This is a genomic window from Luteococcus japonicus (genome assembly GCF_003752415.1).
Taxonomy (GTDB): domain Bacteria; phylum Actinomycetota; class Actinomycetes; order Propionibacteriales; family Propionibacteriaceae; genus Luteococcus; species Luteococcus japonicus.
In genome coordinates, this window is record NZ_RKHG01000001.1 from 1,357,409 (window position 1) to 1,413,902 (window position 56,494).

53 protein-coding genes, 1 tRNA gene and 3 pseudogenes (2 of these 57 cut by a window edge) are annotated in these 56,494 nt (G+C 67.6%); 27 read left to right on the top strand and 30 right to left on the bottom strand.

The features are described 5' to 3' along the window. On the top strand, nt 1-911 hold the 3' portion of the coding sequence (locus EDD41_RS06635) for an amino acid aminotransferase (RefSeq protein WP_123575356.1). 292 nt of this gene lie to the left of the window's left edge; only the last 911 of its 1,203 coding nucleotides appear in the window; its start codon lies beyond the left edge, outside the window; the stop codon is at nt 909-911. 76 nt (nt 912-987) lie between these two features. On the opposite strand, the gene purL is transcribed toward EDD41_RS06635, so the two are convergent. From purL to pepN, 4 genes are all read right to left on the bottom strand, one after another. After that, nucleotides 988-3,246 carry a phosphoribosylformylglycinamidine synthase subunit PurL gene (purL, locus tag EDD41_RS06640; RefSeq protein WP_123575357.1) on the bottom strand — a complete coding sequence of 753 codons (2,259 nt, stop codon included), beginning with the start codon at nt 3,244-3,246 and terminating at the stop codon, nt 988-990. 171 nt (nt 3,247-3,417) lie between these two features. Continuing rightward, a complete protein-coding gene (locus EDD41_RS06645; RefSeq protein WP_094765711.1) occupies nt 3,418-3,666 on the bottom strand; it encodes a CstA-like transporter-associated (seleno)protein in 249 nt (82 codons plus the stop codon). Continuing rightward, a complete protein-coding gene (locus tag EDD41_RS06650; RefSeq protein WP_245995555.1) occupies nt 3,666-5,915 on the bottom strand; it encodes a carbon starvation CstA family protein in 2,250 nt (749 codons plus the stop codon). The genes EDD41_RS06645 and EDD41_RS06650 overlap by 1 nt, the downstream gene beginning before the upstream one ends. A 209-nt stretch (nt 5,916-6,124) precedes the next feature. Next, the gene (gene pepN / locus EDD41_RS06655) at nt 6,125-8,689 is read right to left on the bottom strand and encodes an aminopeptidase N (RefSeq protein ID WP_123575359.1); all 2,565 of its coding nucleotides are present in this window, start codon (nt 8,687-8,689) and stop codon (nt 6,125-6,127) included. Between the two features lie 80 nt (nt 8,690-8,769). On the opposite strand from pepN, the gene EDD41_RS06660 reads away from it, so the two are divergent. The 3 genes from EDD41_RS06660 (at nt 8,770) to EDD41_RS06670 (ending at nt 12,637) form a co-directional block, all read left to right on the top strand. After that, nucleotides 8,770-9,711 carry an N-acetylglucosamine kinase gene (locus EDD41_RS06660; RefSeq protein WP_123575360.1) on the top strand — a complete coding sequence of 314 codons (942 nt, stop codon included), beginning with the start codon at nt 8,770-8,772 and terminating at the stop codon, nt 9,709-9,711. A 54-nt stretch (nt 9,712-9,765) separates the two neighbouring features. Continuing rightward, nucleotides 9,766-10,431 (top strand): LuxR C-terminal-related transcriptional regulator, encoded by a 666-nt coding sequence (locus EDD41_RS06665; RefSeq protein WP_094765715.1) that lies wholly within the window; start codon nt 9,766-9,768, stop codon nt 10,429-10,431. Between the two features lie 145 nt (nt 10,432-10,576). Further along, entirely contained in the window at nt 10,577-12,637 is a 2,061-nt protein-coding gene (locus tag EDD41_RS06670; protein ID WP_123575361.1) for a PhoX family protein, read from the top strand. A gap of 247 nt (nt 12,638-12,884) precedes the next feature. On the opposite strand, the gene purQ is transcribed toward EDD41_RS06670, so the two are convergent. Both purQ and purS read right to left on the bottom strand, forming a co-directional pair. Continuing rightward, nucleotides 12,885-13,562, bottom strand: coding sequence for a phosphoribosylformylglycinamidine synthase subunit PurQ (gene purQ, locus EDD41_RS06675; RefSeq protein WP_094765717.1), 678 nt, complete (start codon nt 13,560-13,562; stop codon nt 12,885-12,887). Then, nucleotides 13,562-13,825 (bottom strand): annotated as a pseudogene (gene purS, locus EDD41_RS06680) (phosphoribosylformylglycinamidine synthase subunit PurS); the annotation flags it as partial. The pseudogene purS and the gene purQ, both read right to left, overlap by 1 nt. Nucleotides 13,826-13,983: 158 nt before the next feature. On the opposite strand from purS, the gene EDD41_RS06685 reads away from it, so the two are divergent. Continuing rightward, entirely contained in the window at nt 13,984-14,877 is an 894-nt protein-coding gene (locus EDD41_RS06685; protein WP_123575362.1) for a DMT family transporter, read from the top strand. 152 nt (nt 14,878-15,029) lie between these two features. Here EDD41_RS06685 and EDD41_RS06690 read toward each other — a convergent pair. Next, nucleotides 15,030-15,908: pseudogene (locus EDD41_RS06690) on the bottom strand (phosphoribosylaminoimidazolesuccinocarboxamide synthase); the annotation flags it as partial. Between the two features lie 34 nt (nt 15,909-15,942). Then, nucleotides 15,943-16,824 (bottom strand): helix-turn-helix domain-containing protein, encoded by an 882-nt coding sequence (locus EDD41_RS06695; RefSeq protein ID WP_123575363.1) that lies wholly within the window; start codon nt 16,822-16,824, stop codon nt 15,943-15,945. A 363-nt stretch (nt 16,825-17,187) separates the two neighbouring features. On the opposite strand from EDD41_RS06695, the gene EDD41_RS06700 reads away from it, so the two are divergent. Together EDD41_RS06700 and EDD41_RS06705 are read left to right on the top strand one after the other, a co-directional pair. Continuing rightward, the gene (locus EDD41_RS06700; RefSeq protein ID WP_123575364.1) at nt 17,188-18,987 is read left to right on the top strand and encodes an alpha-amylase family glycosyl hydrolase; all 1,800 of its coding nucleotides are present in this window, start codon (nt 17,188-17,190) and stop codon (nt 18,985-18,987) included. 3 nt (nt 18,988-18,990) lie between these two features. Continuing rightward, nucleotides 18,991-20,193: a pyridoxal phosphate-dependent aminotransferase gene (locus tag EDD41_RS06705; protein ID WP_123575365.1), complete on the top strand. Its 1,203-nt coding sequence runs from the start codon at nt 18,991-18,993 to the stop codon at nt 20,191-20,193. A 3-nt stretch (nt 20,194-20,196) separates the two neighbouring features. Here EDD41_RS06705 and EDD41_RS06710 read toward each other — a convergent pair whose 3' ends face one another. From EDD41_RS06710 to rsmI, 11 genes are all read right to left on the bottom strand, one after another. Beyond that, nucleotides 20,197-20,526: a hypothetical protein gene (locus EDD41_RS06710; protein ID WP_123575366.1), complete on the bottom strand. Its 330-nt coding sequence runs from the start codon at nt 20,524-20,526 to the stop codon at nt 20,197-20,199. Between the two features lie 15 nt (nt 20,527-20,541). Beyond that, nucleotides 20,542-21,408: a carbohydrate kinase family protein gene (locus tag EDD41_RS06715; RefSeq protein WP_123575367.1), complete on the bottom strand. Its 867-nt coding sequence runs from the start codon at nt 21,406-21,408 to the stop codon at nt 20,542-20,544. Nucleotides 21,409-21,522: 114 nt separating this feature from the next. After that, a complete protein-coding gene (gene purB / locus EDD41_RS06720) occupies nt 21,523-22,959 on the bottom strand; it encodes an adenylosuccinate lyase (protein WP_123575368.1) in 1,437 nt (478 codons plus the stop codon). Further along, the gene (gene purD, locus EDD41_RS06725) at nt 22,960-24,234 is read right to left on the bottom strand and encodes a phosphoribosylamine--glycine ligase (protein ID WP_123576902.1); all 1,275 of its coding nucleotides are present in this window, start codon (nt 24,232-24,234) and stop codon (nt 22,960-22,962) included. It abuts the gene before it with no gap. Nucleotides 24,235-24,311: 77 nt separating this feature from the next. Beyond that, the gene (locus EDD41_RS06730) at nt 24,312-24,860 is read right to left on the bottom strand and encodes a YceI family protein (protein ID WP_094765726.1); all 549 of its coding nucleotides are present in this window, start codon (nt 24,858-24,860) and stop codon (nt 24,312-24,314) included. Nucleotides 24,861-25,071: 211 nt separating this feature from the next. Beyond that, nucleotides 25,072-25,782, bottom strand: a complete 711-nt coding sequence (locus EDD41_RS06735; RefSeq protein ID WP_245995556.1) for a DedA family protein — start codon at nt 25,780-25,782, stop codon at nt 25,072-25,074. Between the two features lie 115 nt (nt 25,783-25,897). After that, a complete protein-coding gene (locus EDD41_RS06740; RefSeq protein ID WP_281273099.1) occupies nt 25,898-26,425 on the bottom strand; it encodes a MarR family winged helix-turn-helix transcriptional regulator in 528 nt (175 codons plus the stop codon). A 24-nt stretch (nt 26,426-26,449) separates the two neighbouring features. After that, nucleotides 26,450-27,400: a 4-(cytidine 5'-diphospho)-2-C-methyl-D-erythritol kinase gene (locus EDD41_RS06745; RefSeq protein ID WP_211336602.1), complete on the bottom strand. Its 951-nt coding sequence runs from the start codon at nt 27,398-27,400 to the stop codon at nt 26,450-26,452. 90 nt (nt 27,401-27,490) lie between these two features. Then, complete coding sequence (gene rsmA / locus EDD41_RS06750) at nt 27,491-28,363, bottom strand: 16S rRNA (adenine(1518)-N(6)/adenine(1519)-N(6))-dimethyltransferase RsmA (RefSeq protein WP_094765727.1); 873 nt, start codon at nt 28,361-28,363, stop codon at nt 27,491-27,493. Further along, nucleotides 28,356-29,243, bottom strand: coding sequence for a TatD family hydrolase (locus tag EDD41_RS06755; protein ID WP_123575369.1), 888 nt, complete (start codon nt 29,241-29,243; stop codon nt 28,356-28,358). Before EDD41_RS06755 ends, rsmA begins: the two co-directional genes overlap by 8 nt. A 60-nt stretch (nt 29,244-29,303) precedes the next feature. Then, entirely contained in the window at nt 29,304-30,215 is a 912-nt protein-coding gene (gene rsmI, locus EDD41_RS06760; protein WP_094765749.1) for a 16S rRNA (cytidine(1402)-2'-O)-methyltransferase, read from the bottom strand. 145 nt (nt 30,216-30,360) lie between these two features. Between rsmI and EDD41_RS06765 the strand changes: the two genes are divergently transcribed. Beyond that, nucleotides 30,361-31,932: a dolichyl-phosphate-mannose--protein mannosyltransferase gene (locus EDD41_RS06765; protein ID WP_123576904.1), complete on the top strand. Its 1,572-nt coding sequence runs from the start codon at nt 30,361-30,363 to the stop codon at nt 31,930-31,932. A 74-nt stretch (nt 31,933-32,006) separates the two neighbouring features. Then, nucleotides 32,007-33,491 (top strand): uracil-xanthine permease family protein, encoded by a 1,485-nt coding sequence (locus EDD41_RS06770; protein ID WP_123575370.1) that lies wholly within the window; start codon nt 32,007-32,009, stop codon nt 33,489-33,491. A 68-nt stretch (nt 33,492-33,559) separates the two neighbouring features. Here EDD41_RS06770 and EDD41_RS06775 read toward each other — a convergent pair whose 3' ends face one another. After that, a complete protein-coding gene (locus EDD41_RS06775) occupies nt 33,560-34,813 on the bottom strand; it encodes an APC family permease (RefSeq protein ID WP_123575371.1) in 1,254 nt (417 codons plus the stop codon). 125 nt (nt 34,814-34,938) lie between these two features. Here EDD41_RS06775 and EDD41_RS06780 point away from each other — a divergent pair, with 125 nt between their 5' ends. The 5 genes from EDD41_RS06780 (at nt 34,939) to EDD41_RS06800 (ending at nt 39,515) form a co-directional block, all read left to right on the top strand. Beyond that, nucleotides 34,939-36,339, top strand: a complete 1,401-nt coding sequence (locus EDD41_RS06780; RefSeq protein WP_123575372.1) for an IS1380 family transposase — start codon at nt 34,939-34,941, stop codon at nt 36,337-36,339. 284 nt (nt 36,340-36,623) lie between these two features. Next, entirely contained in the window at nt 36,624-37,712 is a 1,089-nt protein-coding gene (locus EDD41_RS06785; protein WP_094765730.1) for a type I restriction endonuclease, read from the top strand. A 34-nt stretch (nt 37,713-37,746) separates the two neighbouring features. Further along, complete coding sequence (locus EDD41_RS06790; RefSeq protein WP_094765731.1) at nt 37,747-38,346, top strand: DNA-3-methyladenine glycosylase I; 600 nt, start codon at nt 37,747-37,749, stop codon at nt 38,344-38,346. 10 nt (nt 38,347-38,356) lie between these two features. Next, a complete protein-coding gene (locus EDD41_RS06795; protein WP_123575373.1) occupies nt 38,357-38,971 on the top strand; it encodes a PQ-loop repeat-containing protein in 615 nt (204 codons plus the stop codon). Between the two features lie 37 nt (nt 38,972-39,008). After that, nucleotides 39,009-39,515, top strand: a complete 507-nt coding sequence (locus EDD41_RS06800) for a methylated-DNA--[protein]-cysteine S-methyltransferase (RefSeq protein ID WP_123575374.1) — start codon at nt 39,009-39,011, stop codon at nt 39,513-39,515. Nucleotides 39,516-39,538: 23 nt separating this feature from the next. Here EDD41_RS06800 and EDD41_RS06805 read toward each other — a convergent pair whose 3' ends face one another. Then, nucleotides 39,539-40,339 (bottom strand): hypothetical protein, encoded by an 801-nt coding sequence (locus EDD41_RS06805; RefSeq protein WP_123575375.1) that lies wholly within the window; start codon nt 40,337-40,339, stop codon nt 39,539-39,541. Continuing rightward, the gene (locus EDD41_RS06810) at nt 40,336-41,238 is read right to left on the bottom strand and encodes an ABC transporter ATP-binding protein (RefSeq protein ID WP_123575376.1); all 903 of its coding nucleotides are present in this window, start codon (nt 41,236-41,238) and stop codon (nt 40,336-40,338) included. The genes EDD41_RS06805 and EDD41_RS06810 overlap by 4 nt, the downstream gene beginning before the upstream one ends. A gap of 266 nt (nt 41,239-41,504) precedes the next feature. Here EDD41_RS06810 and EDD41_RS06815 point away from each other — a divergent pair, with 266 nt between their 5' ends. The 3 genes from EDD41_RS06815 to EDD41_RS17450 all read left to right on the top strand — a co-directional run bounded on the left by EDD41_RS06815 (nt 41,505) and on the right by EDD41_RS17450 (nt 43,580). Beyond that, nucleotides 41,505-41,987, top strand: coding sequence for an HXXEE domain-containing protein (locus EDD41_RS06815; protein WP_123575377.1), 483 nt, complete (start codon nt 41,505-41,507; stop codon nt 41,985-41,987). A 6-nt stretch (nt 41,988-41,993) separates the two neighbouring features. Then, on the top strand, nt 41,994-42,236 hold the full coding sequence (locus tag EDD41_RS06820; RefSeq protein WP_123575378.1) for a hypothetical protein: 243 nt from the start codon (nt 41,994-41,996) through the stop codon (nt 42,234-42,236). 1,011 nt (nt 42,237-43,247) lie between these two features. After that, a complete protein-coding gene (locus EDD41_RS17450) occupies nt 43,248-43,580 on the top strand; it encodes a tyrosine-type recombinase/integrase (protein WP_245995557.1) in 333 nt (110 codons plus the stop codon). Between the two features lie 114 nt (nt 43,581-43,694). Here EDD41_RS17450 and EDD41_RS16805 read toward each other — a convergent pair whose 3' ends face one another. Further along, nucleotides 43,695-43,862: a hypothetical protein gene (locus tag EDD41_RS16805; protein ID WP_170165271.1), complete on the bottom strand. Its 168-nt coding sequence runs from the start codon at nt 43,860-43,862 to the stop codon at nt 43,695-43,697. 103 nt (nt 43,863-43,965) lie between these two features. Here EDD41_RS16805 and EDD41_RS16570 point away from each other — a divergent pair, with 103 nt between their 5' ends. Continuing rightward, complete coding sequence (locus EDD41_RS16570; protein WP_148060493.1) at nt 43,966-44,484, top strand: hypothetical protein; 519 nt, start codon at nt 43,966-43,968, stop codon at nt 44,482-44,484. A gap of 219 nt (nt 44,485-44,703) precedes the next feature. Here the strand turns inward: EDD41_RS16570 and EDD41_RS06835 are convergent, their stop codons facing one another. Further along, nucleotides 44,704-45,387 (bottom strand): Crp/Fnr family transcriptional regulator, encoded by a 684-nt coding sequence (locus tag EDD41_RS06835; RefSeq protein ID WP_123575381.1) that lies wholly within the window; start codon nt 45,385-45,387, stop codon nt 44,704-44,706. Between the two features lie 161 nt (nt 45,388-45,548). Here EDD41_RS06835 and EDD41_RS06840 point away from each other — a divergent pair, with 161 nt between their 5' ends. The 9 genes and pseudogenes from EDD41_RS06840 to EDD41_RS06875 all read left to right on the top strand — a co-directional run bounded on the left by EDD41_RS06840 (nt 45,549) and on the right by EDD41_RS06875 (nt 53,096). Then, nucleotides 45,549-45,782 (top strand): heavy-metal-associated domain-containing protein, encoded by a 234-nt coding sequence (locus EDD41_RS06840; protein ID WP_071644956.1) that lies wholly within the window; start codon nt 45,549-45,551, stop codon nt 45,780-45,782. Nucleotides 45,783-45,918: 136 nt separating this feature from the next. After that, on the top strand, nt 45,919-47,871 hold the full coding sequence (locus tag EDD41_RS06845) for a heavy metal translocating P-type ATPase (RefSeq protein ID WP_245995558.1): 1,953 nt from the start codon (nt 45,919-45,921) through the stop codon (nt 47,869-47,871). A gap of 126 nt (nt 47,872-47,997) precedes the next feature. Further along, nucleotides 47,998-48,423, top strand: coding sequence for a cupin domain-containing protein (locus EDD41_RS06850; protein WP_123575383.1), 426 nt, complete (start codon nt 47,998-48,000; stop codon nt 48,421-48,423). A 64-nt stretch (nt 48,424-48,487) separates the two neighbouring features. After that, the gene (locus EDD41_RS06855) at nt 48,488-49,396 is read left to right on the top strand and encodes an NADP-dependent oxidoreductase (RefSeq protein WP_123575384.1); all 909 of its coding nucleotides are present in this window, start codon (nt 48,488-48,490) and stop codon (nt 49,394-49,396) included. A 278-nt stretch (nt 49,397-49,674) separates the two neighbouring features. After that, complete coding sequence (locus tag EDD41_RS06860; protein ID WP_245995559.1) at nt 49,675-50,529, top strand: helix-turn-helix transcriptional regulator; 855 nt, start codon at nt 49,675-49,677, stop codon at nt 50,527-50,529. 134 nt (nt 50,530-50,663) lie between these two features. Next, nucleotides 50,664-51,299 (top strand): annotated as a pseudogene (locus EDD41_RS17955) (replication initiator); the annotation flags it as partial. 89 nt (nt 51,300-51,388) lie between these two features. Further along, complete coding sequence (locus EDD41_RS17135; RefSeq protein ID WP_342769282.1) at nt 51,389-51,844, top strand: replication initiator; 456 nt, start codon at nt 51,389-51,391, stop codon at nt 51,842-51,844. Further along, nucleotides 51,841-52,029 (top strand): helix-turn-helix transcriptional regulator, encoded by a 189-nt coding sequence (locus EDD41_RS06870; RefSeq protein ID WP_123575386.1) that lies wholly within the window; start codon nt 51,841-51,843, stop codon nt 52,027-52,029. Before EDD41_RS17135 ends, EDD41_RS06870 begins: the two co-directional genes overlap by 4 nt. Next, nucleotides 52,026-53,096, top strand: a complete 1,071-nt coding sequence (locus EDD41_RS06875; protein WP_123575387.1) for a tyrosine-type recombinase/integrase — start codon at nt 52,026-52,028, stop codon at nt 53,094-53,096. Before EDD41_RS06870 ends, EDD41_RS06875 begins: the two co-directional genes overlap by 4 nt. On the opposite strand, the gene EDD41_RS06880 is transcribed toward EDD41_RS06875, so the two are convergent. From EDD41_RS06880 to moaC, 6 genes are all read right to left on the bottom strand, one after another. Beyond that, complete coding sequence (locus EDD41_RS06880) at nt 53,080-53,652, bottom strand: hypothetical protein (protein ID WP_123575388.1); 573 nt, start codon at nt 53,650-53,652, stop codon at nt 53,080-53,082. The genes EDD41_RS06875 and EDD41_RS06880 overlap by 17 nt on opposite strands. Before the next feature lie 80 nt (nt 53,653-53,732). After that, nucleotides 53,733-53,808 (bottom strand) — tRNA-Ala (locus EDD41_RS06885). Nucleotides 53,809-53,882: 74 nt separating this feature from the next. Continuing rightward, complete coding sequence (locus EDD41_RS06890) at nt 53,883-54,632, bottom strand: hypothetical protein (RefSeq protein WP_148060494.1); 750 nt, start codon at nt 54,630-54,632, stop codon at nt 53,883-53,885. 251 nt (nt 54,633-54,883) lie between these two features. Further along, complete coding sequence (locus EDD41_RS06895; protein WP_123575390.1) at nt 54,884-55,594, bottom strand: GNAT family N-acetyltransferase; 711 nt, start codon at nt 55,592-55,594, stop codon at nt 54,884-54,886. Continuing rightward, nucleotides 55,584-56,066 (bottom strand): MogA/MoaB family molybdenum cofactor biosynthesis protein, encoded by a 483-nt coding sequence (locus EDD41_RS06900; protein WP_094764249.1) that lies wholly within the window; start codon nt 56,064-56,066, stop codon nt 55,584-55,586. The genes EDD41_RS06895 and EDD41_RS06900 overlap by 11 nt, the downstream gene beginning before the upstream one ends. 2 nt (nt 56,067-56,068) lie before the next feature. Beyond that, a protein-coding gene (gene moaC / locus EDD41_RS06905) for a cyclic pyranopterin monophosphate synthase MoaC (protein ID WP_123575391.1) crosses the window boundary here: on the bottom strand, nt 56,069-56,494 show its 3' portion. 132 nt of this gene lie beyond the right edge of the window; only the last 426 of its 558 coding nucleotides appear in the window; its start codon lies beyond the right edge, outside the window; the stop codon is at nt 56,069-56,071.

Consider the following 56,494-nt stretch of genomic DNA (forward strand, 5'->3'; position numbering starts at 1 on the left):
TCCAGACCCTGTCCGGCACCGGCGCCCTTCGCGTCGGCGGCGACTTCCTGCGTCCGCTGTCCAACGGCAAGCTGCTGCTGTCCGACCCATCGTGGGAGAACCACCAGGCCGTCTTCACTCGCGCCGGCTTCGAGGTCTCCACCTACCGCTACAAGGCCGCCGGGCGCGACGGCATGGACTTCGACGGCATGATCGAGGACCTGCGCGCTGCCGAGAAGGGCACCGTCGTGGTGCTGCACGCCTGTTGCCACAACCCCACCGGTTACGACCTGTCCGACGAGCAGTGGGACCAGGTGGTGCAGACCGTCACCGAGTCCCAGCTGATCCCGCTGGTGGACATGGCCTACCAGGGCTTCGCCGAAGGCCCGGAAGAGGACGTGAAGGCGATCGGCAAGTTCGTCGCCACCGGCCTCCCGGTGGTCAACACTGTCAGCTTCGCCAAGAACATGAGCCTCTACGGCGAGCGTGTCGGCGCGCTGCAGGTCACCTGCGCCGATGCCGACGAGGCCGCCCGGGTCCTCAGCCAGCTCAAGGTGCTGATCCGCACCATGGTCTCCTCCTCCCCCACCCATGGCGCCGCCGTGGTGGCCGCCGTGCTGTCCGACTCGACGCTGCGCAGCCAGTGGGTCACCGAGCTGGCCGGCATGCGCGAGCGGATCAAGGAGATGCGCCGACGCCTGGTGGACGGCCTGGCCGCCGCCGGGGTGACGGCCGCCAATGGCAAGCGCGACATGGGCTTCATCGCCGAGCAGGCGGGCATGTTCAGTTACTCCGGCCTGTCCAAGGATCAGATGGTGCAGCTGCGCGAGAAGTGGGGTGTCTACGGCACCGACAAGGGCCGGATCTGCGTCGCTGCCCTGAACGACTCGAACATCGACTACGTCTGCGAGGCCATTGCCGACGTGATCTGATGGTCTGACCTCAGAACTGTGGATGGTAGCCACCGAGCTCGGTGGCTACCATCCACACTTCTCAAGAGCTTTCTCCTCAGGCGTTCATCACTGCCGGGATCGTGGTCTCCCAGGCCTCGCGCAGCTCGGCCAGCGGCAGGGTGAACTGGCCCTGCACCTCCAGCTCCGGGTTACCGGTCACCTCACCCAGACGGGTCAGCGGGACACCGTGCTCCTCGCACAGGGCCTTGAAGCGGGTCAGGGAACCGGCGGGGAGGCTGACGATGGCACGGGCGGCCGACTCGCTGAACAGCTGCACGCACGGATCTCCCTCGGGCAGGGTCAGGGCGACGCCAAGGTTCTTGCGCAGCGCGCTCTCCACCAGGGCCTGGGCCAGGCCACCGTCGGCCAGGTCATGGGCGCTGGACAGCAGCCCCTCCTTGCTGGCGGCGATCATCACGCGACCCAGCTCCATCTCGGCGTCGAAGTCAGGCTGCGGCGGCACGCCACCGAGGTGGTCGTCGTGCATGACCTGGGCCCACACCGATCCGCCCATCTCCTCCTGGGTGGTGCCCAGCAGGAAGACGCCGTCGCCCTCGTGGGCGAAGCCCATCGGGGTGCGCTTGGTGACGTCGTCGATCACGCCGAGCATGCCCACCACCGGGGTGGGGAGGATGTTCGTGCCGTCGGTCTGGTTGTAGAAGCTGACATTGCCGCCCGTGACCGGAGTGCCCAGCTTCTGGCAGCCGTCCACCAGGCCGATGATGGCCTCCTGGAACTGCCACATCACCTCGGGATCCTCGGGGGAACCGAAGTTCAGGCAGTCGGTGATGGCCACCGGCTCGGCGCCGCCCACGGCGACATTGCGGTAGCTCTCGCACAGCGCCAGCTGCGCACCCAGGTAGGGGTTGAGGTAGGCGAAGCGACCGTTGCAGTCGGTGGCCAGGCTGATGCCCAGGTTGGTCTTCTCGTCGATCCGCAGCATGCCGGAGTCCTCCGGCTGCGCCAGCACCGAGTTGCCGCGCACATAACGGTCGTACTGGCTGGTCACCCAGGACTTGTCGCACAGGTTCGGGCTGGCGACCATCTTCTTCAACGTCGCGGCCAGTTCCTCGCCGGTCTTGGCGCGCTCCAGTGCATTCGCGTCGTCGGCGTTGACCTCGTCGATCCAGTCCGGGCGCGCAATGGGCCGGTTGTAGGTGGGGCCGTCGTGCGCGACAGTCTTGGGGTCGACGTCGACGATGGTCTCCCCGTGCCAGGTGATGATCAGTCGGTCCCCGTCGGTGACCTCGCCGACGACGGTGGCCAGCACGTCCCACTTGGCGCAGATCTCCAGGAAGCGCCCGACCTTGCCGGGCTCCACCACGGCCATCATGCGCTCCTGGGACTCGCTCATCAGGATCTCCTCCGGGGAGAGCGAGGGGTCACGCAGCGGGACGACGTCCAGCTCGACATTCATGCCGCCGGAGCCGGCGCTGGCCAGCTCGCTGGTGGCGCAGGAGATGCCGGCCGCACCGAAGTCCTGCAGGCCGTTGATGACGCCGGCCTCGAAGAGCTCCAGGGTGCACTCGATCAGCAGCTTCTCCATGAAGGGGTCGCCGACCTGCACGCTGGGGCGCTTGACCGGACCGTCGGCGTCGAAGGTCTCCGAGGCCAGGATGGAGGCGCCGCCGATGCCGTCGCCGCCGGTGGCCGCGCCGTACATGATCACCTTGTTGCCGGCACCGGTGGCCTGGGCGCGCTTGAGGTCCTCGTGCTTCATCAGGCCGACGCACAGGGCGTTGACCAGCGGGTTGCCGTAGTAGGTCTTGTCGAAGACCACCTCGCCGCCGATGTTGGGCAGGCCGAGGCAGTTGCCGTAGCCGCCGACGCCGGAGACGATCCCGGGCATCACGCGCTTGGTGTCGGGGGCGTCCAGCGGGCCGAAGCGCAGCGGGTCCATCACACCGATCGGGCGGGCACCCATGGCGAGGATGTCGCGCACGATGCCGCCGACGCCGGTGGCGGCACCCTGGTAGGGCTCCACATAGGACGGGTGGTTGTGGCTCTCCGCCTTGAAGGTGACGGCGTAGCCCTGGCCGATGTCCACGGCCCCGGCATTGTCGCCGATGCCCGCCAGCAGGGGGCCACGAGGGGTGGTCTGCTCCAGGACGCCGAATCGCTTCAGGTGCACCTTGGAGGACTTGTACGAGCAGTGCTCGCTCCACATCACCGAGTACATCGCCAGCTCGGCGCCGGTGGGGCGCCTGCCGAGGATCTGCCGGATCGAGTCGTACTCGTCCTGCTTCAGCCCCAGCTCAGCCCACGGCTGCTGGACGTCGGGAGTGTTGACGGCATTTTCTACGGTGTCGGCCACGGGGACAATCTACCGGGTCCGGGTGGCGAAGATCAGCCAGCCCACCTCGCCACGCGGCTCGCGCTCCTCAGCCGGCCCTGCCCGAGGTCCACCCGCACCCAAGGGCCCCATCCGCACGTCAGAACGTGCGGATGAGGCCCCGTGGATGAGGACGACGCCGGAGGGGCCTCGTCAGCAGCATCGACTCCCTGGGTTGTGCTCCTGGCGGTGGTACTCGTGCCGCCAGAACTCCTTGCGGTCCATCGCCTCCCCCGGTTGGGCGGTGGTGCGGTGCCAGGCCAGGTAGCGCTCGTACTTGTCCGCGCCCAGGACCCCGTTGGCGAAGCGCAGTGCGCGGCGCCAGCGGGAGGGCGTCCCCTCGACGGGCTCGGGGGCCGTGGTGGAGACAGGCTCGGGGACCGTGGTGGAGACGGCTGCCATCAGTGGCCCGTCTTCACCAGCTGCGCATCAGGATGCGACGCGTAGTAGGCGGCCCACTCCTTCTCCAGGGCCTTCTCCGGGGCCGAGGCGCCCAAACCTGCCGGCGCGTAGAGCTGTGCCGGCAGGGCCGGATCCTCCGAGGAGACTCCCCCGCCAGCTTTCAGCGCCTGCACCGTGCGCACCGCGGCGAAGACGAAGACGATCAGCGTGCACACCACGAAGAGCACCGACAGGCACCCCTGCACCATGGTGTTGAAGCTGACGGCATTCATCTGGTCCAGGTTCTTCGCGGCACCCAGCTCGGTCTTGCCGGCCTTGATCGCGTCGGCGTACAGCTTGTGATTGGCGAAGTAGCCCACCTTCGGGTTGCTGCTGAAGATCTTGAGGTAACTGCCGTAGACGGTGATCACGGCGGTGAACAGCCACGGGATGACGATGATCCACAGCGCATTGCGGGCGCCCTTGCGGGCGAAGACCACGGCGCAGATGCTCAGCGCCAGGGCGGCCAGCAGCTGGTTGGCGATCCCGAACAGCGGGAAGAGGGTGTTGATGCCGCCCAGCGGGTCGGTGACGCCCATGATCAGGATCGATCCCCAGCCGGCCACCATCACAGCGGTGGTCAACCAGGCACCGACCTTCCAGCTGGGATCGCGGAAGCGGGCGTGGAAGTTGCCCAGCGCATCGGCCAGCATGAAACGGGCCACACGGGTTCCGGCGTCGACGCTGGTGAGGATGAACAGCGCCTCGAACATGATGGCGAAGTGGTACCAGAAGCTCATCATCGCCGGGCCACCGAAGACCTGGTGCATGATGTGTGCCAGCCCGACGGCCAGGGTAGGGGCGCCACCCGTGCGGGAGACGATCGACTGCTCACCGACATTGCGTGCGGTCTCGGTCAGCGTCGCCGCGTCGACGTGCACGCCGGTGAGCCCCAGGGAGTTCACGTACTGCACGGCGCCCTCGACGGTGCCTTGGGTGGCTCCCGCCGCGGAGTTCATCGAGAAGTAGATGCCCCGGTCGATGCTGACCGCGGCCACCAGCGCCATGATGGCGACGAAGGACTCCATCAACATGCCGCCGTAGCCGATCAGCTTGGTTTGGCGCTCCTTCTCCACCATCTTCGGGGTCGTGCCCGACGCGATCATCGCGTGGAATCCGGACAGCGCACCGCAGGCGATGGTGACGAAGAGGAAGGGGAAGAGCGAACCGGCGAAGACCGGGCCGTCGGAGCGCGAGGCGTACTCGCTGATGGCCGGGACGGTGATTGTCGGCTGCACGAAGACGATGGCGATGGCGAGCATCGCGATCACGCCCACCTTCATGAAGGTGGACAGGTAGTCGCGCGGGGCCAGCAGCAGCCAGACGGGCAGGATGGCGGCGATGAAGCCGTAGACGATCAGGCACCAGGCGACGGTGGGCTTGTCCAGGTGGAACCAGGCGACGCCCCAGGCGGTCTTGGAGACGTAGCCGCCGCCAATGATGGCCGCCAGCAGCATGATGCAGCCGATGACGGAGACCTCCATCACCCGGCCCGGGCGCAGGTAGCGCAGGTAGACGCCCATGAACAGCGCGATCGGGATGGTCATGCCGACGCTGAAGACGCCCCAAGGGCTGTCACCCAGGGAGTTGACGACTACCAGCGCGAGGATGGCGACGATCATCAGCATGATGGACAGGGTGGCCAGCAGGGCGGCGGTGCCGCCGATGGGGCCGAGCTCGTCCTTGGCCATCTGCCCCAGCGAACGGCCGCCGCGACGCATGGAGATGAACAGCACCAGGTAGTCCTGGACCGCGCCGGCGACGATCACGCCGACGATGATCCAGATGGTTCCCGGCAGGTAGCCCATCTGCGCAGCAAGGACCGGGCCGACCAGCGGCCCGGCTCCGGCGATGGCGGCGAAGTGGTGGCCGTAGAGGATGCGGCGGTCCGTCGGCACGAAGTCATGGCCGTTGTAGGCGTACTCGGCCGGGGTGGCGCGACGGTCGTCGGGCTTGACGAGCACCTTCTCGATGAAGGTGGCGTAGAAGCGGTGGGCGATCAGGTAGCTGCAGACAGCAGCGAAGACGAACCAGATGCCGTTGATGGACTCCTTGCGGGCCAGCGCGATGGCGGCCCAGGAGACGGCTCCGAGCAGGGCGATGGCTCCCCAGATGATGATCTGTTTGGGGGAGAGCTTCTTCTCCTGCTCGATGGTCTGTTCGTCGAGCGAAGTGGGTGGGAGGTCGGCCGGCAAGTCAGGCCGCGTCATGGTGCTCATGTTGCCTCGGGGTGGGCGCAGGTGGCCGCGGGGCTTTCCCATCGCCGGGGCGGCCGGGCGGTCAGGAGACCTTCATTGGTTCCTGACCGCACTGTAGAACACCGTGGTCTGACCGCGAGTGGCGACCCCTCGACAAGATCGAGGAGCGACAGGACGGGCCCGGGGAACGGACTCCGCCGTCGCCCGAGCCCGTCGAGGCCTCAGGAGTTGAAGGCGAGGACCCGCTGGATGCGCGCCGCGTCGTCGGCGCCCTCCACCACCATGCGGCGCAGGGCCGCCGGGGCGTCATCCGTCTGGTCCAACCACCGCTGTGCGCCCTCACGTCCGTCGGCGGTCTTCGGGAAGAGCCCCCCGACCAGGCGCTGGGCGATCTCGATCGAGTGCTGCTGCCAGACCTCTGTCAGCCACTCGAAGTAGCCGCCGGCCGCCGGTGCGGCCAGCTCCTCCTGCCCGGGCGTGCCGAAGCCGGACACCAGGGCATCCACGTGGTCATTGCTCAGCGCATCGGGCGTGTGCAGGTCCTGCCAGACCTGCGCCTTCACCTCGGCGGAGGGCCGGGAGGCCAGGGCCTCCAGCCGGGCGGTGACACCGTCGGCGGAGGGATCGCGACGCAATTCCTCGTCGAGCTCCGCCATCCCCCAGATCTGTTGCGCGGTGAGGGCACGGGCGAACATCCAGCGCAGCTCCGGGCCCAGCTCCAGCCCGTCGAGCACCAGGCTGCCGTCGAGCAGCGTGGTGATCCGCGGGGAGAGGATGTCCACCCGCAGCCCCAGCCGCGCGATGCTGCGGGCCAGCACCACCTGCGCGTCGGAACCGGGGCGGGCGGCGACGAGTTCCTGCCAGATCCTCTCGGCGACGGGCCCGGCCGCCTCCTCGCGAGCTTCCGGGGGCAGGTAGAGGTTGAGGCAGCTGTCCACCCGCGCGAGCACGTCGGTGAGGGTGGCCGCATCGGTCTCGGCCAAGGCATGGTCCATGGCGATGGCGAGGTAGTCACGGGCGGGGAGCACGGCGTCGCGGGTCATGTTCCACAGGGCAGCCCAGACCAGGGCGCGGGCCAGGGCATCGTCGACGCCGGACAGGTGGGCACGCACCGTCTCCAGCGAAGCCGGATCCAGCACGACCTTGGCGTAGGTGAGGTCCTCGTCATTGACCAGCACCAGGTCAGGTGCCGACAGCCCGACGGCCTGCGGCAGATCGGTGGACGGGCCGCCGGCCAGGTCCACCTCCAGCCGGTCCGTGCGGCGCAGCATGCCGTCGACGACGCGGTAGAGGCCGACGGCCAGGGTGTGTGGGCGTCCCACGACCGTACCGTCGCGGGCATCCAGCGACTCCTGGCGGATCGCCAGCCGGGTGATCCGCCCGTCGGCGGTCTCGATGACCGGGGTGAGGGTGTCCGGCCCCGCGGTCTGCAACCAGCAGGCCGCCCACTCGTCGAGGTCCCGGCCGGAGGCCTCCTGCAGCGAGGCCAGCAGGTCCGCAAGCGTCGCCGAGGAGAAGGCATGCTGCTGGAAGTAGGCGCGGGCACCGGCGAAGAAGGCGTCGACGCCGACGTGGGCCACCAGCTGCTTGAGCACCGCGGCGCCCTTGGCATAGGTGATGCCGTCGAAGTTCTGCTTGGCGGCCTCCACATCAGCGATGTCCGCGACGATCGGGTGCGTGGTGGGCAGCTGGTCCTGCGCATAGGCCCAGGCCTTGCGACGCCCGGCGAAGGCCACCCAGGCGTCGGTGAACTCGGTGGCCTGGACGCTGACGTGGGCACCCATGAACTCGGCGAAGGACTCCTTGAGCCACAGGTCGTCCCACCACTGCGGGGTGACCAGGTCACCGAACCACATGTGCGCCATCTCGTGCAGGATCGTGTTCGCGCGTCCCTGGTACTGGGCACGGGTGGCGGCGGAGCGGTGGATGTAGGCCTCGGTGAAGGTGACCAGGCCGGGGTTCTCCATGGCGCCCAGGTTGTACTCGGGCACGAAGACCTGGTCGTACTTGCCCCACGGATAGGGGAAGCCGAAGGCGCGGTGGTAGAAGTCCATCCCCTGCCGCGTGACCTCGAAGATCTTCTCGGCGTCGAAGTGCGGCGCCAGGCTCTGCCGGCACAGGGCACCAAGGGGCACCTCCAGGCCGTCGTCGGAAGTCCACGAGGAGGTCTGTTCATGCCAGGGCCCGGCGATGATGCAGGTCAGGTAGGTGGACAACGGCGGCGTGGGGCCGAAGGCGTGGCGTACCCCGTCGAACTGGTCATCGTCGCCCTTGATGGGGCCGCCCGCCACACGGGGCTGGTTGGAGCGAACCTGCCACCCCTCAGGCGCCAGCACGGTGATGTGGTGGACGGCCTTGAGGTCCGGCTGCTCGAAATTGGGGAAGACGCGACGCGCATCCGCCGGTTCGTACTGCGTGTACAGGTAGGTCTGCTGGTCCACCGGGTCCAGGAAGCGGTGCAGACCCTGTCCGGAGCGGCTGTAGCGACCCGCGGCGCTCACCTCGACGACATTGCGGCCGGGGGTCAGCTGGACAGGGAAGCGGGCCCCGTCGTAGTCCACCGCCTGAACCTCACCGTTGACCACCACCCGGTGCACGATGGCGTCGAGGAAGTCCAGCGTCGTGGAGTCCAGAGAGGTGTCCAGCACGATGACGCAGTGCACGCCGAAGGTGTCGTGGGACTGGTCGGTGGCCCTCCTCACGTCGATGGTGCTGTGGTAGCTCTCGACGGTGATCCCGGTGCTGCGGACGCGGGCCTCGGCCCGGCTGATGTTTCCTGTACTCACACCTGCCAGCCAAACACCGCCCGTCGGCGGTGGCAAGCCCCCCACGCCGCAGCGCCTCAACCCTGCCCTAGGCTGTCGCCATGACAACGCTGTCCGTCCCGCAGACCGCACCCGTACTGGCCCTCGATGCTGGGCAGACCGGTATCCGGGCGGAGCTGCGCGCGGGCGGGGCCGTCGTGGCCAGCCAGGAGTTCGACGGGGTGCTGACCGACCGGCCGGTGATCCCCCAGCTGGCGCGGGCCGCCGTCGAGGCGCTGTCCGGCGTCGAGCCCGGTGATCGTCCCAGCGTGCTCGCCGTGGGCAGTTCGGGGCTCACCGACGACATGCGCGCCGAGGAACTACTGCAGCTGACCCGCGAGGCCGGGATCGGTCACGTGCGCCTGGCGCACGACTCCATCACCAGCTATCTGGGGGCCTTGGGCAATGTCACCGGTGTCGTCACGGCGGCGGGAACCGGCGTCGTGACCCTGGCCGTGGGGACCCGCGACGTGGCCCGCGTCGACGGCTGGGGTCACCTGCTCGGTGACGCCGGGTCGGGCTTCTGGATCGGGCGCGCCGCCCTGGATGCTGTGATGCGCGCCCATGACGGACGTGGCCCGCAGACCGCCCTGACCCCCTTGGCCCTGGAGGAGTTCCCGGACCTGGAGGCGGCCTACATGGTCCTGCAGGCCGACGAGCACAAGGTGAGCCGGATCGCCTCCTGGGGGCGCACCGTTGCCGAACTGGCCAAGACGGACGAGGTCTGCCGCGAGATCAGCGCTCGGGCCGGCCGGGAGCTGGCCTGTTCCGCACTGGCCGGGCTCTCCCGGGTGGGCGAGGACCAGCGGCCGGACCCCGCGCTCAGCACCGTCGGGAAGGTCTTCTCCTCCCCCTGGATTGCCGACGCCTTCCGGGAGGCCGTGCTGGCGCGCCACTCACAGGCACGGATCGTCCCGGCTCACGGCACGGCCCTGGATGGCGCCGCACTGCTCCCGACGGTTGCTCCCGAGGACGCCCTGGCCACCCACATCCGCACCGCCTGAGCCGCGCCACGCCCCGAATGCACCACCCGCCTCCGGGCAGGGCAGACTTGAGGGGTGAACCCCGTGATCCGAGTCGCCCTGATCAACGACCACCCCATCGTCGTCGAGGGTCTGCGCACCCTGCTGCAGCCCTTCCCGCAGGTGGACATCGTGGAGCTCGACACCTTCCTCGACGTGAGGCAGCCGGTGGACCTGGCGCTGCTCGACACCCACGCCCAGGCCGCTCCGCTGCACGAGGCGGTCGCCGAGAGACTGGCCGAGGCAAGCATCTCCCGGCTCGCGGTCTTCACCTGGACCGTCACCGAACAGGCCGTCCAGGACGCCCTCGGCGCCGGGGCGCATGGCGTGCTGTCCAAGCAACTTGCGGGCGACGAGCTGGCCCGCGCGCTGGTGCGGATCGGGCAGGGCGAGGTCGTCGTCGCCCGGAATCCCCAGGAGCAGCAGGCCGCCGAGGACCTGGCCGCCACCCAGGCTGGCCGTGGCCGCGACTGGCCCGGGCGGGACCAGGGGCTGACCATGCGCGAGTCGGAGATGATCGCCCTGATCTGCCAGGGACTCACCAATGAGCAGATCGCCGCCCGTCTCTACCTGAGCCCCAATTCGGTGAAGTCCTACATCCGCTCCGCCTATCACAAGGCGGGCGTCAGCTCTCGCTCGCGGGCGGTGCTGTGGGGCATCGACCACGGCCTGCGTCCGGTGGCGAGCCGACGCACCGCCTGAGACCTCCCCGCGCGGGGACCCTCTGCTTCGTTCACCTTTCGTTCAACGCCATGTCCCGGCACGTCCACCCACGGCTGTTTGGCTGGCCACTGCGTCCCCACAGGCGGCTGCCAGACCAGGCAGCCGGAGCGAAAGGTACAACCCCATGGACTCCAAGCGTCTCCTCCCGATGGCAGACCACGTGCGCGGCAAGCGTTCGGCGGTCACCTGCCAGCTCAAGTGTGACAACCAGTGCCTTGGCGAGGTGTGCAACACCACCTCCAACGGCTATTTCCGTGACATCGCCTCGTCCGCTGTCTCCCGCCGCGCCGTGCTGGGTGGATCGGCCGGTGCCGTCGCCCTGTTCGGCGCCTCCCGCTTCGATGCCCCGGCCGCGGCCGCCCCGCTGTCCGAGCAGGCCCTGGCCGAGGGCCGCCGCGGCGCCCGTCGCAGCCCGCTGAACTTCGAGGCCATCCGCCCCGTCGACTTCAAGGTCGACGAGTTCAACGTTCCCGAGGGCTACAGCTGGAAGCCGATCATCCGCTGGGGCGACCCGCTCTTCGCCGATTCCCCCGCCTTCGATCCGAAGAAGCAGACCGCTGCCGCGGCTCGCAAGCAGTTCGGCTACGACAACGACTACACCGAGATCATCGACATCCCCGGTTCCGAGGGCCGTCGCGCGGTGATGTTCGTCAACCACGAGTACACCAACGAGAACATCATGTTCCCGCCCACCATGCCCATCGAGGACCAGCGTGAGATCGGCATGATCAACCACGGCCTGACCGTCGTGGAGCTGGAGCGCAAGAACACCGCCAGCCCCTTCAGCTACGTCAAGGGCGCCCGCCTGAACCGTCGCATCGTCATCGACGACGCCTACCGGATGACCGGCCCGGCCGCCGGCTCGGAGCTGCTCAAGACCAAGGCCGACCCGTCGGGCACCAAGGTGCTGGGTACCCTGGGCAACTGCTCCGGCGGCCTGACCCCGTGGGGCACCCTGCTGTCCGGGGAGGAGAACTTCCACTCCTACTTCCGCGCCGAGGGCACCTCCCCCGAGGAGAAGCGCTACGGCCTCACCGACAAGGCCACCGTCCGCGGCTGGGAGAAGAGCGACCCCCGCTTCGACACCCGCAACAAGGGCTTCGAGAACGAGACCAACCGCTTCGGCTGGATCGTCGAGGTCGACCCCTTCGACCCGAAGTCCACCCCCCGCAAGCACACCGCCCTGGGCCGTTTCAAGCACGAGGGCGCCAATGTCATCGTCGCCGAGAACGGCCACGTGGTTGCCTACTCCGGTGACGACGAGAAGTTCGACTACCTGTACAAGTTCGTCAGCAAGCGCAAGTACCGCAAGAACGACCGTCGCCACAACATGCGCCTGCTGGAGGAGGGTGACCTGTACGTCGCCAAGTTCAGCGGCAACTCGCCCGCCAGCGAGATCGACGGCAAGGGCACTCTGCCCAGCGATGGTGCCTTCGACGGCACCGGTCGTTGGCTGCCGCTGACCAAGGACGGCAAGTCCATGGTCGAGGGCATGAGCCTGGAGGAGGTGCTGGTCCACACCCGCATCGCCGCCGACAGGCTGGGCGCCACCAAGATGGACCGTTGCGAGGACGTCCAGCCCTCGCTGCACAGCCGCCGCGTCTACGTCGCCTGCACCAACAACTCCGACCGCGCCAAGCCAGGCAAGGCCGGCGTAGACGAGCCGAACCCCCGCGCCGAGAACCGCGATGGCCACATCGTGGAGATCGACGAGCTGGGCGAGCAGACCTCGTTGCGCTTCGCCTGGAACCTGATGCTGGTCTGCGGCGATCCTGCCACCGACGAGAACACCTACTTCGCCGGCTACCCGCGCGAGCACGTCTCGCCGATCAGCTGCCCGGACAACCTGGCCTTTGACTCGGTGGGCAATCTGTGGATCTCCACCGACGGCGCCCCCGACGGCATCGGCTACAACGACGGCCTGTTCAAGGTCACGCTGACCGGCCGTGACCGGGGCCGCGTCGAGCAGTTCCTCTCGGTGCCCCGCGACGCCGAGACCTGCGGGCCGATCGTCCGTGATCAGGAGAAGACGGTCTTCGTCGCCGTGCAGCACCCGGGCGAGGAGGGCACCTGGGAGGAGCCGAACAGCTACTTCCCCGACTACGACAACACCCTGCCCCGCCCCACGGTGGTGCAGGTCTACAAGAAGGCCCCGGCCAAGGGCCGCGGCCGCGGCCGCAAGTGATGTGTTGAGCGCCTGACGGGGCGCCCGGACCCCATGTGGGTCCGGACGTCCTGCGGTTCCCCACCCGCCGAGCCGCGCTCGGGTTCTGGTGATCCGCTCGGGTTCTGGTGATCCGCTCGGGTTGCAACACACGCGGACCGCACAAACCCGAGCGCCTGTCCGTCGGCGAGCGGAGGGCCCGGGACACGACGACGGCACCGCACCCGCGATGGGTACGGTGCCGTGCCGGCTGCTGTCAGGGGGCGTCTCAGACGCGGGCCTCGAGGAACTTCAGCACCGAGCTGAAGAACTTGCGGCCATCCAGGCTGGGGCCGGTCAGCTCCTCCATGTTGTGCTCCGGGTGGGGCATCAAACCGACGACATTGCCACGCTCATTGGTGATGCCGGCGATGTCATGGCTGGAGCCATTGGGATTGCCGTCGATGTAGCGGAAGACCACCTGGTTGTTGTCCTCCAGCATCTTCAGCGTCTCCGGGCTGGCCTGGTAGTTGCCCTCGCCGTTCTTGAGGACGATGGTGATCTCCTCACCGGCCTCGAAGTCGCAGGTCCAGGTGGTGTCCTTGGTCTCAACCCGCAGCCGCTGGTCCTTGCAGACGAAGTGGCGCTGCTCATTGCGGATCATGGCACCGGGCAGCAGGTGGCTCTCGCACAGCACCTGGAAGCCATTGCAGATGCCCAGCGTCGGCATGCCCTGGTTGGCGGCCTCGACCACGGAGGACATCACCGGGGAGAAACGGGCGATGGCGCCGCAGCGCAGGTAGTCGCCGTAGCTGAACCCACCGGGCAGGACGACGGCGTCGACCCCCTCCAGGGAGTCCGACGCGTGCCACAGCGGCACGGGGGTTGCCCCGGCGAGCTCCACGGCGCGGATGGCGTCGTGGTCGTCGAGCGACCCGGGAAAGGTCACCACACCGATCTTGACCATCAGTTGGCACCCTCGACGCGCACGTCGAACTGCTCGATCACGGTGTTCGCGAGCAGCTTCTCCGCCGCATCCCGCACCTGGTCGAGACGGTCATCTGTGAGTTCACCGTCGACCTCGATCTCGAAACGCTTGCCCTGGCGCACGGTGAAACCGGCATATCCAAGGCGGTTGAGTGCTCCGGTCACAGCCTTGCCCTGGGGGTCAAGGATCTCGGGCTTGGGCATCACATCGACGACTACACGGGCCATGCTCGTGATCCTATCGAACCTCGGGTACCCACGACCCCACCCCACCGGTAGCGAGCCTGTCACGATCGAGCGGGTTCAGGTCTCCAGCGCATCTTGAACGTGCCAAGGACCCAGAATCGCTCGATCGGGAAGATGGGACCGGCGACCCAACCGGTCTCGCCTATCGTCGTGCCGTGACCAGCCCCTCAACGACGCACTCCGGACACCGCCACGGAGCCCTGCTCGCCCTTGCCGGCGCCTGTCTGTGGGGCACCACGGGCACCTCGCAGGCCCTGCTCACCGGACAGCACAGCCCGGTGGCCGTGGGAGGCCTGCGCACCCTGGTGGCCGCCGTCCTGCTGACCGGCATCGCCCTGGCCGGCGGAGCTCGGGGCTGGGTGGTGCCGCTGCGACACGGGAGCTGGCGGTGGATCCTTCCTGCCGGCCTGTCCGTGGCCTGTTACCAGATGACCTTCTTCGCGGCCGTCGCCCGGACCGGGGTGGCCGTGGGAACCCTGGTCATGCTGGCCACGACGCCGCTGGTCGCGGGGCTGCTGGGCTGGCGGCTCGAGGGACGGCGCCCGTCCCGCCTGTGGGCGACGGCGACCCTGACCAGCCTGGCGGGTGCCTCGCTCCTGGTCCTGGGATCCGGCAGCTCCGCACCGCTCGACGTGCTGGGTCTCCTGCTCGCCGTGGCTGCCGGCATCAGCTTCGGCAGCTACTCCGTGGCGGGCCGACGTGCAGCCAGTGAGGGGGACGAACCGCTGGTGCTGAGCAGCTGGATCTTCCTGGTGGCAGCCCTTGTCCTGGCGGTGCCCCTGCTGCGGCAGGACCTCACCTTCGTCACCCAACCACGCAACCTCGTGGTGCTGGGCTGGCTCGGGGTGGCCGCCACGGCGGGCGCCTACCTGCTCTACCAGACCGGCATGCGCAGCATCGACGCCGCCACCGCCGCAACCCTGGCGCTGGCCGAACCCATGGTGGCCAACCTGCTGGCCGTGCTGGTGCTGGGAGAGCCCTTCACCGCCCTGATGGGGCTCGGGGTGGCGCTGGTGCTGGCCGGGTTGGGCCTGCTGAGCCGTGCCTAGACCCGTCGGGACGACGTGCACAGTCCACTGTGCACGCGCAAGGGGCAGGCCGGGGCGGGGTGCAGCACCAGACATCCCGCTCCAGATCCCGGGCGCAACAGGCACACCAGGCGCACCCGTCAGGAAAGCACTCAGGGAAGGACGAGTGGGGTGCCGGTGAGGCGCTCGAAGGCCTCCAGGTAGCGCATCCGGGTGGCCTCGACGATGTCGGCGGGCAGCGAGGGCGGCGGATTGTCGTTGCTGCGGTCCCACCCGGACTCGCGGGTCAGCCAGTTGCGGACGTACTGCTTGTCGAAGCTGTCCAGACTGCCGCCCGGCACCCAGGTGGACGCGTCCCAGAAGCGCGAGGAGTCGGGGGTGAGCACCTCGTCGGCCAGCACGATGGTGCCGTCGGCGCGCCGACCGAACTCGAACTTGGTGTCGGCCAGGACCATGCCGCGCTCGCGGGCGATCTCCTCCGCACGGGCGTAGACCGCCAGCGTCAGGTCACGGATCTGCTCGCCCAGTTCGATGCCGGTGGTCTGGCACATGGTCTCGAAGTCGACATTCTCGTCGTGCTCGCCCATCGGCGCCTTGGTGGCGGGGGTGAAGATCGGCTCGGGCAGCCGGGATCCGTCCTGCAGCCCTTCGGGCAGCGCAATGCCACACACGGTGCCGCTGGCCTGGTACTCCGCCCAGCCGGAGCCGGTCAGGTAGCCACGGGCGACACACTCGACAGGGATCATGTCCAACTTCTCGCAGACCAGGGCACGCCCCTGCACCAGCTCGGCCCGGGCCTCCCCGATCTCCGCGACGGGACGGGGGCTGATCACGTGGTTGTCCACCAGCTGACGCAGCTGGTCGAACCACCACAGGGACAGCTGGGTGAGCACGATGCCCTTGTCCGGAATGCCGGGGGTGAGCACGAAGTCGTAGGCCGAGATGTTGTCCGTGGCCACCATCAGCATTCGGTCATCTGCTTCCAGCGCGTAGAGTTCGCGCACCTTGCCGGCGTGGATCAGGGGCAGCTGCAGGTTGTTGTACTGGCTCACGGCCTCCACCCTATGACCTGCGTGGCGGGTCCCATCACCACTCCCACTGGACGACGCACAGCGAGGGCGGCACGTCCAGTTTGATCAGCTGCGCGAGCCCCTCGGAGACGGGCAGCTCGACGGCGGCCGGATGGGAGACGGTCAGCTCGTCCTCGGGGCTGGCGGTGTAGCCCACCACCCGCTTGGGCACGGCACCGCGGGAGAACTGCACCTCCATCACGACCTCCCCGGTGTGGGGTACCGCCAGGGCCATCATCTGCGTGGGTTCCGTCGTGGGGGCCAGAGTGGTCATGTACTCGAACATGATGTATTCGCCCTGGCGCAGGGACCGGGGCAGGAGCATCTGGGTGACGGCCAGTTCCTTCTGCGGAATGACGATGCGCTGGCCCACATGGCAGTTGGACAAGCCATGGACCTCTTCACCTCCGTCGGGATCCCCGTCATCGTCCTGGACCACCAGGGGGAAGTCCTTGGCGCCGCCGACGACGCACTGCGCCACCTTGCGGATCACCTCGGAGCTCTGCGTCCGGTCTGGTGCGACCATGGCGGTCACATGGGTGCTGACGGTGCGCAAATGGTCCCGTGAGAGCCCGGCCTGAAGGAGGGCCTCCTCGACGGTTTTCGGGATGGGCAGCGGGCCGGGGCCGTTGCCACTGCGCCGGCGTTTGGCGCTCATGGGCGCGGTGGAGACCAGCGTGCCGGGTTCGAGCTCGAGCACTTCCTCGAGCGCCGCCAGTGTCCTTCCGGAGTGTGCCCGCACCGGTTGCGAGCGACCGTTCTGCCAATAACTCAGGGTGGCCACCGAGACCTTGACGTCGAGCTCTTCCAGGCGGTGCCGGATCCGCTCCAGGGTCAGGCCGCGAGACTTGATGGCGTCATTGAGCACGGACGCGAAGTCCGACCCGCTCGCCGTCATTGCGTCTCTCCCTCGTCACGTGTGCATTCCTGGATCCATCGCCACCCCTGAGGCATGGTGTCCTTCACGCCGTACCGTCCGGGCAGAGCGACCGATTCGGGCACGGCGTGCCGCGGTCGAGCGTCCTCGGGATGTCCAGCGAGGCTCCGCTCGGGTGACAGGACACGGTCCAGTGGGGTTAACCCCACGAATATGACACATGACCGGCCCCGCCCCAGAACCGATGTGACCGAGATCCCAGATTAAGAATTAACTGTTCTGGCTCTTCGCGCAAACACGCACGGATGAGGACCGGTTCCACCTCCCGGTAGTCTGGCCGCGCCTGTGGATCCGCAGGTGCCTGGCACGGAAGGTTGGATTTTCATGACTCAAGAGCCTCACCTGGATGGAATGGGCGCGCTCCCCTACGACGGCGGCGTCGCATTCCGCGTGTGGGCACCACACGCCAGTTCTGTCTCGGTCTTCGGCACGTTCAACGAGTGGCGCAATGACGCCAACCCGCTGGAGGCCGAGGGCAATGGCTACTGGTACGGGGTGGTTTCGGGCGCCAAGACCGGCGACGAATACAAGTACCACCTCGTCAACAGCGAGAACCCGGACAATGTGGTCGAGCTGGACAGGGTGGACCCGTACGCCAACAAGGTCACCAACTCCGTCGGCAATGGCATCGTCTACAACCACGACGACTTCGACTGGCAGGGCGATTCCTTCGCCTGTCCCCCGCACAACGAGCTGGTGATCTATGAGGTGCACACCGGGTCCTTCAACACCAGCCCGGACAGGATCGGCACCTTCGAATCCGTGCTCGCGAAGCTCGACCACTTCAAGAAGCTGGGCGTCAACGCCATCCAGCTGATGCCGGTGATGGAATTCGCCGGCGACCGCTCCTGGGGCTACAACCCCGCCCACCTGTTCGCCGTCGAGGGCATCTACGGCGGCCCGGACGCCCTGAAGAACTTCATCCGCGAGTGCCACAGGAATGGCTTCGCCGTGATCATCGACGTCGTCTACAACCACTTCGGCCCCAGCGACCTGGACCTGTGGCAGTTCGACGGCTGGAGCGAGAACGGCAAGGGCGGCATCTACTTCTACAACGACTGGCGCACGCAGACCCCATGGGGGGACACCCGCCCCGACTACGGCCGCCCCGAGGTTCGCCGCTTCATCCGCGACAACGCGATGATGTGGCTGGAGGACTACCACGCCGACGGCCTGCGCTGGGACATGACCGCCTACATCCGCTCCAAGGATGCCTTCAGCAATGATCTCCCCGAGGGCTTCGAGCTGATGGGTGAGGTCAACCGCGAGGTGCGCAACCAGTTCCCCGGCAAGATCATGATCGCCGAGGACATGCACGGCCACGCCAACATGGTCGGCGAGGGATACGAGCAGGCAGCCTTCCACGCGCAGTGGGATGCCGAGTTCGTCCACCCGCTGCGGGCCTTCATCCGCGCCTTCTACGACAACGACCGCGCCCTGTCCCCGGTCAAGGCAGCCATTGAGCACAACTACGACGGTGAGGCCTTCCGTCGTGTCATCTTCACCGAGAGCCACGACGAGGTCGCCAACGGCAAGCAGCGTGCCGTCAATGACGTGAACCCGGTGGACCAGCAGGGGTGGTATGCCACCAAGCGGGCCACGCTCGGCACGATGATCGCGCTCACCAGCCCCGGCATTCCGATGGTCTTCCAAGGCCAGGAGTTCCTGCAGGGTGGCTACTTCACCGACGAGGTTCCGCTGGACTGGAATCTCAACGAGATCCACCAGGGAATCGTGCAGATGCACGCGGACCTGATGCAGCTGCGTCGCAACTGGGCCGACGACACCGAGGGCCTGCGCGGACCCGGCCTGAATGTCTTCCACTGCAATGAGGACGCCAAGGTGATGGCCTGGCATCGTTGGCGCGAGCACGGCACCAATGACGACGTGGTGGTGGTCATCAACGCGACCGACGACGTGCGCGGCGACTACCGGATCGGCCTGCCCGCCGGGGGCCACTGGGAGTTGAAGTTCAACTCCGACTCGAAGGCCTACGCCCCCCACTTCGGCTCCGCCGACGCCTACGACGTGGGTGCAGAGAACCAAGGAATCGACGGGATGCCGTACTCCGGCGTGGTGAACCTGGCCCCCTACTCGATGCTCGTCTACAGCTGGAAGGGCTGAACGATGACTCGCGGGCACCTGGGCGGGCCCTCGTGGCGCGGCCAGGTGCCCGGCTTCGAGGTGATGGAGGTCGTCGCACGCGTGGCCCAGCTGCGCGCCGAGGGTCATGACGTGGTGAGCCTGTGCGTAGGGGAGCCACTCGCCGGCGCGCCGGCCCCGGTGCGTCAAGCCATGGCGCGTGCGATGGACGGGGCGGACCTCGGCTATTCGGCCTCGCTGGGGATGATGCCGCTGCGGGAGAAGCTCGCCGAGCACTACGGGGCACGGTATGGCCTGGCCGTCGATGCCTCGCGGGTGGCCATCACCACGGGGAGTTCCGGTGCCTTCCTGCTGGCCTTCCTGTCCTGTTTCGACGCGGGAGACCGGGTGGCGCTGGCCCGGCCCGGTTATCCGGCCTATGCGAACATCCTGCGCAGTCTTGATCTTCAGGTCGTCGAGCTGGACGTGACGGTCCCCGACGAGACGGGCCGAGTGACCTACCAGCTCACCACCCAGATGCTGGATGCCGTGCAGGAGCAGGCGCCGCTGGCCGGTCTGGTAGTGGCCTCCCCCGCCAATCCCACCGGCACCATGCTCACCGCCGACGAGATGGAGTCCTTGGCCGCCTGGTGCCGGGAGCACGGCGTCCGGCTGGTCAGCGACGAGATCTACCACGGGATCACCGCGGACGGCACCATGGGCGAGTGCGCCTGGCGGCACGATACCTCCGCGCTGGTGGTCAGTTCCTTCAGCAAGTACTGGGGCATGACCGGGTGGCGGCTGGGCTGGTTGCTGATGCCCGAGGACCTGCAGACCAGCATCGACGCGCTGAGCAGCAACCTGGCCCTGTGTGCCCCGGTTCCCGCCCAGCTGGCCGCGCTGGAGGCCTTCGGTGACGACGTCCACTCGTGGGCCAGAGCCGCCGTCAGGCAGTACGACGTCGCCCGCGACGTCGTGCAGCGCACCGCACATGATCTTGGGTGGGAACTCGCCCCAGCGGACGGTGCCTTCTACGTCTACGCGGACATCTCGTCCTCGCTGCGCCCCAGCGAGGACTCCCGCGCCTGGTGCACGAGCCTGTTGGAGGAGGCCCGCGTCGCCATCACACCTGGCTGGGACTTCGACCGGGTGCACGGTGGGAGCACGGTGCGGCTCAGCCTGGCCGTCGGCCCCGAGCAGGTGGCCGAGGCGATGACGCGCCTGCGGAGCTGGCTGGCCGGGCGCTGACGCCTATCTCACCCAGTGCCATGTGGGGATCGACGCATCTGTCATCTTCTGGAGCTCCGCCTGGGGCATGGATTGCTCCCCGGTGAAGACCACCACATAGGACTTGCCCTCATGCAGGGCGACCAGGGCCGTCTCGCGGACCATGAGGGTTTCCGTGTCCAGCATGCTCGTGAGCCTGACAGCGGGTTCTTGGTCGAGTTTCGCATCACCGAGTTGATTCACATCGCGCTCATCCTCATGGCAGATCCAGATGATGTCGGGCTTTCTGTCCGCGCCCTTGACCCACGTCTTCGGAAGATCGAAGACCCATGCCGTCTTCATGATGATCAGCATGGAGAGGGCAGGGCGTCAGCGCAGATGGTTCAACCAGCTTCGCGCACCGGCGTGCTGCACCCGGATGCCGACCACCCGGCAGGCCTCGGCCACCGAACGTCCAAGATCACCACCGTCGAGCAGCAGGCTCGCCACCAGGGCCCCGTGGAAGGCATCGCCGGCCCCGAGGGTGTCGACCGCCCCGACCTGCGGCGGCAGGACCCTCCCCCGCTCGGTGGGGCTCGCCCACAGCACCGCACCCGCACCGTCGGTCATGACCGCGGCCGTGGCCCCCTCGTCGAGCACATGCTGCACCGCAGAACCAAGATCAACTCCGAGCCCTGCGGCATAGTCCGCGGAGCCGGCCACGACGTCCAGCCAGCTGAGCCAGCTCTCCGCGGCGGGCTTCACGCTTCCCGCATCCAGCACCGTCAGGCAGTCCGAATCCGCCAGCTGTCCCAGTGCCATGCCAGCTGCCACCGGATGATGGCCATCCACCAGCAGGGCATCCGCCCGGGACAGCGCGGTGCGCGCCGCAGGATTGAGCTGGACTCGGGAACGCAGGGCGCTGGTGGAGAAGACGGTCCGCGTGCCGTCCGACTGCACCACACAGGTGCTCACCGGAAGGCGCCAGCCGGCATCGGCAAGATCAACAATGCTGACGCCGTGCTCCTCCAGATCCGCGCGGGCGGTCCTGGCGGCGACGGATGACCCCAGGGCCGTGATCAGCGTGGTCCGCCCGAGCAGGGCGGCGGCGGTGATGGCGGCATTGGCCGCGGGTCCACCCGCTGCCATCTCCGTGGACTCCACGACGGACTTCACGCCCCAGGGCGGCCTGGCGTCGACACGCTGCACCACGTCGAGAGCGGTCAGGCCGAGGAAGACTGCGTGTGGGCTGGTCATCGTTGACTCCTCGTTTTGACCACAGATTCCCACGCCGGCCCCGGCTTGTCGAGAGGCCCTCGACAAGCTCGGGCACCGGGACCACAAGCTCGGGCGCCGGAGTTGGCGTGTCGGTCAGAGGACGGAGCCCGGGCGGTAGGCGGCGGCCTCGGAGTTGGCCTGCACGAGCTCCGCGACGCGGGCGGCGATCCGGCTGACCTGGTTGCCCGCATCGCCGGTGAGCTCCAGCGGCTGGCTGACCAGGGCCTGCAGCTCGTCACGCGTCAGGCCCAGCACCGGCTCCTTGGCCAGCCGGTCGAAGAGGTCATTGGTGCGCAGGCCCTGCTCACGCATCTCCAGGGCCACGGCGACGGCATTGGTCTTGATCGCCTCGTGGGCATCCTCACGGCCGACGCCCTTGCGGACCGCGGCCATCAGCACCTTCGTCGTGGTGAGGAAGGGAAGGTAGCGCTCCAGCTCGGCCTCGATCATGGCCGGGAAGGCACCGAAGTCGGTGAGGATGGTCAGGAAGGTCTCGAACATGCCGTCGAGCGCGAAGAAGGCGTCGGGCAGGGCGATGCGGCGCACCACTGAGCAGGACACGTCGCCCTCATTCCACTGCACACCGGACAGGCCCTCGGTCATGGCGACGTACCCGCGCAGGATCACGTTGAAGCCGTTGACCCGCTCGCAGGAGCGGGCATTCATCTTGTGCGGCATGGCGGAGCTGCCCACCTGGCCGGGCTTGAAGCCCTCGGTGACCAGCTCGTTGCCCGCCATCAGGCGCAGCGTGGTGCACAGGCTCGAGGGGCCGGCGGAGGTCTGGTACAGCGCGCTGACGGCGTCGAAGTCCAGGCTGCGCGGGTAGACCTGCCCCACCGAGTCCAGCACGGAGGCGAAACCAAGGCTCTGGGTGACGCGCTTCTCGAGCTCGGCTAGCTTGTCGGCGTCGCCATCCAGCAGGTCCAGCATGTCCTGCGCGGTGCCCATCGGGCCCTTGATGCCGCGGCCCGGGTAGCGCTTGACCAGCTCGTCGACCCGGTGGAAGGCGATCAGCATCTCGTCGGCTGCCGACGCGAAACGCTTGCCCAGCGTGGTGACCTGGGCCGCAACATTGTGACTACGGCCGGTGACGGGCTGGGCCGTGTACTGCACGGCCAGGTCCGCGGTCATCGCGAGTGCGGCGACGATCCGGCCGCGCACCAGCTGCAACGAGGCCAACACCTGGTGCTGCTCGATGTTCTCGGTGAGGTCGCGGCTGGTCATGCCCTTGTGGATGTGCTCGAAGCCGGCGAGGTCGTTGAACTCCTCGATCCGCGCCTTCACGTCGTGCTTGGTGACGCGCTCCCGGGCATCGATGGAGGCAAGATCAACTTCGTCGACGTGCGCCCGGTAGGCGTCGATGACGGCCTGCGGGTCATCGCCACCGAAGTCAACACCAAGATCACGCTGGGCCTCCAGGACGCTGATCCACAGGCGGCGTTCCAGCGTGATCTTGTTCTCGGGGCTCCAGATCTCCCGCATCGCCTGCGAGGCGTAGCGGTTGGCCAGGACATTGGGGACGACGCTCATTCAGTGCTCCACGGTGGTGTAGGTGATCTTGTTGGCTGCGGCCTTGGCGGCAATGTCGGCGCGATTGAAGCCCGAGGCGAAGTCGGTGGCCACCACCTGCGCATAGGCGGCCTCGCGAGCGGTGGTGAGGTCCGATCCGGTGCCCACGACGCCCAGCACGCGGCCGCCGCTGGCCACCAGGTTGCCCTCGGCATCCAGTGAGGTGCCGGCGTGGATGGTGTGTGCGACGTCGGTGTCCGGAGCCAGCACGATCCGGCCGCCCTGGGCCGGGGTGCCGGGGTAGCCGTCGGCGGCCATCACGACGACGACGGCGGCACCACTGCCCCACTGGAGTTCGGGGGTCTCGGCCAGTGAGCCCGTGGCGGCGGCATGCAGCAACTGCCCCAGCGGGGTGTCCAGCCGGGCGAGCAGGGCCTGGGTCTCCGGATCACCGAAACGGGCATTGAACTCCACGACGCGGATGCCCTTGCTGGTCATGGCCAGGCCCGCGTAGAGCAGGCCGGCGAAGGGGGTGCCCCGGCGCTTCATCTCGGCCAGGGTGGGCTTGATCACCAGCTCGTCGACTGTCTCGACGATGTCGGCGGGTGCCCACGGAAGCGGCGTGTAGGCACCCATGCCACCGGTATTGGGGCCGGCATCGTCGTCTCCGACGCGCTTGAAGTCCTGGGCCGGCTGCATCGGGCGGCTGGTGTCGCCGTCACAGATGGCGAACAGGCTCACCTCGGGTCCGTCGAGGAATTCCTCGATCACCACCTGACCGCAGGCCAGGCCGTGTTCCAGGGCCTCGGCACGGTCCGAGGTGACCACGACGCCCTTGCCGGCGGCCAACCCGTCGTTCTTGACCACATGGGGGGCGCCGAACTCGTCCAGCGCGGCCTCGATCTGTTCCCGCGTGCTGCACACGCGGGCAGCGGCGGTGGGAACGCCCGCATCGGCCATCACCTGCTTGGCGAAGGCCTTCGACCCCTCCAGCTGCGCGGCCTGCTTGCTGGGCCCGAAGCAGGCGATCCCGGCGTCGCGCACCGCGTCGGCAACCCCTGCCACCAGGGGCGCCTCGGGGCCCACGACCACCAGGTTGGCGCCCAGTTCGGTGGCCAATGCGGCGACGGCGGCACCGTCGTTCTGGTCGACGGGGTGGTTGGTGGCGAAGGCCGTGGTGCCGGGGTTCCCGGGGGCAACGTGCACGGCGTTGACGGCGGGATCCTTGCTGATGGCCAAGGCAAGCGCGTGCTCGCGGCCGCCGGATCCGACGACGAGGACGGTGAGTGGTTCGATCACGGGCCGAGCCTACCGGTGCGGGGACGCACGAGGGTCCCGCACCGACGAGCGGTACGGGCCCCAGGGGCGGAGGATCAGGCCTGCTTGATGGCGGAGATCTCGAACTCCAGCTTGATCTTCTCGCCGATCAGCACGCCGCCGGTCTCCAGCGCGGCGTTGAAGGTCAGGCCGAAGTCGGAACGGTTGACGTCGACGGAGCCCTCGAAGCCGATGCGCTCGTTGCCGAAGGGATCGGTGGCGGCACCGGTGAACTCGAAGGGGATGGTCACCTGCTTGGTGACGTCCTTGATGGTCAGGTCACCGGTGATCTCGACGGTCTCGGAGCCGGTGGCGGCCACCTTGGTGCTGGCGAAGGTGATGGTGGGGTAGGTCTCCAGGGCGAAGAAGTCACCGGTCTTCAGGTGGCCGTCGCGGTCCGCATTGCGGGTGTCGATGGAGGCAACCTGGATGGTGACGGTCACGTCGCTGGCGGCGGGGTTCTGGCCGTCGACGTGGGCGATGCCCTCGAAGTCGGTGAAGCTGCCGCGCACCTTGGTGATCATGGCGTGACGGGCGACGAAGCCCAGGGTGGAGTGGGTGGGATCGATGGCGTAGGTGCCGGCGAGATCGGTCATGGCGGTCATGGTGTTCTCCTTCATGTGGCTGGCCGGCTGGCCCGGTCAGGATGTCTGGGAACAACACTACCCCCTTTTGATTGAAAAGTCAACTACTACCCTGGCCTCGAGCCCACGAAGCTTGATCTGTGGCCACTCAGCTTGGGCAGGAGATCAAGCCGGGTACTCCAAGATCAGCTTCGTGGGATTGAGGGCAGGGCCAGCCCAGCCCCCCGGGACCTCAGTGGGCGTCGATGAGCTCCGGCTCAGAGCCGGCGGCTCGGGCGCCCTGATGATCCTCGCGCTGGGCGCGCCGAGCCCGGAGGCGACGGGCGACGAACCATCCTGCGGCGGCCAGCAGCAGCACCATCACCACGTCCTGCACACTGGCAACCCACGCCTCGACGCGCGTCCAATGGGCCCCCAGCTGGTGACCGGCCAGGATCAGCAGCGCATTCCAGGCGAGGCTGCCGAGGGCCGAGTAGAGGGTGAAGGAAAACGGAGCCATCCGGTGCAACCCGGCCGGGATGGAGATCAGCGAGCGCACCCCGGGGATCATCCGCCCGAAGAAGACGGCCTTGCCCCCATGCCGGTCGAACCAGCCCATCGCCACGTCGATGTCGTGCGGGGCGGTGAGTGGCAGCCGGCCCGCGATGGCCTTCAGACGCTCAACCCCCAGCGCCTGGCCCACCCAGTACAGGAGCCACGCGCCCGCCACGGATCCCGCGGTCGTCCAGGCGATGGCCTCCACCAGCCCGAAGTGACCATTGGCCGCGGCGAATCCGGCCAGCGGCAGGACCACCTCGCTGGGAATCGGCGGGAAGACATTCTCCAGGAAGACCGCCAGCGCGGCACCGGGGGCGCCAATCACCACCATCAGGTGCTCGAGCCAGGCCATCAGGCGTCCGAGGATCCCGGTCTGGAGCAGGGGCAGGTGGGCACTGAGCAGCATGGCAATCCGTTCGTGGTGAATTGTCGTGAAGTCCAAGCCTAGAAAACACACCCAAGAGGCCGCTGTGAATGCGCCACCCCGTCTCCGAAGTGACGAATCCGGGTGCCGCTGCGTCTCAGTCGGGCTGGGTGACCAGGAGCCGACGAAGCGCCACCGCCAGACGCTCACGCTGCGCCTCGTCGATCCCGGCCAGCAGCTCCTCCTCCGCCGCCAGCAGCGCCTCCAGCGCGGCGTCGACGGCCTGCTTGCCGCTGCCGGTGAGCACCACCCGCACCGAGCGTCCATCGTGCGGATCCGCGCGACGCTCCACGAAGCCTCGCGCCACCAGGCGGTCGACGCGGTTGGTCATGGTGCCCGACGTGACGTGGGTCTGCTTCAACAGCGCGCCGGGGCTCATCGTGTACGGGGCCCCTTCCTTGCGCAGAGCCGCCAGCACGTCAAACTCCCAGCCTTCCAGACCGACCTCGACGTGAGCGGCACGACGAGCGTGGTCGAGGTGCTGGGCCAGCCGCAGGATGCGGGACCAGATGTGCATCGGGGCCACGGGCAGGTCCGGGCGCTCCCGTTGCCAGGCGCCCACCAGGTCATCCACCTCGTCGGGCACGAAGGAGGATGAGGGCTCGGAGCCGGGCTGATGGGTCATGTGCACATGAAAGCAGATCTGGGCTCAACCGAGAACCGTTGCCCCGGGCACGGGGCCGGTGGCGCGTCGGGTGGCGCGCACCTGGGGCAGCTTGGCGAGGGCGGCACTGAGGTCCATGGCGGCTGACTCGCTACCGGCCAGGAAGGCGCAGGTGGGGCCGGAACCAGAGACCATCGCCCCCAGGGCACCGGCGTCCAGACCTGCCTGGAGGATCTGCGCCAGCTCGGGGCGAAGGTCCAGTGCCGCGGCCTGCAGGTCATTGCGCAGCGCCTTGCCCAGGGCTTGGGGGTCGGCCTTGGCCAGGGCCTCCGCGACGGCGCACGGGATCTCGGTCGACGCCGGTGCGGCATCCGGCCGGGCAGCCATCTCGTCGAAGCGCCGGAAGACGGCCGGCGTCGAGAGTCCCTCATGGGCCAGGGCCAGCACCCAGTGGTAGGTTCCGCGGCCGAGCAGGGGCACCAGCTGGTCCCCGTGCCCGCGGCCGATGGCATTGCCGCCCATCAGGGGGAAGGGCACGTCGGAACCCAGCTCCGCGGCCAACTCATGCAGGTCATCGGGAATGGTGTCCAGGTCCCACAACATGGCGCAGGCCAACAGGGCACCCGCGGCATCGGCGGAGCCACCGGCCATGCCACCCGCGACGGGGATGGTCTTCTTCAGGTGCAGCCGGACGCCAAGGTCAGGGCTGCCGTGACGCTGTGCCAGCAGGCGGGCGGCGCGGACGGCCAGATTCGTCTCGTCCGCGGGCACGTCCTCAAGCCCCTCACCGGACATGGTGAGCACGACGGTTCCCGGCTCTCCGGGCGTCGCGATGACCTCGTCGAACAGGCTGAGCGCGTGGAAGACCGTGCCCAGCGGGTGATAGCCGTCATCCGCCAGCGAGCCCACGCACAGTGCCAGATTCACCTTGGCGGGCACCCGGACCCTGACCCGCTGACTGGGGTCCTTCGACGCACTGATCTGCTTCGCTTCCACGTCGCCGAACCTAGCCCAGATCAGTCCCGCTGCCCACTCGGGAGTCCACCAGACAGGGCATCGACGCTTGTGAGCAACGCAAAATTTGTACTACACGGCGTCATTGGCGCGAGTGGCCGCCAGCGCCTCGGCAACCCGGGCGAAGTCCTCGATCCCCAGCACCTCGCCGCGAGCCTGCGGGTCCACCCCGGCAGCCACCAGCACCTCGCTGGCGGCAGCCGAGGAACCACACATTCCGGCCAGCGCGGCACGCAGCATCTTGCGACGCTGGGCGAAGGCGGCGTCGATCACGGCGAAGACCTGTTCCCGTGTCGCGGTGGTCTCGGGAGGTTCGCGACGGATGATCCGCACCAGGCCGGAGTCCACATTCGGCACCGGCCAGAAGACCTTCGGCGGAACGGTGCCCACCCGGGTGGCCTCGGCATACCAGGCCATCTTCACGCTCGGCACGCCGTAGATCTTGCTGCCGGGGGTGGCCACCAGGCGGTCGCACACCTCCAGCTGCACCATCACCAAGCCGCTGCGCCAGGAGTCGAAGTGCTGCAGCAGGTGCAGCAGGACGGGCACGGAGACGTTGTAGGGCAGGTTGGCCACCAGGGCGGTCACCGGATCGCCGTCGAGTTCGTTGACCTGCAAGGCGTCGGAGTGGACCACTGCCATCCGTCCGCTGGCCTCCGGCATCCGCTCGACGACGGTCCGGGCCAGGCGGGGCGCCAGCTTCTCGTCGATCTCGATGGCGGTGACGGCCGCACCGGTCTCCAGCAGGCCCAGCGTGAGCGAGCCCAGGCCGGGGCCCACCTCCAGGACGACGTCGTCGGCGCCGATCCCGGACAGCTGCACGATGCGGCGCACCGTGTTGGGGTCGATCACGAAGTTCTGGCCGCGCTGCTTGGTGGGCTTCAGATCGAGTTCGTCGGCGAGGGAACGCACCGATCGAGGGTCCAGCAGACCGGTCTCAGGCATTGGTGTCGTCCTCTCCCCAGCTTGCGCCGAAGGCTTCGAAGGTGTTGTTGCGCACCTGCCGACACAGCTCGGCCAGGTCGGCGTCGAGCACGTCGGCCATGAAACGCAGCGTGTGCGGCACCAGGTAGGGCGCATTGGCCTTGCCCCGGGCGGGAACCGGAGTCAGGTAGGGGGCGTCGGTCTCCACCAGGATCCGCTCACGGGGGGTGGCCCTCAGTGCCTCCGACAGGTAGGGCGCGTTCTTGTAGGTGACCACACCGGGGAAGCTGAGCCACATGCCGTGCTCGGCGTCGTCATGCGCCAGGCAGGCACGGGCGAAGTCCGCATCTCCGCTGAAGCAGTGCATCACGTTGCGCTCGGGCAGCTGCTGCTCACCGAGCACCCGCACCAGGTCGGCATGCGCGTCGCGGTGGTGGATCACCAGGGTCTTGCCATGCCGACGGGCCATCTCGATGTGGGCCACGAAGCTGCGTTCCTGCTTGGCGTGCAGCGCCTCGTCGGTGGTGCGGTAGTGGTCCAGACCGGTCTCGCCGAGCGCGCGGACATGGCTCCCGGCGGCGGCCAGGGCGTCGATGGCCTCGAGGTCGGCGTCGAGCGTCTCGCTGCGCGCGGCGTCATTGGGGTGCATCGCGACGGCTGCCACCACCTGCGGGTACTGTCCAGCCAGCTCGACGGCAATGCGGGATGAGGCGACGTCACATCCCACCTCTACCACGCGGTCCACCCCGACGGCTGCGGCAGCGGCGAGGTTGAGCTCCACGTCCAGGCCGGAGTACTCACGGGTGGAGTCCAGGTGGGTGTGGGAGTCGACGACGGGTGAGGGCAGCGGCTCCGGGAGCAGAGGGAGTTTCAGCTCGGCGAGCCGTGCGGGGATGTCCATGGGGTCCATTCTCCCATCCCCTCGACACGCTCGGGGAACGGTGAGGGGTGGGCTCGGGGATCAGCGGGCGTCCAGCGCGGCCTGGTAGAGCTGCTTCTTGTTGGCTCCGGTCAGCTTCGCCACCTCCGCGACGGCGGCCGACAGCTTCTCCCCGTCGGCAATTCGCCGCTGCACCAGGGCCAGCGCGTCCTCCGACTGGTCCCGTAGCGGGGCGCCCTCCACCACCACGCAGATCTCCCCGCGAGCGTGCTCGGGGGCCCAGGCTGCGAGTTCCGCCAGACCACCGCGCACCACCTCCTCATGGGGCTTGGTGAGTTCCCGGCAGACGGCAGCCTGGCGCTCTTCGCCCAGCGCCGCTGCACTGTCGGTGAGAAAGTCGGCCAGCCGGTGCGGCGCCTCAAAGAAGACCATGGTGCGGGTCTCTGCGGCCAGCTCGTCGAGGCGACGCCGACGCGGCCCGCCCGAGCGGGGCAGGAAGCCCTCGAAGCAGAAGCGGTCCACGGGCAGGCCGGAGACAGCCAGGGCGGTCAGCACGGCACTGGGCCCGGGCACACAGGTCACCTCCAGCCCCTCCTCGACGGCCGCACCCACCAGCCGGAAGCCGGGGTCGCTGACGGCGGGCATCCCGGCATCGGTGGCCACCACCACATTGCGACCGGCCTGCAGGTCCGCGACAAGTTCGGGGGTGCGGGCGGCCTCGTTGCCCTCGAAATAGGACACGACCCGGGCGCGCGTGGTGACGCCCAGCCGGCGCAGCAGCGTCTGCAATCGACGGGTGTCCTCCGCGGCGATCACCTCGGCGCCGGCAAGTACCGCCTTCAGGTTGTCCGACGCATCCACGCTGGAACCGATCGGGGTGGCCGCCAGCACCACGCGGCCCCGCCCCCGGGAATCGGGACGCAGCTGGCGCCCCAGCGGCGAGTTCTGGCCGGGCTGGTCGTCGGGTTCGTCGAAGCTGGACTCGTCGCTCATGCTGACCATTGTGACGCCTGACCAGCTGGAACGGCTCATCGAAGGCGCGGTCTCATAGGATGCGGGGGTGACCGAAGCCGAGCAGCCTTCCGCCGCCCCGTCCCCGGTGGGTGCCGCCGCCGCACCTGCCTCGGCCCCGCGGCCCCTGACCACCGTCGAGCGCCTGAGCGACGGCCCGAGGCCCGACCGGCTGGTCTCCTGGCTGGTGACGCTGGGCATCACGGCCTTCGCCTTCGTGCTGCGCTGGGTGAACATCGGCCGCCCCAAGGGACTGGTCTTCGACGAGACCTACTACCCCAAGGAAGCCTGGACCATGCTGCACCTGGGCTACGAGGGCAAGTGGCCCGACTTCCAGCCCGGTCATCCCAAGCTCAAGATCAACGACGCCATCGCGCAGGGCATGGTCGACGGATGGAGCCCCGAGGCGAGCTTCGTGGTGCACCCCCCGTTGGGCAAGTGGCTGATCGCCGTCGGCGAGCACTTCTTCGGCATGAACTCCTTCGGGTGGCGGTTCAGCTCACTGGTGGCGGGCACCCTGCTGGTGCTGGTGACCATCCGGTTGGCCCGACGCCTGTCCCGCTCCACCCTGGTGGGTGCCATTGCCGGCGTGTTGCTCACCCTCGACGGGCTGGCCTTCACGATGAGCCGGATAGGGCTGCTGGACATCTTCCAGGCGCTCTTCCTGGTCAGCGCTGTGGCGTGCGTGGCGACAGACCGTGACTGGTTCCGGCACCGCCTGGCCCGCCACCTGACCCGTCACGGCCTGGATGACCTGGGCGGCCGCTTCGGCCCCGCCTTGCTCTTCCGCCCCTGGCGGCTGGCGGCCGGCATCCTGTTCGGGCTGGCGATCGGCGTGAAGTGGAACTCCCTGTTCGTGCTGGCCAGCATGGGCATCGTGTCCGTGGTCTGGGACGTCAGCGCCCGTCGGCTGTCGGGCGCCGGGCCGCGTGCCTGGTCCTCGCTGCTGCGCGACGGCATCCCGGCCTTCATCCACCTCGTGGTGGTGGCGGTACCCGTCTACCTGGCCTGCTGGACCGGCTGGTTGACCACCCACGGCGGTTGGGGACGCGGTTGGGGCGCCGAGCACCCGGACCACTGGCTGGTGCGATTCTTCGGGGCCCCGCTGGGTTCCCTGATGCACTACCACCAGGACATGTACAACTTCCACACCGGCAGCGGCATGATGACCGCCACCCACGTCTACGAGGCCAATCCGTGGGGCTGGCTGATCATGTACCGGCCAATCGGCATCGACGCGGTCAACGACATCAAGCCCGGCGTCGACGGGTGCGAGGCCGTCAATGACACCTGTCTGCGGGTCATCTCCGGCGCCGGCACCCCCCTGCTCTGGTGGATGGCGCTGGCGGCCCTCTTCGCCGGGCTGGCCTTCTGGGTTGCCGGACGGGACTGGCGCTTCGGCCTGCCGATCGTCGCCATGGCCAGCACCTACCTGCCCTGGTTCAAGTACATGGACCGGCCGTTGTTCTTCTTCTACGCCATCTGCATCATCCCGTTCACCGTCACGATCCTTGCCATGTGTCTGGGCAAGATCATCGGTCCGGCCGATGGGCCGCACCGTCGTCGCGGGGCCCGGATCGCCGGAGCCGCCGTGGCAGCCGTCGCGGCGAACTTCGCCTTCATCTACCCGATCCTCACCGACGGCCTGCTCACCCGCAAGGCGTGGATGGCCCGGATGTGGTTCAAGTCCTGGATCTGAGTACCGGGGCTCGGGTCCGCGGTCATGCAGCCTCCCGACGGTCCGTACAATGAGCCGGACGAAAGGGAGATCACGTGATCTGGAAGCTGCACGGCAACGGACATCTTGAACCGGGAGCCGTGGTGGCCCCCGACGAGCGCCTCAGTTGGGGCAAGACGATCGGGCTCGGCGCACAGCACGTGGTGGCCATGTTCGGCGCCACCTTCGTCTTCCCGCTCCTGATGGGGCTCAACCCGCAGCTCGCCGTGATGATGAGTGGCGTCGCCACCCTGCTCTTCCTGGCCCTCACCGGCAACAAGGTGCCCAGCTACCTGGGCAGCTCGGCCAGCTTCGTGGGTGTGGCCACCGCCATCTACACGATGGGAGGCAATCCGGCCGACGTCTCGGGCGCCCTGTTCTTCGTCGGCCTGGCCCTCTTCCTGGTCGGCGTGGTGATCCACCTCGCCGGCGCTCGCGTCATCCACCGTGCCCTGCCGCCCGTGGTGACCGGCGCCGTGGTGATGCTGATCGGCTTCAACCTGGCCCCCGTCGTCGCCGGGACCTACTGGCCGCAGGACCAGTGGACCGCCTTCATCGTGATGCTCGTCGTGGTCTGCCTCTCGGTGGGCCTGCGCGGCTTCCTGGGCCGCATCGCCATCTTCCTGTCGCTGATCTTCGGCTATGCCCTGAGCGCGGTCTTCGACCGGGTGCTGGGCCCCATCACGCGCGTGGTGGGTGGCCAGAGCACCACCGCCTACCGCGTCGACTGGACCAATGTGAAGTCCGCGGACTGGTTCGGCCTGCCGCCGGTGACAGACCTGGCCGGCTGGAAGTACGGCGCCGCCAACAATGTGCTCGGTTTCCACTGGCCGCACTTCAGCCTGGCCTTCACCCTGGTGGCGCTGCCGGTGGTCATTGCCCTGATTGCAGAGAACACCGGGCATGTGAAGGCCGTCGCGGAGATGACGGGCAAGAACCTCGACGAGTCCATGGGCCGGGCCATTGTCGCCGACGGCCTCACCTCCATGATCGCCACCGGTGCGGGCGCCGGCCCCACCACCACCTATGCCGAGAACATCGGTGTGATGGCCGCCACCCGCGTCTACTCCACCGCCGCCTACGTGGTGGCTGCGCTGGTGGCCATCTGCTTCGGTTTCTCCCCCAAGTTCGGTGCCGTCATCTCGGCGACGCCCGGCGGTGTGCTGGGCGGCATCTGCGTGGTGCTCTACGGCATGATCGGCCTGCTCGGCGCCAAGATCTGGAAGGAGAACAAGGTTGACTTCGGCAATCCGGTCAACCTGGTTCCCGTCGCCGCCGGCATCATCATCGGCATCGGCGACGTCTCACTGAAGTTCAGCGAGAACTTCACCCTGGGCGGCATTGCGCTGGGCACGCTGGTCACCGTGATCCTCTGGCACATCTCCAAGGCGATCGCCCCGCGCTACCTCTCCGACGCGGCCGGTGGCTCCAACCTGGTGCTTGATGCGCCCGGCATCTACACCGTCGACGGTGAAGAGGACCGCCCGTACGAGAAGTACGACCCGGCCAAGCGGCACCGGGAGAACAACCCGCTGCGCTGATCCGGGCCGGCCACAACAGAGAACATGGGACGGGGGCTGCTGCCACTACGGCAGCAGCCCCCTTCTTTTCACTCTGTTCTGGCCTCACAGGATCCGTGTCGGACGATCAGTCGGCCCACCGCACCGGTGGCCAGCACCGCCACACCGGCCACCACAGAGGTCCACGGCAGAGTCGCCACCAGCAGCAGGCAGAGCGCCATTCCCAAGCCCTGCAGGAAACTCGGGTAGCGCCGATCCTCGGACTGGTGCCAGGCGGCGGCATTGGCGACGAAGTAGTAGAGCAGCACCCCGAAGCTGGAGAAGCCGATGGCACCGCGCAGGTCCGTGAGCAGCACCAGGACGGTGACGACGCCGGCCAGGGTGAGCTCGGCACGACGGGGAACCTGGTGGACGGGTTCGATGACGGCCAACGCACGGGGCAGGTCACCTTCCCGGGCCATCGCCAAGGAGGTGCGCCCGATCCCGGTCATCAGGTTCAGCACGGCCCCGACTGCCGCGGCCGCAGCGCCGAGGCGCACCAGCGGGGAGGCCCTGTCAGCGTCGACGGCCTGCACCAGTGACGCCACCGGAGCGGTACTGGCCCCCAGCGCTCGGGCACCGAGGGTGTGCAGCAGGGTGGTGCCGACGGCCAGGTAGACCATCAGGGCAATGCCGAGCGCGAGCACGATGGCGCGCGGAATCGTCCGTCGAGGCTCCACCACCTCCTCCCCCATCGTCGCAATCCGGGCGTAGCCGGCGAAGGCGAAGAAGAGCAGGCCCGCGCCCTGCAGGATGCCGAGCGCACTGGTCGGAGTGGGGTGCGATGGCCCGGACGCGCCTCCGCCGGTCCACCCCAGCGCGACGACGAGGGCCAGCACCGCGAGCAGGGTGAAGGCCAGCAGGCGGGTGATCCGGGCGGTGCGGGTGATGCCCCGCAGGTTGGCCGCCGCCAGGGCCCAGACGATGGCAACTGCGGCGGGGCGCTGCCACGCGTCGGGCACCAGGTAGGCGGCGGCAGTGAGCGCCATCGCGGCCACCGAGGCGGTCTTGCCGATCACGAAGCACCAGCCGGCCAGGAAGCCGGGCCAGGGTCCCAGTTCCTCGCGGCCGTGGAAGTAGGTGCCGCCGCTGGTCGGATACCGGGCCGCGAGCTGGGCGGAGGAGGTGGCATTGCAGAAGGCCACGACGGCGGCGATGGCCAGGCTCACCAGCAGCGCATCCCCGGCGGCCCTCGCCGCAGGGGCGAAGGCGACGAAGACCCCGGCCCCCAGCATCGAGCCCAGACCGATCATCACGGCGTCGAAGAGGCCCAGGCGACGGGCGAGGGTGGCGGGGGCGGTCATGGGGCGCAGGCTAGCCCGGAGATTTCACGGGGGTGGCTGGACGTGAAGGAGGGAAGTGCCCGCTGACCTGCGAAGATACCGATTGTCTAGGTCTGTATCAGCGTGGTTGAAGGAGCACTTCCCAGGTGAACAAGCGTAGCCGGATGTATCCGTGTGTCCGAGTTGACCGCGCAAACGTTCCGGCGGTGGGTCAGGCGGGCGGGGTGTTGCTCACCCGGACCGTGGAGGCCTCCGGCCTGGGCCTGGTGTTGAGCCAGGCGCTCGGGCTGTGGCGCAAACCCCTCGCGAAGCATGATCCGGCGAAGGTGCTGCTGGACCTGGCCATGTCACTGGTGCTGGGCGGGGATTCCTGCCGTGACGCCGCCCTACTACGCAGCGAACCCGGAATCTATGGCCCGGTGGCCTCCGATCCCACGATCTCCCGCACCATCACCGCCCTCGCGGCCGATGTCGACCGAGTGGAGAAGGCCGTGGCGAAGGCCAGAGCAGCAGCCCGTGACCTCGTGTGGGGCCTGGCAGACGACAAAGCCCCCGGCCATGACGCGACTGCTGACAAGCCGGTCATCATCGACCTGGACGCGACCTTGATCACCTCTCACAGTGACAAGGAGCAGGCCCGAGCGACGTTCAAGAAGGGTTACGGCTTCCATCCGTTGTTGGCGTTTGTCGACCATGGCCCCGACGGGACCGGCGAACCGGTAGCGGGGCTGTTACGAGCGGGCAATGCGGGGTCGAACACCGCGTCGGATCACGAAACCGTCATCCGCTCCGCGTTGAAACAGGTGCCCGGGATCAACCCGAGCAGGCCCGGCCGCAAGGTGTTGATCCGTACTGACGGGGCTGGTGGTTCCAAACAGCTTCTCGGCTTCCTCTCCAGCAAGGGGGTGTCGTACTCGATCGGCTTCACGCTGCCGATGAGCACCCCGGAGTTGTATCACCTTGTTCCCGAGGCCGCGTGGCAGGATGCCTACAACGCCGACGGCCAGGTCCGCGACGGCGCAGCAGTGGTCGAGTTCACCGACCTCCTCACCGCCAAAGACCTGTTGAAGGGCTACCCCACCGGGATGCGAGTGATCGTGCGCCGGGAACGACCCCACCCCGGCGCCCAGCTCCGCTTTGATGACGTCGATGGCTACCGGCTCACCGCCTTCGTCACCAACACTGCCAGAGGCCAGTTGGCTGATTTGGAGATGCGGCACCGCCGCCGCGCCCGTTGTGAGGACCGCATCCGCACCGCCAAAGACACCGGCCTGACCAACCTGCCGTTGCAGGGCTATGACCAGAATCGCATCTGGCTGCTCATCGTCCAGCTGGCCAGCGACTTGCTCGCCTGGATGGCCATGCTCTGCCTCGACGGCCCCGCCAGGCGATGGGAACCCAAGACCCTGCGCCACCGCATCTTCACGATCGCCGCCACGTTGGCCCACACGGGAAGGCGCACCATCCTGCACCTCAAGCGGAACAACCCCTGGTCCACACTGATCTTCGACGGCTGGAACCGGCTCGCAGCCCTCACGCCACCCTGACCACACCGCCACCCGACCCGACGATCAGCAGCATCTCTTCGACCAGTGGAACCGACGCCCACCCGCAACGACATGCGGGAACTTGTCACACCCCCATGCCAGAATCATGACTACGAGACCGGCAGCGACGCTGGACCGTCGGTCAGCCGGGCCCTATGAAAGATCGAGGCTAGGGCGCCCGAACGACGAGGAGGTGAACAATGCTGAGAATCCGCCTCATGCGCTGCACCGGGGACCGCCGAGAACTATGCTGCTCATCGTCACGTTCAAGGAGGAACGGAATCATGGAATTCGGTGAGAAGTTGGCTGCAATGGCCAAGAAGGTCCGCCAGGACAAGTCTGCCGTGCAGACCGAGGAGGCAACCAAGACGTCGTTGATCATGCCCTTCATCGCCACTGTGCTGGGTTACGACGTCTTCAACCTCAACGAGGTCGTACCCGAATTCATCGCTGATGTCGGCCTGAAGAAGGGCGAGAAGATCGACTACGCCATTTTGCGTGATGGCCAAGTGCAGATGCTGATTGAGTGCAAGAAGGTGGGCGAACCCCTGTCACTGGAAAACGCTTCCCAGCTGTTCCGGTACTTCCATGTCACGACTGCCAGGATCGCGTGCTTGACCAATGGCGAAGAGTATCGCTTCTACACGGACCTTGATGCGCCCAACAAGATGGACGAGAAGCCCTTCCTTGTGTTGGACCTCAGCGACATCGATGACGCGATCGTTCCGGAGCTCAGCAAGCTCAGCAAGGAGGTCTTCGACCTCGAATCGGTCATCAGCAGTGCCGGTGAGCTCAAGTACGTCAGCGCGATCAAACGGGTGATCGCGGCCCAGCGCAAAGAACCCACGGATGACTTCGTGCGAGTCTTCACCTCGCGCGTCTACGACGGGCGCATCACGTCCAAGGTCTCAGAACAGTTCTCCTACCTTGTCACCAAGAGCTTCTCGCAGTACATCGGTGACCAGGTGAACGAACGACTCAAGGCGGCACTGGGAAACCAGAACTTCCCGCAGTCCGCCGACGCGGAACTCCCCACCCCGGAAGCCTCGACAAAGCTCTCCCCCGAAACAACGGAAGACTCTGGAATCGAGACCACATTGGAGGAAATGGAGGCCTACCACATCGTCAGGGCAATCATCTGTTCGTGCATCGAACTTCAGCGCATTCATTCGCGAGACGCCAAGAGCTACTTCAGCGTCCTCATCGACAACAGCAATCGCAAGCCTGTCTGTCGCCTTCACTTCAATGGCGGCACCAAATACTTGGGACTGCTCGATGAGGCGAAATCCGAGACTCGCATCCCGCTGGAGCAGATCAGCGACATCTACAACCACACGGACGCCTTGAGGGAGGCAGCCACACGCTACGTCTGATCCTTTTGTCAGCGGCACCTGTCACCATGTCTGCATGGGTGAGCTGGTGACGGGTGAGGACGGCCGGGCGCGGCCGGTGTGGGCGGCGCACGACGAGTTGATGCGCCACTACTACGACACCGAATGGGGCATGCCGGTGCGCGACGAGCGCGGGCTCTTCGAGCGGCTGAGCCTGGAGGCCTTCCAGTCCGGGTTGAGCTGGGCGACGATCCTGCGCAAACGGGAGAACTTCCGGGCGGCCTTTGCCAACTTCGCCCCCGACGCGGTGGCCGCCTTCGACGACAAGGACCGGGAGCGTCTGCTCACCGACGCGGGGATCGTGCGCAACCGCCGCAAGATCGACGCGACCATCACCAATGCCCGGGCCACGGTCGCCCTGCGTGAACAGGGCGGACTGGTGGACTTCATCTGGGGCTTTCGGCCCGCCACGACGCCGGCCCCGCGAGACTACACAGAGGTCCCCAGCCAGTCCCCGGAGTCGGTGTCGCTGTCCAAGGCCTTGAAGAAGGCGGGTTTCGCGCACGTCGGACCGACGACGATGTTCGCGCTGATGGAGGCCGTTGGTATCGTCGACACCCACCTGATGGGGTCGTGGCGACGGGGCAGCTCCGGCGTATGGCCCTCGGGGGCCTAGCCTCGTCGCCATGGGCACCACGGAACTGATCGGATACCTGGCCTCGGCCTTGATCGTCGCGTCACTGGCGATGACGTCGGTGGTGAAGCTGCGCGTGATCTCGTTCATCGGCTCGGTGGTCTACGTGGCCTATGGCGTGATGATCCACTCCTGGCCCATCGTGCTCACCAATGCCATCATCGCCGGGCTGAATGTGTGGAACCTGCGACGGGAGCTCGGCCGTCCTCGGGACCTGGGGGCGGTGACCATCAGCCCCGATGCGCCCTTCCTGGCGGACTTCATCGCCTCCCACCGGCAGGACATCGCCCGGATCCAACCCACCTTCAGCGGAGTGCCGGTGGACGCCACCGCACTGCTCCTGATCCGCGACGGACTCCCGGCCGGAGCCGTGATCGGCCAGCGGGAGGGCGACGAGTTCCAGCTGGTGCTTGACTACGTGATGGCTCCCTACCGCGATTCCCGGCTCGGACAGTGGCTCTACCAGGGAGACGGGCAGAAGGTGCTGCACGACCTGGGCGTGCGACGAGTGCTGGCAGACCAAGCGCCGGACTTCCACCGCAGCTACCTGGAGCGGGTGGGGTTCGTGCCCGACGGTCAGGGCCGCTGGGCCAAGGAGCTGGACTGATGCCCGGCAAGGCCATGGTGGCCCTACCGTGGCTCCCATGACCACCGTCGCCCACTGCACCGTCCAGTCCCCCGTCGGCTCGCTCCTGCTGGCCGCCACGGACCAGGGGCTGGTGCGCGTCGCCTTCGAGATGGAAGGTTTCGACGTCGTCCTGGCGGAGCTGGCCGCACGCGTAGGGAACTCCGTCGCGGCGGATGACCCGATGCTCGCGGCCGCGGCTGCCCAGCTCGACGAGTACTTCGCGGGAACCCGCACTGGCTTCGACCTGCCGCTGGACCATGCGCTGTCGTCGGGATTCCGGCTGCAGGTGCAGCAGGCGCTGCCCGGGATCGAGTACGGCACCACCCTGACCTACAAGGAGTTGGCAGAGCTCATCGGGCGCCCGACGGCCGTTCGCGCCGTCGGAACCGCCTGCTCCACCAACCCGCTGCCCGTCGTGCTCCCCTGCCACCGGGTGTTGCGCCGCGACGGCAGTCTGGGCGGATACCTGGGTGGGCTGGACGCAAAGCGCGCCCTCCTGGAACTGGAGGGCGCGCTCGGCTGACGACGGGTCTTTCGCGTCGGGAACTACTTCACTTCGCGACGCAGCACCCGCATCGTGCCGACGGCGAAGGGGATGACCACCCAGAGCAGCATCGACGTGGCGAACTTGGCCCACACATTGTCCTGCACGGGCATGCCCTCCATCAGGGGCTGCTGCGCGATGGGCGCCGACAGGGTGTTGACCCAGCCGCCGCGTCCCCGCAGGGCGGGGATCGCCATGGTGAGGCCAGACACCAGCGAGGGTGCGACGTAGTAGGCGGCAATCGCCAGCGGCGTGATCAGCAGCAGGAAACCGAAGCCGAGGCCCATCACGACGCCGACCATCTGGTCGACCCATCCGGCCAGGTACTGCTTGCCGGTCATGTCGAAGTCCACCGGAGTGTTGTTGATCTGTGCAAGCACGACGTGGGTCAGCGCGGCCAGGCCCCAGGCCAGCAGCAGGAAGGCCGTCGCCCAGATGATGGCGGCCAGCGTCTTGGCGGCGACCACGCGCCAGCGTCGAGGCTCCTGGGTGAAGGTGATCAGGGCGGTGCGCTGGGACCACTCGTTGCAGGCGGCGATGATGCCCAGCACGGGGATCAGCATGCCCTGCGGCGAGGCTGTGGCCATCACCAGGGCGGAGAAGCTGGCGCCGTCATGGCGGTTGACGTACATCATCACGCCCAGCACGAGCGCGGTGATGACGGCAATGGCGATCAGCAGGCCCCGTCCACCACGGGTGTCCACCTGCTTTCGCAACTCGACGTGCAGCAGGCGGCCGAAGGACAGGCCCTTGCCGGTGGGGCGCTCGACGGCGGCGGGGGCGGTGGTGGCAATGGTGCTCATCGGATCTCCTGACGGGCCGTGTCCTGGGTGAGGTTGAGGAAGATCTGCTCGAGGTTGTTCTGGTCACGTTCACGCAGCAGCACCAGCGGCACCTTGGCGTCGATGGCCACCTGCCCCATCTCGGGCGGCAGCAGGCTGGCGTTGAAGGCGCCGTCGGGGCGCTGGGTGATGGTTCCGCCGGCGGCCTGGACGGCGGCGACGAGGTCCGAGCGGGTCATCGAGTCAACCACGCAGCCGGTCTCCTTGGAGGCCAGTAGTTCCTGCATGGACCCCTGGGCGACGATCTTGCCGTGGCCGATCATCACCAGGTCATGGGCGATCACCTGCACCTCGCCCAGCAGGTGGGAGCTGAGTAGCACGGTGCCGCCGTTGGCGGCGTAGTCGCCCAGCAGGCCGCGCATCCAGTGGATGCCAGCCGGGTCCAGGCCGTTGGCGGGCTCGTCGAGGACCAGCACCTTGGGGTCCCCCATCAGGGCACCGGCGATGCCGAGGCGCTGACGCATGCCCAGCGAGTAGTCCTTGACGCGTCGCTTGGTCTCGGCGGGAGTGAGGCCCACCATGTCGGTCATCTCGGCGACGCGGGACTTGGAGGCGCCGGCGATCAGGCCGGCCAGGGAGAGCACCTCGGCGCCGGTGCGGCCGGGGTGCTGGGCCGCGGCGTCGAGCATCACGCCGACGTGCTGGATGGGGTTGGGCAGGTCCGCGTACTTCATGCCGAGCACCGTGGCGCTGCCCGAGGTGGGCGGGGTGAGACCGCACAGCATCCGCATCAGGGTGGACTTGCCGGCGCCGTTCGGGCCGAGGAATCCGGTGACACGGCCGGGTTGGGCAGTGAAGGTGACGTCGTCGACGGCGGTGAAGTTGCCGTAGCGCTTGGTCAGGTGCTCAATCTGGATCATGCTTCCATCATTCCCGTGACGTGGGTTCATCCGTGTCCGCCGGAAGGAGGACATCGCTCAACCGACGGGTTGAGATTGGTTGGGCGAGTGGCTGTTGGGAAGTGGGCCACCTCCCGTCGCGATCGAGTGAATTCCGCACCCCAGTGCAGTGTGAACGTGCCCAAGACCCGTCAGCGCTCGATCGGGAAGATGGGGGTGCCCGGGCTGCTCCACCCGTGGCGTTAGCGTGGGCGTCGGCACCACTCGTCGCAGGAACGGAGGGGTTGATGGACGGCGTGCTCGACGGCCGGGACCGCTGGCTGGTCCCGCTGTCCCTGTGGGGATCCTTCCTGGCCAATGATGGCGAGGAATTGCTCACCATGGCGCCCACGACGGGTCTGTCGCAGACCCATGTCCGCGTCGGCGTGGCGACGATGGGCGTCCTCCTCGCCGCTGGCACGGTGGACGGCATCCGCACCCGGGGCCGCGGCTGGCTGTACCAGGACATCCAGTTGGTCTTCGGGGCGCATGGCTTCGGACACCTGGCCGGCTCGGCGTTGATGCGGCGCTACACGACGGGTGTGGCCACCTCCCCCACCGTCGTGCTGCCCCAGTGGTGGTGGGCGACGCGTCGGCTGCGTGCCGCGGGAGTGCCCCGCACCGCCCGTCCCGTGCGCGCCGTGGCGATCGTCGGTGGCTGGTTGGTAGCGGCCCACCGGCTGGGCTACCTCGCCTCCTCGCGGGAGCGCACATTCCGGGAGGACCGATGAAGCGCAATGACCGCGCGTTCGTCGAGCAGGTGTTCGGCAACGTCATTGGATGCCCGCGGCATTGTCGATGAGCGGGGAGGGCTGCACGCCCGCCTCGAGTTCACCGTTGACTTCGCCGATGTGGAGGCGCACGGCATCTGGATCGCCTTGCCCACGCAAACCCCGTTGCCGGGAGAGAATTCCCGCACCTCCAGGCTGCACACCTATCACGAGATCCGGGCGTCTTCCCCCCAGCGGTGCACCGGCTGACATGAGGCTGTCGACGTCCAGGTGGAATGGGGGCCTCGACAGCCTCGCCGTCCATATCGGCGAGGTCTCCGGACGCCAGCGCTATGTGCCGGAGTACGTCGCGACGGGCCTGTCTCGGGTCGGCGACCGGACCAGTTGGCAAGTGATCCCGACCGGCTTTGAGATGCCTCTGGAGGATGTTGACGTCGCCCTGGAGATGCCTGGGCAGGTGAGCGTCGTCACCTGCGCCACTGGGAACCTGGACCCGTGCACCACTGTGCGCCTCTCGGATCAGACCATCACCATTCACCAGAGCCACTTGGATCGCGGCGAATCACTCTCCATCGACGGCGCGGTGAACGAGGGCACCTTCGCCACTGACCAGACGCGGCTCGCCACCTGTCCCCGCCTGGGGCAGCGGTGCGCCCCAGCTTGTTCAACATCGTCGGGCTCGTCGTCGTCCTGCTACTCGGAGCAGCCTTGTTGCGTCATCGTCGTCGGTCAGGATTCCGGTTCCAGAACCGACAGGCTCAGACCGTCCATGCCTCCGGCAGTCCAGCCAGCACTCACCCGGGAGAGGTGGCCGTCCTGCGTCGCGGCACTGCCGATGTGTTGGCCCACGAGGCTGCCGTCCTGCAGGCCATCGTCGACGGACTGGTCACAGCCACCGAGGTGAGGCGCGGCCGGTACTCCTTGTGCTGGACGCTCGCGAAGGTACCTGGACGAGCCAGTCAGTACCCCGTCACCGCGGCCGTGGTGGACGGCCTGTTCCGCGATCAGGATACGGTCACCACCCGCGAGCTGGCCCGTTCGAGCTTCCGGCCCCAACTCGCCTCCGTGCGCCACGGCCGAACAACTCCGCATGGCCATGAGTGCACGACGGTTCCGCGTCCTGCCTGGGTCTGGCCTCACGTGCCAGCTCATCTGGTCGTACGGCCACCCGCTTGGCATCGTTCCCGCACGCCAGGTGCCGGCCCTGGGAATGGCCCCGGCGCTCGACCGCGTGCCCATGGGCTGGACCGAGGATGGCGAGTGCCCCTGGCAAACAGAGTCCTTCCCATCGTGCTGTCGCTCAGCAGTGGGAAGTTCCCGTCCGACCTGCTCCTCACGACGAGCAACGGGAGCCAGCTCCACCGTTCAGCAGTTCTCCGCGCCATCCACTGGCAGACCACCGGCCAAGGACGCCGCATCCACGACCTGCTCCACACCGCCGCCTGCCTCTGGCTGGCCCGCGGCGTCGACCCTGGAACTGTTCAGCAGTGGATGGGCCACGAGTCCATCGCCACGACGAACCGCTACCTCCATCATCTCGGAACCGCCGCCGACCAAGCAGGTCTGCGCAAGCTGAACCAGCTACGTTGCTAGAACTCAAACCTTCCGGCTTTCAAGACTTACCTCGTGCATACTGCCCTTGCCTGCATCTTCAACTGGACGTTGATCCTCCAGTACCTTCAGGTTCTGTGCTGGCCGGGGATCGCCCTAGTCGCGCTCATCTTTTTCAAAGGTCCGATCGCCGCAAAGATTGGAGACATGAAGTCGGCTAGCCTGGCCGGCTTTGACGCCGACTTTGCTACGGAAACCAAGGCTCTGGGAGAAACTGTCGAACGCTTGCAGGATCAGGAGGAACAGGCGGGCAGCGATGACCATCGGGCGACGGTTTCACCAACCCCACATGAAGAGGCTGACCATCGCCAGCCACAGCCGAAGGGCCAGAGCAGCTCGCCATCGGCAAGCCCTGAGCCAAGCGCGCATGACCACCGCCCAGAAGGGCCCGCGGGTCTCGAGGGAGGATCGTCACGAACCCGACTGGACCCGGTCCTTGACTCCGGCCGCAGCACGCCGTCTGGACCGCAGTCTTATTGACCTGATGACCGATCCTGATTTCGAGGAAGCACGACGCATCGTTCCCGTGTCAACACCCGCTGGGATCCTCACGGCTCATGGGGAGATGGAGCGCTGCCTACGAGCCGCCTGGGCGATCGACAATCCCGATGAAACAAGATGGCAGGCCTCGAGCACACAGATGGTGCGAGACCTTGGCCTGGACTCTGAGTTCGGCAGCGTGATTCGAGATCTGACCAGGCTGCGCAACAACTACGCACACGGGGACGCCGCAAACCGAATCGACGTCGACTCGGCTATGTCCTACATCGACACTTGCGAAGCCGTGGCCCAGTCGGCACAACGCAAGGTGCTGTCCAAGTTGCGGCATCCATCTGGCGCACATCCCTTCTTGGCCTACCTCACTGGCGGCATGCCCCTCAAATAGACTCTGGGGCACCGTGGTGCGTAGGGGGGTGCGCAAATGCGGAACGCCGACCCTTGCGGACCGGCGTTTAGGTCGGCCCCTTCGCCCGCTTTGCGCCCGTGCCGGGGGAAGCTCGTAGGGAGCAGCCCACACAGGTGACGCCACTGCAAGAAGGTCAAGGGCGGGTTCGAGTTGCACCGGATACTGCCCAGGAGGCCGCCACGCCGCAGCGGCACCGGACTATCGAGGTGTGGCTACGTGTTCAAGCGCATCGATATCGAGAATCGTGACCTCCCGGCGCCCGTGCAATTCGATAAGGCCGGAGACAGAGAGCGCGGCAAGGCGTCGACTCAGGGTCTCCGGCGTCGTGCCGAGGTACGCCGCGATTTCCTGTTTCGCCATCGGAAGTCTCACCGTGGCCGCTCCGTCCCGCATGGTGCCAGGTAGGTCCAGGAGGTAGGCCGCGACACGGGCATTGACATCGCTGGAGGTGATGGCGGCCAGCAGTCGCTCGACGGAAGAGAGGCGGTCGGAGAGCGTCCGCAGCATCCGCTGACTGATGTCGGGGTAGTCACGAAGTAGGACTGCAAGGTCGGCATGGTCGAACACGCACATCCTGCTCTCTTCCAGCGCGACGGCGAGATCGTTCGGACGGTGGCCCGTCAGGAAGGCACGTTCACCCACGACGTCACCGTCGGTCACCGTTCGCAGGATCTGCTCCTGACCATTGGCGGCCGCGTGGCTGACCTTGAGCTGTCCGCTGTGCATCACCAGCAGGCGCGAGACCGGCTGTCCGGGCGCATAGACGATCTCCCCCTTTTCGGCGAGTACCGGGCGGGCGAAGTCCGCAACACGCAACTGTTCCTGACGGGTGAGGCCTTGGAAGATCGGGACGCGGGTGACGCACAAGTCATCCTCGGGCATGACACCACTTTATCCCATGCCGACCCGACGCGACCGTAACGGACGGGCCAGCGGCGCTCGGGGAGGAGCCCCGCGAACTTGATCTATGTCAAGGAGTTCGCGGCACGGCGAACCTACGGTGAAGGTGTCAGTAAGAAACACCAAGACGGAAGGATTCCACAATGACCACCGCGACCACAACCCACACCATCCTCCGCGCGGAAGGTTTTTCCTGCCCCTCCTGCGTGGCCAAGATCGAGAAGCAGGTCGGCCGCCTCAAGGGTGTCGAGAACGTGAAGGTCCACTTCGCCTCCGCCCGCATCGAGATCGACCACGACGCCGAGCGCGTTTCGGTGGATGACCTTGTTGCCGCCGTCGTGAAGGCCGGCTACAAGGCCACGCCCGCGGCCTTCTAACGCCAGCGGGCCCCACAGGGCCCGCTCACATTTCCCCCTTCATCCTGCCGGTACGCCGGCTCAAGACGCAGAAAGGTCGTACCCGAAAGTGAACAGGCTCCAGAAATGGGTCTATGGGAACTGGTCCGTTCCCGTCGTGTCCGGCGTGCTCATCATCATCTCGTTCGCCCTCCAGTGGCTGGGCGGAGGTGTCGCCAACCTCGCCGTCAGCCCGCAGTGGTGGCTGGACGCCGGCACCCACGCCGCGCATGCCAGCGCGGCCTTCACCCTCGGGGATGTCTTCATGATCGCCGCGGCCGCCGTCGCCGGCTACGGGATCGTACTCAAGGCGGTTCGTGCGCTGATCGCCAAGGTCATCGGCATCGACCTGCTGGTGTCGGTCGCGGCCATCGGCGCTGTCATCATCGGCAACTTCTGGGAGGCCGCGGCGGTGACGTTCCTGTTCGCCATCGGCCACGCCCTGGAAGCTGCCACCTTGAACAAGACGCGCTCGGCACTGGCCGAACTGGTCGCTGTCGCCCCGGATTCCGCGACCGTGGTGCGCGACGGTCAGCAACAGGAGGTCCCTGCCGCGCAGGTGAGAATGGGCGAGATCGTGCTGGTCAAGAACGGCGCGAAGGTCCCCGTCGACGGTCAAGTCGTCTCGGGCACCGGCGCCATCGATGAGGCCTCGATCACCGGCGAATCGATCCCGGTGGAAAAATCCGAGGGCGGACAGGTCTTCGCCGGCACCGTCTCCCGCGGCGGTTTCCTGCAGGTGCTGGCCACCGGCATCGGTGCCGATACCACCCTAGCCCGGATCATTCACCGGGTCGAGGAGGCCCAGGACGCCAAGGCCCGCACCCAGGCGTTCATCGACCGCTTCTCCGGCTGGTACACCCCCGCGGTGATGGTGCTGGCCCTGGCGGCCGGACTGATCTCCGGCGACGTGGTGCTGGCCCTGACTCTGCTGGTCATCGGCTGTCCCGGCGCCCTGGTGATCTCCATCCCGGTCGCGATCGTGGCCGGCATCGGCCGCGCCGCCCGCAACGGCATCCTGATCAAGGGCGGCGAATTCCTGGAGACCTCGGCGAAGATCTCCGCGGTCGCCGTGGACAAGACCGGCACCCTGACCGAGGGACGCCCGCAGCTGACCGACGTCGTCGTCCTGGACTCGGCGTTGGAGCGCAGCGAGGTGCTGCGCTGGGCTGCCGCCGCTGAGGCCGGCTCCGAACACCCGCTGGCCCGTCCCATCCTGGACACCGCCCAGGCCGAGGGAGTAGGCCCGCACGGCATCCCCGGCACGGTCACCCCGGTCCCCGGCAAGGGCATCGTGTCCGATGTCGACGGTCGGCGGGTGCTGATCGGTAACCCGCCGCTACTACTCCAGTACGGCGTTGTCGATGACGGCAGCGCCGCCCAGGCGGCGGAATCGCTGGCCGCCGAGGGCAAGACGCCGATGATCGTGGCGGTCGATGACAAGGTGATCGGCGTCGTCGCCGTCGCCGATCAGGTCCGACAGGATGCACCCGAGATGGTCGCCCGCCTGCACCGGGCCGGCGTGGAGAAGGTGGTCATGCTCACCGGTGACACCCGGCTGGTGGCCGAGGCCATCGGGAAGGCGACCGGGATCGACGAGATCCACGCCTCCCTGCTTCCCGAGGACAAGCTGGACGTGGTCGCGCAGCTGCAGCAAGAGGGCCACACGATCGCCATGGTCGGCGACGGCGTCAACGACGCCCCGGCCCTGGCCACCGCGAACATCGGCGTGGCGATGGGGGCGGCCGGCTCGGCCGTAGCCGTGGAGACCGCGGACATCGCCCTGATGGGCGACAACCTGCTCAAGCTGCCGGAAGCTATCGGATTGGCCAAGCGGACCGTGTCCGTCATGCGGCAGAACATCGCGATCGCCCTGATCACCGTGGTGCTGCTGCTGGCCGGCGTCTTCGCCGGCGGAGTGACCATGTCGATCGGCATGCTAGTCCACGAAGCCTCCGTACTGGTGGTCATCGCCAACGCGATGCGACTACTGCGCAACGCCCGCGGCTCCACCACGATGCCCAAGAGCGAGAGGACCACCGGAACAGCGGCGCAACAGGTCAACGCCTGACATCGAACCCGCGTAAGCGGCAAACAGGTACCCAGCCGCTACCGCTCCCGGCGCGGGACACACCGACATATTCACAACAACGACCCGAACACCGAAAACGAAAAACGCAACTGGAGGAGAGCAATCATGAACGGAAAGAACTTCACCCTGGGAGACAACGTCGAGCATTTCACCATCGCGGACGTGGCCCGGGACAACCCCGACTTCCGGAAGGTGCTGTGGACCGGTGAACACGCCCAGATCGTGGTGATGACCATCCCGCCCGGCGGCCAGATCGGCGACGAGGTCCACGAGCACACCGACCAGATCCTGACCTTCGTCTCCGGCACCGGCGAAGCCGATCTCAACGGCCACACCCACCCCATCGATGCCGGTGACCAATGCGCGGTACCGGCCGGAGCCCGGCACAACTTCCGCAACACCGGCGACGAGCCGCTGGTGCTCTACACCATCTACAGCCCACCGGAGCATGCTGCCGGCGCCGCCTTCGCGACCCGGGAGGAAGCCGACGCCGCCGAAGCCGCCGGTGAGGACGAACCCCCTCGGCTCTGACCCCCATCGTCACGTTATCTAGGGCACTAAGACACACCGCTCAGATCAGAAGGAGATCGCATTCATGTCCAAGGTCTACGTCTTCACCGACTACGGCGGACCCGAAACCCAGCAGCTGATCGACCGGCCTATTCCGGAGCCTGGACCCGGGGAACTGGCCATCGAGGTCCGGGCCGCCGGTGTGAATCCGGCCGACTGGAAGATGCGCGAGGGCCGGCTGGGTCGTGCCTGGTCGTTGCCGGCGCCGATGGGCCGTGAAGCCGCCGGCGTGGTCATCGCGGTGGGCGGCGGGACCGAAGGCTTCGCGGTGGGCGATGAGGTGCTCGGCCTGGTGGCGCCCGGGCAGGGCGGACTGGCCGAGCACACGCTCTTGAGCGCCTCCACCACTGTGGCCAAGCCCGAGGAGATCTCCTTCATCGACGCCGCCACCATTCCGGTGGCCGCAGCCACCGCCTATGACGCCACCCACCAAATCGAACTGGAACCAGGCCAGACCCTGCTCTTGTTGGGCGCTGGCGGCGGGGTGGGGCTGATGGCCGCGCAGATCGGCCGGGTACACGAGTTCACGGTCCTCGGCATGGCCGACGTGGCCAAGCGGGAACTGGTCGAGTCCACCGGTGCGGCCTTCATCGGATCCGGTTCGGGCGTGGCCGATCGCGTGCGAGAAGTCGCTTCCAGCGTCGACCTGATCGTCGATCTCGTCGGCGGTGACGCGCTGCGTGCCGTCGCCGATCTGGTGGCCGATCCGGGGCGGATTATCTCCGCGGCCGATCCGGACGCCGCGGTCGAACTGGGCGGCCGGGGCTTGGCACGTACGACTGAGGCCATGGGGAAGATCACCGAGGTGATCCAGCACGGGCTGGTCGACCCCCATGCGGACACCCAGTACGACCTCAATGACGCAGGTCAGGCGATCGCAGCCGTGGAGACCGGGCACGCCGGCGGCAAGGTCGTCGTGGTTCCCGAAGGCTGATCAGCCATGCCGGGCGTGGGGGCGAGTTGCGTACTGCGGATGCCCTTACGCAACGCGTCCATCATGGCCCGATCTGCGTCGTCGCTGACGAGGGCGCGAACCTCGTCCTTGGCACGTGATGATGCCAGCCGCACTGGTGGGGAGGGCGGCTGATGGGATCGCCCGCGGCCGAGAGCAACGCCGCACCCCCTGCGGGTGCCAGTCGTCGCCGGTTTTCTCCGATCCTTGCTCGGACCCGGACCGTGCATTCCCCGGTGGGCCCGGTGGCCTATGACTGCGTGAAGGTGATCGTGGTCCGATCGGGTTCGGCGATCCTGTTCAGTGAGTTCGGGCAGAAGCCCGTCGGCGCGGGCGATGTGATGGTCCTGAGCGCGAATGTCTTGTGTGGCAGCGAACCGGAGGGCCACATCACCGTCACCACGGTCTACCTGGACACCGACTACCTGGTGGACCAGGTGTTCTGGCAGCATGCCGGGCTGCTCCAGGACCGGCTCGATGCCCAGGGACTGGTGGAGACGATCTACACGGAACCGGCTCAGGCGCTGCGGCTGGGCGAGGACCGGACCGGGATGCTGATGCCCTGGCCGGATGAACTCGTGGTGCTGAGTATCGATGGCGGGTTCGGAGCGCACTTCTACCGGATGCAGGCGTTGTGGTTCGCGATTATCGACGTGGTCGCCCCGTTCGTCCGCGTATCCCAGGTGCGGCTGTCTCCAACCCAACGGGCCCGCACTCGGCCCACTCTGCCGCGGGATCGGCGGTTTGCTCCGATGCGGAACGAAGCGGTGCAGGCCCGGGAGGCACCGCACGGAGCAATCGCCGAGTCCTGGACCCTACCCAGGCTGGCTGGCATGGTGCATCTGTCTCCGAAGCAGCTGGTCCGGGTCTTCGCCGACACGTACGGCAAGACACCGCTGGCCTATCTGACGATGCTGCGGGTGGCGGAGATGGCGCGCCTGCTGCGTGAGACCAACGTGAGTATCAGCGAGGCGGCACACCAGGTGGGGTGGCGTAGCCGCAGCCGGGCCAGCAAGACGTTCGTCGAGTGCACCGGCCTGACCCCGCGCCGCTACCGGACCATGCACGTGACGGGCACGGGTTGGCCGGGAAACGGACAACCGTGTCGTCCATAGGGACGTCAATGAGACCTGCAGCGTCCGCGGCCGGGCGCTGACTGTTATCCCGGAGGGTACGTCAGGCACGCCGCTGTTCCTGACTGTCAACGGCCCGGTCTGATCGAGATGCACCCGATCTGCCCCGTGTGCCGATGGATCAGCGCACCGTAGGGACGACCTTCGTTGCCAGGGATGGCCGGGAATACCGACCGTCGATGTTCGTGACCTTGACGCTTCCGAGCTACGGCCCGGTCATTCCTGGCGTCGGCACGCCAGCAGACCCGAGCACCTACAACTACCGGCGTGCCGCCCTGGACGCGCTGATGTTCCCGAGGCTCGTGGACCAGTTCTGGAAGGCCCTGCGTCGCTGCGCTGGGTACAACGTGCAGTACTTCTCGGCCATCGAGCCGCAGAAGCGTTTGGCCCCGCACCTGCATGCCGCCATCCGTGGGGCCATCCCCCGGGCGACGCTGCGTCAGGTGGCCAAGGCTGTCTACCTCCAAGTGTGGTGGCCGTCGATCAACCACGTCGTCTACGGCGCGACGGTGCCCGTGTGGACCGGTGCTGGCTACGCGGACCCCACTACAGGCGAGCTGCTGCCCACGTGGGAGGAGGCTCTGGACGCCTTGGAGACGCCCGGCGCCAAGCCCATGCACGTCATGCGCTTCGGTTCGCAGGTCGACGCCCAGGGCATCGTCGCCCCGAGTCCCGACGCCGACCGCGCCGTGCGCTACCTGACCAAGTACCTCACCAAGTCCGTGGCCGAGACCTGCGGTGACGAGTTGACGGCCGCCCAGACGGCTCACATCGACCGCCTGCACCGGGAACTGCGCTACCTCCCGTGCAGTGAGCGGTGTGCGAACTGCTGCGTTACGGCGTGCAGCCCAAGGGTGCTGGTCCTGGTCTGGCGCCGGGGTACTGCTCACACAAGGCACATGACCGGGAAATGCTCGGGCTTGGCGGGCGCCGCGTACTCGTGTCCCGCAAGTGGTCCGGCAAGACGCTTCAGCAGCACCGAGCCGACCGTCAGGCCGTCGTCCAAGCAGTGCTCGAAGAAGCCGGGTTCACCACCCCGGAGATTGACCGTCTGGCGGCCGACACCCAGATGGACGACGGCTCGCGCCGCTTTACCTGGGAGAACGAACCCCGCAAGGCCCACGCCTACCGGCTCGTCATGTTGGAGAGCATCCGCCAGCGGCAGGAGTGGCGACGGTCCTACCACCTCGCCAAGGGGCGAATTGGCCTCGCGGAAGACCAGTCGCCCGCGCCGCCACCCTGGGCGTCACCACAGCCGCCCCCACCCACCTCACCCGTCCTTCAAGGAGCATCGTGAACGTCAAGGAGTTTGAACGACTGCTGACGACCGCTGAGGTCGCCAAGATCGTCCAAGTGTCTCCGTCCACGCTCTGTCGTTGGCGTCAGCAGGGCGTCGGCCCCCGCGTGACCTGGCTCTCGCGCTCCATCCCGCGCTACGCCGCGTCCGACGTCGAGAAGTGGTTGCAGAAGACCGCAGCATGAGCGTCCGCAAGGAACCCAATGGCCGCTTCCGGGCCGTCCTCAAGTCGGGTCGCCAGTACGTGACCAGCAAGACCTTCGACACGAAGCGTGAGGCCACGGAATGGCTCTCCCGCGAGCGGGCAGCCCTGGTCGGCGGCATCGACCCCCGCGCCGGCCGCGTTCGGACCCGTGTCTTGGTGGAGCAGTGGCTGGAGGTGCGCGCCATCACCGTCGCCAAGAAGACCTATCGCACCGACCAGGACCTGCTCCGCCTCATGCCCACCTCGATGCAGAACATGGGCGTCGCGGCCATCTCGGCACGCGAGGTGTCCCGCTCCTTCGAGAGCCTCATCAAGCAGGGCCTGGCAGAGTCCTCGGTGGTTCGCTACCGCGCCAGCCTTTCGAGCTTCTTCTCCTGGTGCGTCCGTGAGCGGTTCATCACGTCGAACCCGGTGACGAGCGTCCGGGTTCCGAAGTCGTCGGCCGAGCGCGTCGAGATGAGCCCGTGGAGCGAGGCCGAATTGGAAGCGCGCTACCTGGCCTGGAAGAAGTACGACGAGCGCCTGGCCGACATCCTCCTCGTGATGGGCTGGACCGGGCTCCGCTGGGCCGAAGCTCGCGCCCTCACCGTCGGCGACATCGCCCTGGGCGACTCCCCCGCCCTGCGCGTCCAGCGATCCGACCCCGAGGGTATCGGCGTGAAGTCCACCAAGGGACGCCGGTCCCGACGTGTTCCTCTGGCGAACCGAGTCCTGCCCATCGTGCTGTCGCTCAGCAGTGGGAAGTTCCCGTCCGACCTGCTCCTCACGACGAGCAACGGGAGCCAGCTCCACCGTTCAGCAGTTCTCCGCGCCGTCCACTGGCAGACCACCGGCCAAGGACGCCGCATCCATGACCTTCGCCACACTGCCGCCTGCCTTTGGCTCGCCCGTAGCGTCGACCCTGGAACCGTTCAGCAGTGGATGGGCCACGAGTCCATCGCGACGACGAACCGATACCTGCACCACCTGGGCAACGCGGCTGATCGAGCTGGCCTCGCCAAGCTCAACGCTGCCGGTCAGCCCCCGAAGATCAGCTCTCCGCGGTGAGCTTCTGATAGTTGCCCATCGCTTTGACGTTCTGGGCGACCTTCAGGGCTTGCACATCTCTCTCGACCATCAGTGATTGCAGCTTGATCTGGTCTTCCGATGGCAGGCTCGACGTGATCAAATTCTCCACGACGCGAGTGAGCGGCTCACCGATAGCTCGCTTGTAATTGAACCCGACGAGCTGGAGGATCGTAAGCATCTCCTTCGAGACCAGCTTCTTGACAACTGCTAGGGCTTCGGATTGCTCTTCATCCCCGCCCCCGAGGCCCATCAGTTCCTCCACGGTCGGCAGGAGCTTGTCGGTGATATATGTGATGTCCCCCCTGCCGATGGATTCTGCGACTAGATGGTCACGCAATGCCGTCGCAATCTGCTGGAGCTGAGACCGCTCATCGATGAGTTGCTCGATGATGTCCTGCAGCTCGTTGACAGTCTCCTCATGCTTGCCAGCGGCCTTGCTGGCCTGGATGCGGGTAGCGACCGCGGCGGAGGTATTGGTCGCGGTGAGGGTGCCCAGCTGGGCCAGGAGGGGTCCGAGGGAGGGATCGATGTCCATGGCAAGAAGCCTAGACGCCCCGGGGTGCGCAGGGGGTGCACAAACGCAGAACGCCGGCCCTTGCGGACCGGCGTTTGTGCTGGTGGAGCATAGGGGATTCGAACCCCTGACCTTCTCATTGCGAACGAGACGCGCTACCAACTGCGCCAATGCCCCAAGTCTTGAGTTGTGTTGCTGACGAGCAGCGAGGAAAAGAGTAGCACTCCCCCACCTTCGCTAGCCAATGCGGGTCACTCGCCAACGGCGCGGCGCTGCTCCTGCTCGTCGCCGTTCCCGGTCATCTGGTCCTGCTCGCGGGCCTCGGCCACCACGGGGGCATTGCTCGTCGCAACCGGCGCGGGCGCCGACAGGTCGATCGTGCGCACCGTGCGCGGCACCATCGGCTTGCTGACGTAGGTGGGAACCGTCACCGGGATCGGGCCCCACAGGCCACCGGTCAGGCCCTCAATCGGGGCGCTGATCTCAATGGACAGTTCGGTGGAGTCATTGCTGACGCCCAAGTTGCGCAGCCCGGCAGGCACCTCGAAGCTGATCGTCTCGTCGCGCCAGTCGGTCTCCAGCTCGGCCAGCCGCGCATCGAGCTGCGCGTTCAGGCGCACGACGCTGAACCGCGCCACCACCAGGAAGGCCACCAACAGCACGGCGGGCACCAGCGGGGTCCACCAGATGACGGCGTCGAAGGCAGCACCCGCCACGGTGAAGGCCGTGAGCCCGGCGAGTGCCAGGACCACATTGCGACGACGTCGTGCGGCGCGGCGTGCCGTGTCGCGGATCTCCGCGCGGGCAGCACGACGCGTCAACGGCGTCGAGACCGACGAGTCGACGACCGCCGTGGACGGGGCAATGATGCGAGCGGTCTCACCGAAGCGCTCCAGCGGATCCATGGCTTCAAGATCAACACCGTCGCGGCGCGCGACAAAGGACGGAACGAGGTAGGCCAGCCACCCCAGAGCAATTACCACAAAGATCAGTCCCGTCACGGGCCCAAGGTTATGGGTAGGTCAAGCACACGGCGGCGACCCTCAACGGAGTGTCGAGGAGTTGGTTGAGGAATTCTCATCACAGGACTACATTCCAGCGCCCACAGACATCCGAGTGGCTTCCTGCCAGCCGCTCGTGTTGCAACACACGCGGACCGCAGAAACCCGAGCGCCGCCCAGGAACCCACGCGACACGAGCAAACCCGAGCGGATGCCACGAACCCGAGCGGCTCGCACCACGGCCCGCAGGATCAGTCGAGATCCCTAGCCAGGTAGCGATTCAACAGCCCATCGGGGACGTCCTCGTCGCACAGGGCGAAGCTGCGGTGGTCCCGCCAGTCCCCGTCGATGTGCAGGTAGCGCTCACGCAGGCCCTCGTCGCGGAAACCCAACTTCTCCACCACGCGCAGGCTCTTGGCATTCTCGGGCCGGATGTTGACCTCCATCCGGTGCAGACCCATCACCTGGAAGCAGTAGTCGGTGACCAGCGCCAGGGCGGTCGGCACCACGCCACGGCCGGCCAGCGCCTCGTCGATCCAGTAACCGCAGTGGGCAAAGTGCGCCGACCCCCAAGTGATGTTGCTCACCGTGATCTGGCCGGCCACCTGCAGACGTGAGGCCCGGGTGGGCCGGCGGGCCGGATCCAGCGCAGCCTCGTCCCAACAGATCGCGAAGGGCAGCGCGAGGTCCTGCTTCGCCTGTGTGTTGAGGGCACGCACCATCTGGCCGAAGCTCGCCGCCACCCGTGAGGAATTGGGCGGACGGGTGGCATCCCACGGCGCATTCCAAGCACGGTTGCGTTCCCGGACCTTGTTCCATTCGCGGCGATCGGTGAGGCGAAGCGGCCGCAGCACCACCGCGTCACAGCGCAGTTCCACCGGCCACCGGTGCCGCACGGGAAAGTCGACGCACTCGGGAAGACGGCGCGGGCACTCCGGCAGGTCCGAGGAGTCAGTGGTCATGGCCGGACACCTGGCCGACGGCGTGCGGAAGAACCTGCTCCAGCACGGCCAAGGCATCGCGCACTCCCCCGACGGACCCGGGCAGGTTCACGACGATGGTCTTCCCGGCCGCACCCGCCAGCCCCCGTGAGAGGACCGCGGTCAGCACCCCTGCCTCGACGCCACGCTGGGCGATCAGCGCCGCCAGGTGGGGCAGCTCCCGGTCCAGCAGGGGCCGGGTCACCTCGGGGGTGCGGTCTCGCGGCGCCAGCCCGGTGCCACCGGTGGTCAGCGCCACCGTCACCTCTTCGGCCACTGCCGCGCGGAGGGCGTCGGCCACGGGTTCCCCGTCGGGGACCACCACCACCGGATCGACGTCGAAACCCATCGCGGCCAGACCCTGGGCCGCCAAGGGCCCGGAACGGTCCTCGTAGATGCCGGCCGCGGCCCGGTCCGAGGCGGTGATCACCACGGCCCGCCCCAGCGCACCCATGGTCACGCCTCGGTCCAGTCGCCGCTACGGCCTCCGGACTTGGCCACCACGCGGACATCGGTGAGCCGGGCGTGCTTGTCGACGGCCTTGACCATGTCCACCAGCCCCAGTGCGGCGGTGCAGACGGCGGTGAGGGCCTCCATCTCAACGCCGGTGCGGTGGGTGGTGCGTACAGTGGCGGAGATCTCGATGCCGTGCTCGAGGGTCTCCAGATGCACGTCGACGCCGGTCAGCGGCAGCGGGTGGCACAACGGAATCAGGTCGGAGGTCTTCTTGGCGCCCATCACGCCCGCAATCCGGGCGACGGCCAGCGCATCGCCCTTGGGCAGCGCAGCGTCGGCCAGCGCGTCGAGGCACTCCTTGCTGAGCAGGACGACGCCCTTCGCGGAGGCGGACCGGGCCGTCACCTCCTTGGCGCTGACGTCGAC

Excerpts from the sequence above, each read along its gene's own strand:
- EDD41_RS06900 (WP_094764249.1), bottom strand. The coding sequence starts at position 56,066 with ATGGGTGCGCTGGGGCGGGCCGTGGTGATCACCGCCTCGGACCGGGCC.
- EDD41_RS06795 (WP_123575373.1), top strand. The coding sequence starts at position 38,357 with ATGGGCACCACGGAACTGATCGGATACCTGGCCTCGGCCTTGATCGTC.
- EDD41_RS06790 (WP_094765731.1), top strand. The coding sequence starts at position 37,747 with ATGGGTGAGCTGGTGACGGGTGAGGACGGCCGGGCGCGGCCGGTGTGG.
- EDD41_RS06875 (WP_123575387.1), top strand. The coding sequence starts at position 52,026 with ATGAGCGTCCGCAAGGAACCCAATGGCCGCTTCCGGGCCGTCCTCAAG.
- EDD41_RS06695 (WP_123575363.1), bottom strand. The coding sequence starts at position 16,824 with ATGACGGCGAGCGGGTCGGACTTCGCGTCCGTGCTCAATGACGCCATC.
- EDD41_RS06650 (WP_245995555.1), bottom strand. The coding sequence starts at position 5,915 with ATGACGCGGCCTGACTTGCCGGCCGACCTCCCACCCACTTCGCTCGAC.
- EDD41_RS06840 (WP_071644956.1), top strand. The coding sequence starts at position 45,549 with ATGACCACCGCGACCACAACCCACACCATCCTCCGCGCGGAAGGTTTT.
- EDD41_RS16805 (WP_170165271.1), bottom strand. The coding sequence starts at position 43,862 with ATGGTCATCGCTGCCCGCCTGTTCCTCCTGATCCTGCAAGCGTTCGAC.
- EDD41_RS06800 (WP_123575374.1), top strand. The coding sequence starts at position 39,009 with ATGACCACCGTCGCCCACTGCACCGTCCAGTCCCCCGTCGGCTCGCTC.
- EDD41_RS06755 (WP_123575369.1), bottom strand. The coding sequence starts at position 29,243 with ATGGACATCCCCGCACGGCTCGCCGAGCTGAAACTCCCTCTGCTCCCG.
- EDD41_RS06835 (WP_123575381.1), bottom strand. The coding sequence starts at position 45,387 with ATGCCCGAGGATGACTTGTGCGTCACCCGCGTCCCGATCTTCCAAGGC.
- purB (WP_123575368.1), bottom strand. The coding sequence starts at position 22,959 with ATGAGCGTCGTCCCCAATGTCCTGGCCAACCGCTACGCCTCGCAGGCG.
- purQ (WP_094765717.1), bottom strand. The coding sequence starts at position 13,562 with ATGGTCAAGATCGGTGTGGTGACCTTTCCCGGGTCGCTCGACGACCAC.
- EDD41_RS06815 (WP_123575377.1), top strand. The coding sequence starts at position 41,505 with ATGGACGGCGTGCTCGACGGCCGGGACCGCTGGCTGGTCCCGCTGTCC.
- EDD41_RS06850 (WP_123575383.1), top strand. The coding sequence starts at position 47,998 with ATGAACGGAAAGAACTTCACCCTGGGAGACAACGTCGAGCATTTCACC.
- EDD41_RS06705 (WP_123575365.1), top strand. The coding sequence starts at position 18,991 with ATGACTCGCGGGCACCTGGGCGGGCCCTCGTGGCGCGGCCAGGTGCCC.
- EDD41_RS06735 (WP_245995556.1), bottom strand. The coding sequence starts at position 25,782 with ATGCTGCTCAGTGCCCACCTGCCCCTGCTCCAGACCGGGATCCTCGGA.
- rsmA (WP_094765727.1), bottom strand. The coding sequence starts at position 28,363 with ATGCCTGAGACCGGTCTGCTGGACCCTCGATCGGTGCGTTCCCTCGCC.
- EDD41_RS06740 (WP_281273099.1), bottom strand. The coding sequence starts at position 26,425 with ATGACCCATCAGCCCGGCTCCGAGCCCTCATCCTCCTTCGTGCCCGAC.
- EDD41_RS06700 (WP_123575364.1), top strand. The coding sequence starts at position 17,188 with ATGACTCAAGAGCCTCACCTGGATGGAATGGGCGCGCTCCCCTACGAC.
- EDD41_RS06775 (WP_123575371.1), bottom strand. The coding sequence starts at position 34,813 with ATGACCGCCCCCGCCACCCTCGCCCGTCGCCTGGGCCTCTTCGACGCC.
- EDD41_RS06660 (WP_123575360.1), top strand. The coding sequence starts at position 8,770 with ATGACAACGCTGTCCGTCCCGCAGACCGCACCCGTACTGGCCCTCGAT.
- EDD41_RS06855 (WP_123575384.1), top strand. The coding sequence starts at position 48,488 with ATGTCCAAGGTCTACGTCTTCACCGACTACGGCGGACCCGAAACCCAG.
- EDD41_RS06715 (WP_123575367.1), bottom strand. The coding sequence starts at position 21,408 with ATGACCAGCCCACACGCAGTCTTCCTCGGCCTGACCGCTCTCGACGTG.
- EDD41_RS06730 (WP_094765726.1), bottom strand. The coding sequence starts at position 24,860 with ATGACCGCCATGACCGATCTCGCCGGCACCTACGCCATCGATCCCACC.
- EDD41_RS06645 (WP_094765711.1), bottom strand. The coding sequence starts at position 3,666 with ATGGCAGCCGTCTCCACCACGGTCCCCGAGCCTGTCTCCACCACGGCC.
- EDD41_RS06805 (WP_123575375.1), bottom strand. The coding sequence starts at position 40,339 with ATGAGCACCATTGCCACCACCGCCCCCGCCGCCGTCGAGCGCCCCACC.
- EDD41_RS16570 (WP_148060493.1), top strand. The coding sequence starts at position 43,966 with ATGACCACCGCCCAGAAGGGCCCGCGGGTCTCGAGGGAGGATCGTCAC.
- EDD41_RS06880 (WP_123575388.1), bottom strand. The coding sequence starts at position 53,652 with ATGGACATCGATCCCTCCCTCGGACCCCTCCTGGCCCAGCTGGGCACC.
- rsmI (WP_094765749.1), bottom strand. The coding sequence starts at position 30,215 with ATGAGCGACGAGTCCAGCTTCGACGAACCCGACGACCAGCCCGGCCAG.
- EDD41_RS06810 (WP_123575376.1), bottom strand. The coding sequence starts at position 41,238 with ATGATCCAGATTGAGCACCTGACCAAGCGCTACGGCAACTTCACCGCC.
- EDD41_RS06670 (WP_123575361.1), top strand. The coding sequence starts at position 10,577 with ATGGACTCCAAGCGTCTCCTCCCGATGGCAGACCACGTGCGCGGCAAG.
- EDD41_RS06710 (WP_123575366.1), bottom strand. The coding sequence starts at position 20,526 with ATGCTGATCATCATGAAGACGGCATGGGTCTTCGATCTTCCGAAGACG.
- EDD41_RS06820 (WP_123575378.1), top strand. The coding sequence starts at position 41,994 with ATGACCGCGCGTTCGTCGAGCAGGTGTTCGGCAACGTCATTGGATGCC.
- EDD41_RS06785 (WP_094765730.1), top strand. The coding sequence starts at position 36,624 with ATGGAATTCGGTGAGAAGTTGGCTGCAATGGCCAAGAAGGTCCGCCAG.
- EDD41_RS06895 (WP_123575390.1), bottom strand. The coding sequence starts at position 55,594 with ATGACCACTGACTCCTCGGACCTGCCGGAGTGCCCGCGCCGTCTTCCC.